The 57,671-nt window shown below is 50.8% G+C and carries 47 protein-coding genes and 1 tRNA gene (2 of these 48 running past the window's edge); 22 read left to right on the top strand and 26 right to left on the bottom strand.

The window, feature by feature from the left end; all coding sequences use genetic code 11:
- Positions 1-1,685: the 5' portion of an ATP-binding protein gene (locus tag LQ901_RS16185; RefSeq protein WP_152135700.1), read on the bottom strand. It extends 640 nt beyond the left edge of the window; only the first 1,685 of its 2,325 coding nucleotides appear in the window; the start codon lies at positions 1,683-1,685; the stop codon falls past the left edge of the window.
- Positions 1,686-1,691: 6 nt separating this feature from the next.
- Entirely contained in the window at positions 1,692-2,855 is a 1,164-nt protein-coding gene (locus LQ901_RS16180) for an ABC transporter substrate-binding protein (RefSeq protein WP_178088318.1), read from the bottom strand.
- 398 nt (positions 2,856-3,253) lie between these two features.
- On the opposite strand from LQ901_RS16180, the gene LQ901_RS16175 reads away from it, so the two are divergent.
- The 3 genes from LQ901_RS16175 (at position 3,254) to LQ901_RS16165 (ending at position 7,564) form a co-directional block, all read left to right on the top strand.
- Entirely contained in the window at positions 3,254-4,591 is a 1,338-nt protein-coding gene (locus tag LQ901_RS16175; RefSeq protein WP_039045061.1) for an MFS transporter, read from the top strand.
- 89 nt (positions 4,592-4,680) lie between these two features.
- Positions 4,681-5,727: a pyruvate kinase gene (gene pyk, locus LQ901_RS16170; protein ID WP_010863096.1), complete on the top strand. Its 1,047-nt coding sequence runs from the start codon at positions 4,681-4,683 to the stop codon at positions 5,725-5,727.
- A gap of 247 nt (positions 5,728-5,974) precedes the next feature.
- Complete coding sequence (locus tag LQ901_RS16165; protein WP_178088317.1) at positions 5,975-7,564, top strand: sensor domain-containing diguanylate cyclase; 1,590 nt, start codon at positions 5,975-5,977, stop codon at positions 7,562-7,564.
- Between the two features lie 67 nt (positions 7,565-7,631).
- Here LQ901_RS16165 and ivy read toward each other — a convergent pair whose 3' ends face one another.
- The 8 genes from ivy to fdnG form a co-directional block, all read right to left on the bottom strand.
- Positions 7,632-8,096, bottom strand: coding sequence for an Ivy family C-type lysozyme inhibitor (gene ivy / locus LQ901_RS16160; protein WP_047708718.1), 465 nt, complete (start codon positions 8,094-8,096; stop codon positions 7,632-7,634).
- 219 nt (positions 8,097-8,315) lie between these two features.
- A tRNA-Pro gene (locus LQ901_RS16155) sits at positions 8,316-8,392 on the bottom strand.
- Positions 8,393-8,702: 310 nt separating this feature from the next.
- Positions 8,703-9,101 (bottom strand): type II toxin-antitoxin system RelE/ParE family toxin, encoded by a 399-nt coding sequence (locus LQ901_RS16150; RefSeq protein ID WP_152135628.1) that lies wholly within the window; start codon positions 9,099-9,101, stop codon positions 8,703-8,705.
- Positions 9,102-9,345: 244 nt separating this feature from the next.
- Positions 9,346-9,954 carry a glutathione S-transferase gene (locus LQ901_RS16145; RefSeq protein ID WP_170919663.1) on the bottom strand — a complete coding sequence of 203 codons (609 nt, stop codon included), beginning with the start codon at positions 9,952-9,954 and terminating at the stop codon, positions 9,346-9,348.
- Positions 9,955-9,988: 34 nt separating this feature from the next.
- Complete coding sequence (fdhE, locus tag LQ901_RS16140) at positions 9,989-11,014, bottom strand: formate dehydrogenase accessory protein FdhE (protein WP_152135627.1); 1,026 nt, start codon at positions 11,012-11,014, stop codon at positions 9,989-9,991.
- Positions 11,015-11,084: 70 nt separating this feature from the next.
- Positions 11,085-11,735: a formate dehydrogenase cytochrome b556 subunit gene (gene fdoI, locus LQ901_RS16135; protein ID WP_152135626.1), complete on the bottom strand. Its 651-nt coding sequence runs from the start codon at positions 11,733-11,735 to the stop codon at positions 11,085-11,087.
- Positions 11,732-12,715, bottom strand: a complete 984-nt coding sequence (gene fdxH / locus LQ901_RS16130) for a formate dehydrogenase subunit beta (RefSeq protein WP_116546798.1) — start codon at positions 12,713-12,715, stop codon at positions 11,732-11,734. The genes fdoI and fdxH overlap by 4 nt, the downstream gene beginning before the upstream one ends.
- Before the next feature lie 12 nt (positions 12,716-12,727).
- Entirely contained in the window at positions 12,728-15,775 is a 3,048-nt protein-coding gene (gene fdnG / locus LQ901_RS16125; protein ID WP_081632843.1) for a formate dehydrogenase-N subunit alpha, read from the bottom strand.
- Between the two features lie 467 nt (positions 15,776-16,242).
- Between fdnG and LQ901_RS16120 the strand changes: the two genes are divergently transcribed.
- The 4 genes from LQ901_RS16120 to LQ901_RS16105 all read left to right on the top strand — a co-directional run bounded on the left by LQ901_RS16120 (position 16,243) and on the right by LQ901_RS16105 (position 21,264).
- The gene (locus LQ901_RS16120; protein ID WP_152135625.1) at positions 16,243-18,147 is read left to right on the top strand and encodes a bifunctional UDP-sugar hydrolase/5'-nucleotidase; all 1,905 of its coding nucleotides are present in this window, start codon (positions 16,243-16,245) and stop codon (positions 18,145-18,147) included.
- Between the two features lie 227 nt (positions 18,148-18,374).
- On the top strand, positions 18,375-18,923 hold the full coding sequence (locus LQ901_RS16115) for a toxin-antitoxin system YwqK family antitoxin (RefSeq protein ID WP_010863107.1): 549 nt from the start codon (positions 18,375-18,377) through the stop codon (positions 18,921-18,923).
- A 188-nt stretch (positions 18,924-19,111) separates the two neighbouring features.
- Positions 19,112-20,830 carry a hypothetical protein gene (locus LQ901_RS16110; protein WP_233672442.1) on the top strand — a complete coding sequence of 573 codons (1,719 nt, stop codon included), beginning with the start codon at positions 19,112-19,114 and terminating at the stop codon, positions 20,828-20,830.
- A 119-nt stretch (positions 20,831-20,949) separates the two neighbouring features.
- Positions 20,950-21,264 (top strand): hypothetical protein, encoded by a 315-nt coding sequence (locus LQ901_RS16105; RefSeq protein ID WP_233672441.1) that lies wholly within the window; start codon positions 20,950-20,952, stop codon positions 21,262-21,264.
- A 109-nt stretch (positions 21,265-21,373) separates the two neighbouring features.
- Here the strand turns inward: LQ901_RS16105 and LQ901_RS16100 are convergent, their stop codons facing one another.
- The 13 genes from LQ901_RS16100 to LQ901_RS16040 form a co-directional block, all read right to left on the bottom strand.
- Complete coding sequence (locus tag LQ901_RS16100; protein WP_152135623.1) at positions 21,374-22,876, bottom strand: SpoIIE family protein phosphatase; 1,503 nt, start codon at positions 22,874-22,876, stop codon at positions 21,374-21,376.
- Positions 22,877-22,884: 8 nt separating this feature from the next.
- Positions 22,885-23,565 (bottom strand): hypothetical protein, encoded by a 681-nt coding sequence (locus LQ901_RS16095; RefSeq protein WP_152108696.1) that lies wholly within the window; start codon positions 23,563-23,565, stop codon positions 22,885-22,887.
- 10 nt (positions 23,566-23,575) lie between these two features.
- Positions 23,576-25,711, bottom strand: coding sequence for an SLBB domain-containing protein (locus LQ901_RS16090; protein WP_152135622.1), 2,136 nt, complete (start codon positions 25,709-25,711; stop codon positions 23,576-23,578).
- A gap of 25 nt (positions 25,712-25,736) precedes the next feature.
- Entirely contained in the window at positions 25,737-26,171 is a 435-nt protein-coding gene (locus tag LQ901_RS16085) for a hypothetical protein (protein WP_010863113.1), read from the bottom strand.
- A 78-nt stretch (positions 26,172-26,249) separates the two neighbouring features.
- A complete protein-coding gene (locus LQ901_RS16080; RefSeq protein ID WP_010863114.1) occupies positions 26,250-26,585 on the bottom strand; it encodes an STAS domain-containing protein in 336 nt (111 codons plus the stop codon).
- A 17-nt stretch (positions 26,586-26,602) separates the two neighbouring features.
- A complete protein-coding gene (locus LQ901_RS16075; RefSeq protein ID WP_010863115.1) occupies positions 26,603-27,238 on the bottom strand; it encodes a sugar transferase in 636 nt (211 codons plus the stop codon).
- Positions 27,238-28,440, bottom strand: a complete 1,203-nt coding sequence (locus tag LQ901_RS16070; RefSeq protein ID WP_152135621.1) for a glycosyltransferase family 2 protein — start codon at positions 28,438-28,440, stop codon at positions 27,238-27,240. The genes LQ901_RS16075 and LQ901_RS16070 overlap by 1 nt, the downstream gene beginning before the upstream one ends.
- Positions 28,428-29,483, bottom strand: a complete 1,056-nt coding sequence (locus LQ901_RS16065; protein ID WP_233672440.1) for a glycosyltransferase — start codon at positions 29,481-29,483, stop codon at positions 28,428-28,430. Before LQ901_RS16065 ends, LQ901_RS16070 begins: the two co-directional genes overlap by 13 nt.
- Positions 29,484-29,499: 16 nt before the next feature.
- Positions 29,500-31,014 (bottom strand): GNVR domain-containing protein, encoded by a 1,515-nt coding sequence (locus tag LQ901_RS16060; RefSeq protein ID WP_010863118.1) that lies wholly within the window; start codon positions 31,012-31,014, stop codon positions 29,500-29,502.
- Positions 31,007-31,417 (bottom strand): hypothetical protein, encoded by a 411-nt coding sequence (locus tag LQ901_RS16055; RefSeq protein WP_052181283.1) that lies wholly within the window; start codon positions 31,415-31,417, stop codon positions 31,007-31,009. The genes LQ901_RS16060 and LQ901_RS16055 overlap by 8 nt, the downstream gene beginning before the upstream one ends.
- A 247-nt stretch (positions 31,418-31,664) precedes the next feature.
- On the bottom strand, positions 31,665-34,004 hold the full coding sequence (locus tag LQ901_RS16050; RefSeq protein WP_152136556.1) for a hypothetical protein: 2,340 nt from the start codon (positions 34,002-34,004) through the stop codon (positions 31,665-31,667).
- A 382-nt stretch (positions 34,005-34,386) separates the two neighbouring features.
- Positions 34,387-35,637: a glycosyltransferase gene (locus tag LQ901_RS16045; protein WP_152136558.1), complete on the bottom strand. Its 1,251-nt coding sequence runs from the start codon at positions 35,635-35,637 to the stop codon at positions 34,387-34,389.
- Positions 35,622-36,434, bottom strand: a complete 813-nt coding sequence (locus LQ901_RS16040) for an acyltransferase (RefSeq protein ID WP_218572265.1) — start codon at positions 36,432-36,434, stop codon at positions 35,622-35,624. The genes LQ901_RS16045 and LQ901_RS16040 overlap by 16 nt, the downstream gene beginning before the upstream one ends.
- A 136-nt stretch (positions 36,435-36,570) precedes the next feature.
- Here LQ901_RS16040 and LQ901_RS16035 point away from each other — a divergent pair, with 136 nt between their 5' ends.
- From LQ901_RS16035 to LQ901_RS16020, 4 genes are read left to right on the top strand one after another with little or no spacing between them, the layout of a single operon-like run.
- Entirely contained in the window at positions 36,571-37,890 is a 1,320-nt protein-coding gene (locus LQ901_RS16035) for a lipopolysaccharide biosynthesis protein (protein WP_218572266.1), read from the top strand.
- The gene (locus tag LQ901_RS16030) at positions 37,857-39,389 is read left to right on the top strand and encodes an O-antigen ligase family protein (protein ID WP_233672439.1); all 1,533 of its coding nucleotides are present in this window, start codon (positions 37,857-37,859) and stop codon (positions 39,387-39,389) included. The genes LQ901_RS16035 and LQ901_RS16030 overlap by 34 nt, the downstream gene beginning before the upstream one ends.
- Positions 39,379-40,599 (top strand): glycosyltransferase family 4 protein, encoded by a 1,221-nt coding sequence (locus LQ901_RS16025; RefSeq protein WP_233672438.1) that lies wholly within the window; start codon positions 39,379-39,381, stop codon positions 40,597-40,599. Before LQ901_RS16030 ends, LQ901_RS16025 begins: the two co-directional genes overlap by 11 nt.
- Positions 40,596-41,915, top strand: coding sequence for a glycosyltransferase (locus LQ901_RS16020; RefSeq protein ID WP_233672437.1), 1,320 nt, complete (start codon positions 40,596-40,598; stop codon positions 41,913-41,915). The genes LQ901_RS16025 and LQ901_RS16020 overlap by 4 nt, the downstream gene beginning before the upstream one ends.
- Positions 41,916-41,926: 11 nt before the next feature.
- On the opposite strand, the gene LQ901_RS16015 is transcribed toward LQ901_RS16020, so the two are convergent.
- The gene (locus LQ901_RS16015) at positions 41,927-42,997 is read right to left on the bottom strand and encodes a glycosyltransferase family 4 protein (RefSeq protein ID WP_233672436.1); all 1,071 of its coding nucleotides are present in this window, start codon (positions 42,995-42,997) and stop codon (positions 41,927-41,929) included.
- A gap of 339 nt (positions 42,998-43,336) precedes the next feature.
- Here LQ901_RS16015 and LQ901_RS16010 point away from each other — a divergent pair, with 339 nt between their 5' ends.
- The 6 genes from LQ901_RS16010 (at position 43,337) to LQ901_RS15985 (ending at position 50,753) form a co-directional block, all read left to right on the top strand.
- Complete coding sequence (locus LQ901_RS16010) at positions 43,337-44,350, top strand: arginase family protein (RefSeq protein ID WP_233672435.1); 1,014 nt, start codon at positions 43,337-43,339, stop codon at positions 44,348-44,350.
- Positions 44,351-44,447: 97 nt separating this feature from the next.
- Positions 44,448-46,103: a sensor histidine kinase gene (locus tag LQ901_RS16005; protein WP_036769542.1), complete on the top strand. Its 1,656-nt coding sequence runs from the start codon at positions 44,448-44,450 to the stop codon at positions 46,101-46,103.
- Entirely contained in the window at positions 46,097-46,897 is an 801-nt protein-coding gene (locus tag LQ901_RS16000) for a LytTR family DNA-binding domain-containing protein (RefSeq protein ID WP_230433214.1), read from the top strand. The genes LQ901_RS16005 and LQ901_RS16000 overlap by 7 nt, the downstream gene beginning before the upstream one ends.
- Before the next feature lie 130 nt (positions 46,898-47,027).
- The gene (locus tag LQ901_RS15995; protein WP_172534779.1) at positions 47,028-48,248 is read left to right on the top strand and encodes an MFS transporter; all 1,221 of its coding nucleotides are present in this window, start codon (positions 47,028-47,030) and stop codon (positions 48,246-48,248) included.
- Between the two features lie 902 nt (positions 48,249-49,150).
- Positions 49,151-50,008 carry an MBL fold metallo-hydrolase gene (locus tag LQ901_RS15990; protein WP_152135614.1) on the top strand — a complete coding sequence of 286 codons (858 nt, stop codon included), beginning with the start codon at positions 49,151-49,153 and terminating at the stop codon, positions 50,006-50,008.
- Positions 50,009-50,090: 82 nt separating this feature from the next.
- Positions 50,091-50,753 carry a DsbA family protein gene (locus tag LQ901_RS15985; RefSeq protein ID WP_152136562.1) on the top strand — a complete coding sequence of 221 codons (663 nt, stop codon included), beginning with the start codon at positions 50,091-50,093 and terminating at the stop codon, positions 50,751-50,753.
- Between the two features lie 137 nt (positions 50,754-50,890).
- Here LQ901_RS15985 and ugpQ read toward each other — a convergent pair whose 3' ends face one another.
- A complete protein-coding gene (gene ugpQ, locus LQ901_RS15980; protein ID WP_152135612.1) occupies positions 50,891-51,649 on the bottom strand; it encodes a glycerophosphodiester phosphodiesterase in 759 nt (252 codons plus the stop codon).
- Between the two features lie 1,347 nt (positions 51,650-52,996).
- Between ugpQ and LQ901_RS15975 the strand changes: the two genes are divergently transcribed.
- Positions 52,997-54,094, top strand: coding sequence for a YdcF family protein (locus tag LQ901_RS15975; RefSeq protein ID WP_152135611.1), 1,098 nt, complete (start codon positions 52,997-52,999; stop codon positions 54,092-54,094).
- 91 nt (positions 54,095-54,185) lie between these two features.
- On the opposite strand, the gene LQ901_RS15970 is transcribed toward LQ901_RS15975, so the two are convergent.
- A complete protein-coding gene (locus tag LQ901_RS15970; protein ID WP_233672434.1) occupies positions 54,186-54,671 on the bottom strand; it encodes a PACE efflux transporter in 486 nt (161 codons plus the stop codon).
- Between the two features lie 138 nt (positions 54,672-54,809).
- Between LQ901_RS15970 and LQ901_RS15965 the strand changes: the two genes are divergently transcribed.
- The 4 genes from LQ901_RS15965 to LQ901_RS15950 form a co-directional block, all read left to right on the top strand.
- The gene (locus LQ901_RS15965) at positions 54,810-55,700 is read left to right on the top strand and encodes a LysR family transcriptional regulator (RefSeq protein WP_152135609.1); all 891 of its coding nucleotides are present in this window, start codon (positions 54,810-54,812) and stop codon (positions 55,698-55,700) included.
- A 145-nt stretch (positions 55,701-55,845) separates the two neighbouring features.
- Positions 55,846-56,724 (top strand): formate dehydrogenase accessory sulfurtransferase FdhD, encoded by an 879-nt coding sequence (gene fdhD, locus LQ901_RS15960; protein ID WP_233672433.1) that lies wholly within the window; start codon positions 55,846-55,848, stop codon positions 56,722-56,724.
- A 112-nt stretch (positions 56,725-56,836) separates the two neighbouring features.
- Positions 56,837-57,283: a MauE/DoxX family redox-associated membrane protein gene (locus LQ901_RS15955; protein WP_172534768.1), complete on the top strand. Its 447-nt coding sequence runs from the start codon at positions 56,837-56,839 to the stop codon at positions 57,281-57,283.
- 2 nt (positions 57,284-57,285) lie between these two features.
- Positions 57,286-57,671 carry the 5' portion of a rhodanese-like domain-containing protein gene (locus LQ901_RS15950; RefSeq protein ID WP_172534767.1) on the top strand. The gene runs 139 nt beyond the window's last position, so 386 of the gene's 525 nt are visible here — the first part of the coding sequence; its start codon is at positions 57,286-57,288; the stop codon falls past the right edge of the window.

Raw genomic sequence — 57,671 nt, 5'->3', positions numbered from 1 at the left:
CTGGTCATGGTCTGGCCTAATACCGCCATTTTGGCGGTTTGAATGAGGTCATCCTGCATTTGAATACGTTGTTGAATTTCTGTCCTCAGTTCAATATTTTTACGCCGTAAACTCTCAGTTTGCTTGTTAACCAGACGTTGTAATCGTTTCCGGTTAAGCTCTTGTTTTGTAATGTCAGTCAGCGTAATGATAAATTTATCTTTTGCGCCTTGTTGGTAAGTGTTTATGTAAAATGAGTAATATTCTGTCTCATTGGCACTCGCGGCATCGAGCATATGAGAAATGATAATTTCATGACCTTGCTGATAGCGTGATGCAGATTGATCACCAAACAACGCTTGAATGATTTTCTGATTCTTATCGGAGAATAACTCCCAAATCATTTTTGGTCTATCATCGATATAGTTTAATACTTCAGCTGCTTTACTATTGATCGACTCAATCAAGCCATTGGTTTTGCATGTAATGATGCAGGCATGGGTATTGTTGATGAGATTCAGCGCATCTAGGCGCTGGATCTCTTTCATCTGAGTACAAAAGGCATGTAACTCATTACTGAGTGCTGAGATTTCATCGTGGCCATCAATTTTAGCAATGTTATAGTCGGTTTGTCTGATGACCTTACTGATATTGCTGCTCAACACATTGAGTCGATTAATAAAGTGCTTTTTAATTAATACCACAGCAGTAAAGAGGCTGAGCGAGGTGGTCACCAGTAAGATGATGAATAAGACTTTATTACCTTGTTGAGTGGTTGCATTGGTGGTGGCGATAAGCGTTTGCAGCTTATGTTTTGATGTGAGCAGTGATTGTCCAATCTGCGCTTTGTATTCAGTAATGGCACTGTTTAATCGCTTCTTAACGGATGCTAGCTCACTGTCCGTTGCTCTAAGTTGATTTATGGTGCTATGCAATTCCCCGTTGTACTTGGCCAGTAACAAGAGGGCAGAGATAATTTGGCGATGGGAGACCGTTGATGGATAGCTTTTCAACACTTCCAATGAGCGGTTGATGTCATCAATTTTGGTTTGGATAAACAAAAATGTTTGGTTTACATCACGATGATGATTATCCGCTGACACTTCATTGAGTAAGTTCGTCAGCTCATTCTCATCCATCACTAGCTGTTGCATATAGGAGAGCTCGGTCAACATCGTGGTAACCGATTCTTTAGTATGCGAGTAATGGATTTGCCCGTTGATATTCCAACTGATTTCTTGCAGTAACGGCCTTGCTTCCTCTATTGCGTCATAGTGGAGGGCATTGATCAAATCACGCGCTTTAACCAATTGATTAGAGAGCGCAATCTTATGCTTAATCAATTTACTTTGTTCAAAAGTCAGGGCTTTGACTTTCTGATTAATGGCGCGCAGGTGAGTATCTTGCGTATCCGTTAGATTCTCAAGTTCAGCGACTACGGTATTAATTTTATGCTCTTTTCTAATGATATCTGTAATTGCGGAAGCGTTAGAGATATCCGCCACCAATAAAAGCAATTGGTTGCTTCGCGTATCGATTTCATGTTGAGCATTAACGGCACTAATGTTACTGGCTAGTGTGGTCGTGATGTTATTGGATAAGGACGACCAGACAAAATAGCCGATACAGCCTGTTATAAAAGTCAGTGATGATTGTAATAGGCAAAACAGCATGAGCCGTTTACCTAACGGAAAGTGTGCCAGCATAATCAGTTACTCTATGGTACGTAGTATATCTAATGCTTTATCGATATTGAGCCGAAATTTTTTCTCGAGTGATTCGCTGAACATCACTCGCTCATGGGATTGGGGCGGCAGGTTCGCGAGTTGTAACACATGGGCCGACTCTGACTGTGCCTGAGTAATAATCGGTGTAGAAAGTAGCTGTTTTGCTTGCGTAATTTTATGTTGTTCTGCGGAAGTGAGACGGCGTTTTTCTTTCTGGTGAATATCTCCCCACACTTGTTGCAATATCGGCGTATGTGCCACGATCGTTTTATCAAACAGTAATTTGACCAAATTGCTTCGCTTAAGCATCAACGTCTGATCGACAGAGTAGGGTTTTTCGGGTGATTGCTCACTGGTTTGTATAGCGTGTTTTTTAAACGCCCGCATCGCATGGCGTTCATCGGTGGAAAGCTGTTGCAAATAGGCTAAGAAATCGTGTGTCGCTGCTTTATTCGCACTATTGTGGATGACGCCATAATAAACCGGAATGATCGGCCCTTTGCGGATCGGACGATAAGTGATGTATTTGAGTTTATCTTGTTGCTTGAGTGCGTAGCTATCAATGACGGGGCCAACACCGACAACGCCACGGGATACACTTTCAGACACGCCAAAACTGCGCGCTGACACGCCGCGTAAATTACCGCCGATCTCTAACAATAATTGCCACCCAGCATCCCAGCCGTATTGTTGCAAGATACTTTCGACCATAATGTGCGTTGTACCGGAGCGTGAGGGCGAGCTCATGGTGATATGGCTATGAAATTCCGGTTTTGCCAGAGCCTGCCATGTGTCTGGTGGCGTAATATTGAGCTTTTTGAGATATTCTTGATTATAGATAAACACGGTTTCTGAATAGGCGAACGGAATAAAAGATAGAGTGCTGTCTAGCATTCCGTTATTTTTTTGTAATGCATTAAACAAAAAGGGTGACGAAGAGAGCACAACATCAGGTTGTACCCGACCATCATTTAACAAACGAAGAACGGATTCCGTTTTTCGATAAATAATATCGATATTTGCGCTGGGGCGATACTGTCGATAATCATCCAGCAATTCGGATGAAATTTCCTCTGAGAATGATGTAATTATCGCCAGTGATTGCTCTTTGGCGTTGGCTGGTGCTGGATAAATGGCCGTAAATAGCATGCCAACAAACAGACGAATTATAATTATTGCTCTGTACATTCTGTGGATGACTTCAAAGTTTTGTAAGTGAATAAAAAATTAAACACGTAAAGATAAAAACAAGTTGAGATAAATTGGTACGCTGGTTTGTATTATACGACGCAAATTTGACACAACACAGCATCGCTATTCCCAAAACTGACACGCCACAAATGACATTTGAGTCAATCGCGACTCAAATTGCTGCTTTTGTCTCGTTTTCTCATTCATTTTACTTTGCTCCCAGCTTCATAACCCGCTCTCTGGAACACCGCTATCTCGTTAGTTCGCCAGCTATGCCAATCCTGGAGTGGCGAGATGATCATGATTAATACGTTATGAAGCCCATTAGTTACTTTCATTACAATGGGATGAATGAAATGTTTGATTTTTTTAAGACCAGAGCTGATAAGCCGGTGATCGAAGCATCATCCGAGCAAATCAAAAAGATCTACCGTAAATATCAATGGCAAGTTTTTCTCGGCTTGGTGTTTGGCTATGCCATGTTCTATGTAACACGCATGAGCTTAAACGTGGTGAAAAAACCGATGCTGGATGCGGGTATTGTTACCGTTGATGAGCTCGGTGTAATTGGTTCCGGTTTCTTGCTGACTTATGCGATCGGTAAATTCTCAAACGGATTTTTGTCTGATTACGCCAATATCGGGCGTTTCATGTCATTTTCCCTGTTGCTATCCGCCATCACCTGTATTTTGATGGGGATGAACACCGCAACCTTCTTTTTTGTCGGCTTGTGGGCGCTGAATGGTTGGTTCCAATCTGTGGGGTCGGCACCGTCATGTGTGTCTATTTTCCAATGGTTCTCACCAAAACAACGGGGTTCCGTTTACTCCGTTTGGGGTGGCTCACGTAACTTGGGCGAAGGGATCACCTGGGTTCTGACTGCATCTGTCGTGAGCTATTTTGGCTGGCGTGCAGGTTTTATCGGCGCGGGTTTGGCAACACTGGCTGCGGCTATCTGCATGTTCTTCGTGTTGAAAGACCGTCCACAAACTTATGGTCTGCCAACCCCAGCTGAAGCGTTCGGGGAAGAGAGCGAAATCAAAAAAGCGGTTAACCCGCAAGAGATCCGCAAGGCACAGCTGTTTGCTATTAAGCAGCCTACCGTATGGTTGATTGCTGCTGCTTGCGCGGCGATGTATGTCTCGCGTTATGCGATGAGCTCTTGGGCCGTACTGTATCTGCAATCGCAAAAAGGCTACAGCCTGATTGATGCTGGCTTTGCCATGTCATCCTACCCGATTGCCGGTTTCTTCGGGGCTATCTTAGCCGGAGTGATCTCCGACAAACTGTTCCACTCTAATCGTCATATTCCAACACTGCTGTACGGTTTGGCTAACGTCGGTGGTATGTGCTTGATGTTCTGGGGCCCACAAAGCCGCGTGATGGATGCAATTGCGCTGGGCCTGATTGGTTACGCGATTGGCGGTTTGGTGGTGTTCTTGGCGGGTCTGACGGCTTGCGACCTGATGCCAAAAACAGCGGTTGGTGCGGTAAAAGGCTTCATCGGTTTGTGCTCTTATGTAGCGGCATCAGCGCAAGAGCTGGTATCTGCGGCACTGATTAAAACCTCTGAAGTGAATGGCGTGACCATGTATGATTTTTCTACCGTGAAATATTTCTGGCTTGGCGCAGCCGTGACATCCGTTATTTTGGCCATGACCGTATGGAATGCCAAAAAAGTCGTTGATTATTAATACCTGCCACATCAACAACGTGAAATAAACGTAATGAAATAAGCGGTCAAGGTAACAGTGGCCGCTTATTTCTCAGTAAGGTTTAGCTTATGCGCAAGACAAAGATTATTGCCACCTTAGGCCCCGCATCCAATTCATTGGAAAAGATTTCAGATCTTATTATGGCGGGTGCGAATGTATTTCGACTGAATTTTTCTCACGGCACTCAAGAACAACATCAGAAAACTGCGGCATTAGTGCGTGTGGCTGCGGCGAACTTAGGGCAAGAAGTAAAAATTCTGGCTGATTTGCAGGGGCCTAAAATTCGGATCCGCAATTTTGCCGCTGGTGAAGCGGTTATTTGTAATGGTGAGTCGTTTACGCTGCATGCCGATCCACAGGTGATGGGCGATCATCACGGTGTTGCGTTGGATTATCCTGAATTATTACAGGATATCGCCTGCGGCGATCGTTTAATGCTAGATGATGGCAAGATTCAATTGCAGGTTGAGGCGATTGCCGATGACCACGCATTGACTACTGTGATTCAAGGCGGGATTTTAAAAGATCGTAAGGGAATAAATTTGTTGGGTGGGGGCTTATCGGCTCCAGCACTGACGGAAAAGGATCGGCAAGATTTGCGTGTCGCCACTGAGATTGCGGCTGATTTCATTGCTGTCTCTTTTCCTAAATCGCCGGCCGATCTTATTGAGGCTAAATGTTTAACGGCGCAAGCCGGCTCAAAAGCGCAAATTATTGCCAAAATTGAGCGCGCCGAAGTGGTGGATACTGATGCCAACATCATTGCCATGATCAATGAGGCTGATGGGGTGATGGTGGCGCGCGGTGATTTGGCAGTCGAAATTGGCGAAGCGCGCTTACCGGCGGCGCAAAAGCGAATTTTGCATTTGGCATCAGCAATGAATTGTCCTGCAATCACGGCTACGCAAATGCTGGAATCGATGATTCATAGTCCGGTTCCGACGCGAGCAGAAATTTTGGATGTGGCGAACGCCGTACTGGATGGCAGCAGTGCATTAATGCTGTCGGCGGAGTCAGCCAGTGGGGCTTACCCTGTAGAGGCCGTCGCGATGATGAATCGCATCATCAGCGGTATTGAGAAAGACATGCTGAAATATCCGGAGGTGCTTAACTAAAAAATAAATTTGTTTCGCTATGGCGAGAGGGCGTTTTCAGGTTTTCGCTATGTCTCGTCAGTATTTCTCTGTAAGTCTGTTCTGTATTTATAGAGAAATATACTGAGTTCTATCATGTGGTATCTTTTGTAGTGGGTGATTTTTGACCCAGGTCAAGAATGAAACCGTTAGCCATCCTTTCAATAGGATGGCTTTTTTTTTCATGCAATACTTGCTAGTCAAGGATGAAATAATAAGCAGGATTGTGATGCCGAAACAAGGAATGAATACGGTTGCACATGCTGAGAGCACGATTCGGACGAGGAAAAAATATTACCTGCTATTCAAGGTAATGATTATTCTTGTTTTCATCACGCTGATTATCTCGTTTGCGATTGCCATTATAAACTTCCACGCTTACTCAGAGCGCCAAGTTAATGGGTATAAACACTTATTATTCACATTAGGGAACTCTTATTTATATGAGCATGTGCGCGGGAGTGAAAATCAACTTCAAGCATTAGAATCTCGTCTGAATAAGCAGGAAATCGCTGCTGGAGGGCAGGTCTTTACCGATGTTTGGCCAATCGTACATAAAATAAAATTAGAAGAAGATCATCATATCTTTTTCTACAACGCAATGAGTGGACGTGTTGATGCATATCCCCTATGGGTTCAACCAGAGCATTATGATGCAACCATACGTCCGTGGTATCAATTGATTGAACAACATACTTATTTACCGCAGTGGATTGGGCCTTACGTAGAAGCGAGTGGGGCGACTCGGGTGCTGACGCTCGGTAAAGCCATCACATCTGATTCAGGCAATACCTTAGGCGCATTAATGGTAGATATGCCACTTAGCTCGATTGATAAGCTGTTGTCTCGTATGGTTGCCGATGATTCGATTACTTTGTTTGTTCGCCATGACGGCTCTGAAAATACACGCGATATTATTTCAGTGATCAATCCGCGCTTGATGCCCAAGGTGCTGCCAAGCGCAGAAAATACCTACTCTTCTTTACAAGGCTTAAAACAGGGTATTTTTTTACGCCAACCACTCTCTTATGTGCCCTGGGAAATTGGTATCTATGTACCGGTGGATAATTTTCGGCAGGCATTTATGCATGAGTTTGTCATGTTGGTCATTCCTATCTCCTTAATTGTATTGCTTTCTGCATTAGGATTGCGTGCATTACTTAAAATATTTCGCCAAGAGTTAGGGTTAGTGGAGCAAGAGTTCACGCTGTTATCAGAAAATCAAACGTCACAGTTAGATAAAGAAGCGCACAATGCATGGTTTGTGGATAGAAGTATTTCGGTACTTAAAGAGCATTATAAAACCTATCATTTAAGTTTACGTCTTGATCCATTGACGAAAATTTTTAATCGCCGCGCTTTTGATGAAGATATGGCGCTGGTCGTGCAGCATAACACCCACTTTGTACTGGTCTTGATTGATGTCGATCGCTTTAAGCTGATCAATGATACCTGGGGGCATGCTTTTGGTGATGTGGTGCTACGCCGCGTCTCTGGCTTGCTGGCCGAAGAGCTGGGCGTGGCGCATGTGTACCGCATCGGCGGTGATGAGTTTGCGGCCATACTGCCACTGCAAGGGCGCGCACTGACTTCGGTATTAGAGCAACTCCAGACGGTGATCCGCGCATTACGTTGGCGGGAAAATAGCTGTCGCGTAACCTTGAGTATGGGCGTAGCAAATGGCCCGCAACCGGCGGCAGTATTGTTCGAGCAAGCTGATCAAGCGCTGTATAAGAGCAAGAGTGTGGGGCGCAATTGCTGGCATTACTTTACGCGCCAAGACATTCGCGAAGACATTGAGGAATCGGTAGATGGTTAAGGCCGCCGATTTTTGCGGTCTTAACCATGTTAATTAAGCTTGAGCGCTAAAACGTAGATGGCAACACTTATTGGTAGTTAAAGCTGTCTGGGTGATTGGCTAAACTGCCACTGAGCGCAGCGAACAGCACCGTTTTACCATCAATGGATAAATCATCGCTGACATTCAGCCAGGTCAGCTGTTGTGCGGTGCTGTCTTCATTGCTGCGTGACAGCACACCGGCCATGGTATGGCTTTGCGGTGAGTACAGCATCGCCAGTTGTTCAGCCGCACAGTCATGCGGTTTGCAGGCGCTGAATACCCAATATTCTTTGCCATCAAGGCGTACTGTTTGTGTTGGTGAATCGGTACTGCCTTTTTTGACCCACGCAGGCAGAGTGTGTTTGCCTTGCATCACGGTAAAGGCTTGGCTGGCGGCAGAATCCTGCTGCAACGAGCCCAGTGTCGGTAACTCTTGGGCATGGGCGGAAACAGAAGCCAGCGATAAACAGGACGCGAGTGACAGACTCAGTGCAATCAGTGTTTTTTTCATCATTTATTCTTGAGTAGTTCTTGATTAGTGAATGTATGCAACGTATTGCTCACATTAGCAGCCTGTCGGTGCTATTTCAATTGGCCAAACAATTAACAATCACGAACGATGGAAAATAGAGAAGAAATAAAAATAGAGAAAAAATAAAAAGCGGGAAGATAAAGCACGGTGAGGATAAATAGCAAAAAGCCTGTCTTAATGACAGGCTTTTTATAATTCTGGTCGGTGAGAGAGGATTCGAACCTCCGACCCACTGGTCCCAAACCAGTTGCGCTACCGGACTGCGCTACTCACCGAACGTGTGACGCATAGTACTGCTGATAAAATTAAGCGTCAATACTTTAGATGTGAAATGACCATAAAAAGACGTGGGATAACAATAAAATTTCGCAGTTTCCATGAGATGTTTTATTAAGTTTTCCAACTCTTTTCTTTATGGATTCATCTTGTATCCTCGCGGTTAACAATGCGTTTAATTGTATTACATGTCTGGTGGCGCGTAGGTGCGGTGCAGATAAGCACGTGATGTGGTATGCAGCATCAGGGATGTTCAATTTACTCCGCCAAGCCGCGTTATTCAGCAATCGGCTACGCAGCGCAGATAATCTACTCGGTGAATAAAGATTGCAGTTTTGCACCGTTGCAGGCCGCAGTGAAGTTTTGCATGGCAATGTCAGCGTCTTTTTTTGGTGTCTTACGTGTTTTCTTTAAGAAGGCATGTAGAACAATGATGTCTTTATTTTTATCACGCATAAATAATATGCGCGCTGATTCTTTTCCACTGTCAACGCGTAATTTGTAAATGGTACCTTTATATCCCCAAATCTTTGGGTTTAATATTTTCAAACTATTACAAGTATAAATATCATTGAGCGCTTGGTAGGCTCTGAATTTCTTTTCAATCGTGGATGCCAGTTTGGTGGAGATGTGCTGCATAAAATCGCACAACGAACTTGAGGTTGGCGTACTTTCGTTGTTATTCGCCGCAAGACAAAAGATCTGCATAAACCTATTCGCTCTTTAAAATCAGTCGTTGGGGGGAGGGCTCGAGAGTGACTCAGAGCGCTTTACATCAACGTTATTCAGATAACCGCCATGGGCCATGGATAGTAGGATAGTAGCATTGGGTTACGCGTGAGCTTAGAGCTAATGTGTGATGGGCTGTGTCAGTGAATGGGTGAATTGCAATGAATACAGCCCCGAGTGGGGCTGTATGAGGCTGATTTTATCGGGTTGGCGTATAGCGTTATCAGCTATGCGGGCGCGTGGTCATGACGCTGGCACGATCGCCGAGGCGTAAAAACAGCGCATGCAGATGCGGACAACGTTTCGGCCAGTGGACATCCACTTCACGAAACAGCAGATAATCCAGCAAACAGACTATCGCGATGTCTGCCAAATTCAGCTGTGGCAAATTGCAAAATTGCTGATTAGCGGCCGCTTGCTCGAGGAAATTCAATCCACGACTGATTTTCAGACGCTGTTTATCCATAAAGGCCACCGATTGCTCTGCTGCCGGACGTTGTAATTCCATCACAATCAAAATGGCGGCATCGGTTACTCCATCGGCAGCGGCTTCCAGCTGTCGCACTTGCAGGCTATGCAACGGATTGGCCGGTAAAAACGCCGGTTCGGGATACGTCAGCTCAACGTATTCGGCCAGTAACGGCGAGTCAAACCAGCAGCCGCCTTCGTTGGGTAGCAGTACCGGAATTTTCCCCAGCGGGTTGTAATCCGGTACGCGACTTTCCGGCTTGCCCGGTGGATCGTTAACAAAGTCAAAGGCCACCCCTTTTTCTTGGAGCAAGATGGCAATCTTACGAGCAAACGGGCTGGTATGGCTTCCAATCAGTTTCATAGGCATATCCTTGCGCAAGTTTTCGCCTATCTTGTCACTCACCTGCGGGAAATACCAGCGGATTTAGTGTGCTACGTAGCAAGCCTTTTTCTTCCAGCTGAGCATCCAAAAACAGACTTCCCAGATCGTCGGCGACGGCTTCCACCTGCGGATCTTTTTCCTGATACAACAGCTTGATGTAACTGCCGCAATCGCCACAGCTTTCGGCTTTCACCGCCGCCTGTTCACTGTCGAGTGACCAGTAATCCAGCTTACCGGTTTGCTCACAATTACTGCATTTGACTCGCACCACATGCCATTCGGATTCACACAGTGCGCAGTGCAGATAACGTAGTCCGGCTTGTGTCCCTAGATGCACGACGCCACAGACCGGAACACAGCCACACACCGGACAATGCTGACGAGCCTCACCGTAATCGGCTTCTGCTTGGCCTAGGCTGCTGAGCGCGGCGGCGCACTGGGCGCGATACACCCCGAGCGCGGCCCAGATAAAGGGCGCTTTATCGCTACCGACGACGTTGAAGTCATACTCCAGCAGGGCGGATGCTAAGGTATCTAGCTCACCGGCCGAAGTTTTAGCCAGATTTTCCAGTACGCTGCGCACAGGTTCATCGGCTTGCGGCAATAACTCGACAATGATGGCATGCAGCAATTGCTGCCAATGGCGATGGGGGTTGCTTTCATCACGCAGGTCAAGATCAGCGCCCAGTACTGGCAAATGGGCCAGCAGTGCGCGGCGTGCGTTGGCGCGCGCAGGGGAAATTAACAAGTTGTCAGTCGCCGCAGCTTGCTGCGCCGCGAGAGCATGCGCCAGTTGCTGACGTTCGCCCTCCGGTAGCGGATGGTCATGCTGGGCATGGTGCTGCGCATTGGCCAGTGTGGCCGCAAAGCGCAGGTAATCCCCAAAGGGATGTTTCACCGCCAGTGCGCTAAGACGCTCGGCACGGCGGCGGTACAGATGAGCGGGGGCGGAGAAAAGCAACGGTGGGATCTGGCCCACCGTTGAGGTTTTACCGCGCTCCGTACTCAGTTCTTCCTGAGAAAGGATGCGAATTGTCATGAAAAACAGAGTCCTGTTATGTCATCAAGTATGTCAGAGAATAGGTGACTGACATGCAGCGCCATATGCCTCAAGAGGCATCACGGCGCGTGTCTTGTCCGGCTTGCTTTTGTTTCCATTCACGGAACCAGCGCGGATGGTGCTTTTTGGCCCAACCCACGCTCACCAAGCCTTCCACCATCGCGGTCAATGTCCCTTTTACCCACAATGCCGCATAAACGTGGATAATGATCACCAGCATCAGTCCCACCGCCGCCAGTGAATGCACCAGCAACGCCAGACGGATCAGCGGGATAGGGAACGACGGCGCAAAGTAAGGCCGCCAGATCACAATGCCACTGGCCAGCAATAACACCAGACTGCCGATAGCCAGCCAGAATACACACTTCTGTCCGAAGTTGTAGCGGCCGGTGTCACCCACTTCCTGATTCATCGCAATACGATGAATGTTTTTCGCCCAGCGCAAATCCTCTTTATTGATGAGGTTATGCCGCCAATAGCGGAAAAACATCAGGCTAAATGCCACAAACATAAACACACCGATAAACGGGTGCATGATGCGAGCCAGTTGTGGGGTACCAAAGATAGACATCAACCAGTTAAAGGATGGGAACAGCAAGCCCAGCCCACTGATTGCCGCCAACACAAAGCAGAAGGCCACTACCCAGTGGTTGATCCGCTCCGGTGCGCTGTAGCGCAAAATGGTGCGCGGCTCACTCATGGCTTGTCCTCCTTGTGCTCGCTAGACGGTGTCTCCGATTTTTTAAGGCTTTCGGAGGTGCTGTCATGGGCCTGATCCTGCGATGGTTGCTGCAGGTCGTGCTCGGCTTCGTCCTCTTCTTTCTTGCTGACGCGGTTAGGGCCTACGCCAACATAGTGGAAGATACTGGCAGCAAATGCCGCCGCAAAGCCGATCGCGGCCAACGGTTTCCATACCCCTTTCCAGAACTTCACAGCGTCACTGACTTGCGGATTTTCCGGCAAGCCGTGATACAGCGTCGGCTGGTCAGCATGGTGCAGCACATACATCACGTGAGTTCCGCCCACACCTTGTGGATCGTACAATCCGGCATTGGCATAGCCACGCGATTTGAGCTCGGCCACCCGCTGGGCCGCCAGTTCTTGCATCTCGGCTTTGCTGCCAAAGTGAATTGCACCGGTCGGGCAGGTTTTCACACACGCGGGCTCTTGGCCGACTTTAACCCTGTCGACACACAAGGTGCATTTGTAGACGCGGTTATCTTCCTTATTCATGCGCGGAATATTGAACGGACAGCCGGCAATGCAGTAGCCGCAGCCAATGCATTGCTCAGACTGAAAGTCCACGATGCCGTTAGCATACTGGATGATTGCCCCTTCCGATGGGCACGCCTTGAGGCAGCCCGGATCGGCGCAGTGCATGCAGCCGTCTTTACGGATCAGCCACTCCAGTTTGCCGTTTTGCTCAGTTTCGGAAAAACGCATCACCGTCCACGATTTGGCACTCAAATCGGCCGGATTATCGTACACGCCGACGTTACTGCCGATTTCATCGCGGATGTCGTTCCACTCGGAACATGCCACCTGACAGGCTTTACAGCCGATACAGGTGGAGACATCAATCAGCTTCGCCACTTCCTGCTGGTTATCACGCACCTGCGGCGGTGGCGTGAGAGAGCTGGTGGCGGAGCGCCGGATAATGTCTTGAGATTGCAATGACATAAGACTCCTCCGTTACACCTTTTCTACGTTAACCAGAAATGCTTTGAACTCCGGCGTCTGGGTATTGGCATCCCCGACAAACGGCGTCAGGGTGTTAGCCAAAAAGCCTTTCTTGGCGACCCCTTCAAAGCCCCAGTGGATCGGAATACCGATGGTATCCACCTCTTGGCCGTTGACCTGCAAGGTGCGAATACGCTTGGTCACCACCGCCTTGGCCTTGATATAGCCGCGGTTGGAGCTGACTTTCACTGTATCCCCGTGTTGAATGCCTTTTTTCGCGGCCAGCGTTTCACCAATTTCGATGAACTGCTCAGGCTGGATGATGGCATTCAAACGCGCATGCTTGGTCCAGTAGTGGAAGTGTTCGGTGAGGCGATAGGTCGTGGCCACAAATGGGAACTCCTTGGCACTGCCCATGGCCGCCAAATCGTCTTTGAACACACGAGCCGCTGGGTTTGACACCACATTCGGGTGCAGCGGGTTGGTGCCGAGTGGCGTTTCAAACGGCTCATAGTGCTCAGGGAACGGGCCCTCGGCCATTTTATCCAACGCAAACAGACGGCCTAAGCCTTCCGGTTGCATGATAAATGGCCCGACACCGCTGTCCGGTGCGGCGGTGGAGTAGTCGGCGATATCAATACCGGTCCACTTACCGTCATTCCAGCTGATCAGCTTACGCTTCGGATCCCACGGTTTCCCAGCCGGATCGGCAGAGGCACGGTTATACAGGATGCGGCGGTTCAGCGGCCATGCCCACGCCCAGCCGAGAGTGTTACCGAGCCCTGACGGATCGGCGTTATCGCGCCGCGCCATCTGGTTACCTTCTGGCGTCCAGCTACCGGCAAAGATCCAGCAACCGCTACTGGTGCTGCCGTCATCGCGCAATTGGGCGAAGCTGGAAAGCTGTTGGCCTTTTTTCACGATCACGTTGCCATCGGCATCGCGCAGGTCAGCCAGTGCTTTGCCGTTGTTCTCCATCGCCACTTCTTCGGCTTGCGGATTATGCGGCTGCAGGTAATTCCAGCTCATGTTCAGCACTTGCTCTGGCAATGCGCCACCTTCGTTGGCGTACAGCTCACGCAATGTGCTGAAAAGACCGGCTAAGATCTCTCCATCGCCCAGCGCTTCGCCCGGAGCATCGGCGCCTTTCCAGTGCCACTGTAACCAGCGACCCGAGTTGACGATTGAGCCATTTTCTTCGGCAAAGCAGGTTGATGGCAGGCGGAACACTTCGGTTTGAATATCCGCGGGATTGACGTCATTAAATTCACCGTGGTTTTGCCAGAAATTGGCGGTTTCGGTGTTTAGCGGATCAATGATCACCAGATATTTCAGCTTCGACAGTGAGGCCACCACTTTGTTTTTATTCGGGAACGAGGCCACCGGGTTAAAGCCTTGGCACAGATAGCCGTTGACCTTACCTTGCGACATCATCTCGAAATACTGCAGTACGTCGTAGCCTTTATCCCACTTCGGCAGCCAGTCATAGCCCCAGCTGTTTTCCGGTTGGGCCTTATCGCCATAGAAGCTCTTCATCAGGCTGACGAAGAATTTCGGATAGTTACCCCAATAGTTCACCTGACCTTCGAGCAGCGGTTTCGGGGTCATAGCGGTGAGGTAGGTTTGCAGATCTGGCTGCTTTTCTGACGGCAGGGTCAAGTAACCCGGCAGGCTTTGCGACAGCAAGCCTAAGTCAGTCAAGCCTTGAATGTTGGAGTGACCACGCAGCGCGTTAATGCCGCCACCGGCCATCCCCATGTTACCCAGCAGCAGCTGGATCATCGCCATGGTACGGATGTTCTGCGCACCGATAGAGTGCTGAGTCCACCCGAGGGCGTACAGGAATGAGGCGGTTTTGTCTTTGGCGCTGGTTTCGGCAATCAGTTGGCAGACGGTGAGGAAATCCTCTTTCGGCGTACCGCACAGATTACTGACGACTTCTGGCGTGTAGCGGCTGACGTGCTGTTTGAGCAGATTCCAGACGCACTGCGGATCTTGCAGGGAAGGATCGCGCTTGGCAAAGCCGTTCTCATCCAACTGGTAGGCCCATGTGGATTTGTCGTATTTGCGCTTTTCCGCGTCATAGCCGGTGAACAGGCCATCTTCAAAGCCAAAGTCAGGACGCACCAGCAAGCTGGCGTTGGTATAGGCGTTGACATATTCCTGATTGATCTTGTGATTGTTCATCAGGTACAAAATCACGCCGGACAGGAACGCAATGTCGGTTCCCGAGCGGATCGGGGTATAGAAATCGGCCACCGACGCTGTACGGGTAAAACGTGGGTCGATCACAATAATTTTGGCATTATTGTGGATCTTGGCTTCCATCGCCCAGCGGAATCCCACCGGATGCGCTTCTGCCGCATTACCGCCCATCACCACGATCAGGTTGGCGTTTTTGATATCTACCCAGTGGTTGGTCATCGCACCGCGACCAAATGTTGGAGCAAGACTTGCTACCGTTGGTCCGTGTCAGACACGTGCTTGGTTGTCGACGGCTAACATGCCGAGCGCACGACTAAACTTCTGGGTTAAATAACCGGTTTCATTACTGGCCGCCGAGGCACATAACATGCCCGTGGTCAGCCAGCGGTTGACCGTAACGCCATCGGCGTTGGTTGGAATAAAGTTGGCATCGCGGTCAGCCTTCATCAGGCGCGCAATGCGGGTAAAGGCGTCATCCCAGCTGATCCGCTGCCACTTATCCGAGCCCGGTGCGCGGTACTCCGGATACTGCAGGCGGCTTTCACTGTGAATGAAATCGACCAAGCCAGCCCCTTTCGGGCACAGTGCCCCACGGTTGACTGGATGATCCGGATCCCCTTCGATATGGAAAATGGTCTCTTTGGCGTTTTTGGCGCCATCCCCGAGGCTATACATCAGTAAGCCACATCCCACCGAACAGTAGGTACAGGTATTACGGGTTTCGCGCGCCCGCAGCAGTTTGTACTGCCGCGTTTCCGCGAGGGCTACATCGGGAGCAAACCCGAGTGCCGCAACCGTAGTACCCGCCATACCGCCAGCGCAGATCTTGAAGAATTGTCTTCTGCTGACTCGCACGGGATTCTCCTTGCGGTTGTAATCAAGCAATGGTTATAGGGTCGTTTTTAGTTTGCGTTTTCAGAGGGATAGGTTGGGGAAACACCTTCGCGTCGCAGATGAAGTGATGTTGCGGCAACGTATCCCTGTCGCGTCCGCGCTGCGAGCGATATCAGGTCATCTCCTGACGACAGCGCGGTACGTTGCAATAATACCACAATGTTTGCGCGGGTGTTAAATCTGCGCGCAAGCTATTGGGGGGGCGTGAAAATAGCGTGTGGTTCTGGTCGGGAAATCCACCCTTTTTCTATTGCTCTGTGCAGATAATGCAGTGGTGAGCGGTAATATCATCGGTGATGAATATCACGCTTTGATGTGGCTTGATGGTAAAGGCTTGCAAAATTGTTTGCACTGGTCACAGACCATCGGCTATCGCAGGCGTAAGCTTATCCATTCCGATTAATCACATAATAATTACGATTACTATAATGAAATTAAAAGCAGTGGCAGGGTTATTCCTGTTAGCCTCCTCTTACTCTGTTCTTGCCGCGGATGGCGATATTCGTGAAGTCAGTATTTTGGGCACCTCTGATCTGCACGGGCATTTTGTGCCGTGGGACTATGCGGCTGATCAGGCCAATTTGGCGGGTAGCCTAAGCCAAATTGCGACCAAAATTAATGAAATACGTCAGAGTCTACCGAATGTTATTTTGGTGGATGCCGGCGATACCATTCAGGGTAATTTTGTCGAAACGTTCAAGAATGAGCCTGTTTCACCCATGATGTTGGGTTTTAATGCCCTGAATTATGATGTGTGGGTATTAGGAAACCATGAATTTGATTTTGGTTTACCAGTATTAAAAACCTCGCTCGATCAATTCAAAGGCCAATCGCTGGGTGGCAATATCACGCGCGCTGATGGCAATCCATTTTTACCGGCCTATACCATTATTGAGCGGCAAGGCGTAAAAATTGGCGTTATTGGCATGGATACTCCTATGACGGCGCATTTTGCTGAGGGCAGTGACCGGCTGGGCGGCGTGACATTTACCAACCCTACGCAAGAAGTCCACAAGACCATCGCTAAGATTAAAGACCAAGTGGATGCGATTGTGCTGGTGGCACACATGGGGCTGGATAATGAAAATGACATTGCTGATACCAGTGTGACCGATATTGCAAAAGGGAATCCAGAATTAGCCGCAATTGTTGCCGGACATATGCATGTCCGAGTTGATAAAGCGGTGGTCAATGGCGTGATCATTACCGAGCCAGATAAATATGGTCGTGCGTTGTCGCGCATTGATCTGAAATTTGAAGAGAAAAACGGCAAATATACGCTGATCGATAAAGACAGTTATACCTACAAGATTAAAGATCTGGCATCAGACAAATCGTTGGAAAGCCTGTATGCGCCGTATCATAAAAAATTACGGGAAAATGCCAATCGCGTGGTCGCACAACTTTCCGGTAGTGATTTGGTACCTAAAGATGAAGTAAAAGGGATCCCACAAGTACAAGTTCAAGACTCAGGGATCAGTGCCTTATTCCAAGAAGCGGCATTTTATTATGCGCCGAAAGCCAATGTGATCGCCTTGGGGATTGATAACGATAAAGCGCGCTTAGATGTGGGGCCGATTAAAGCCAAAGACATTGCTTATAACTATCAATATGCCGGCGGTGAAATTACGGTATACCAGATGACCGGCGCCGATCTGAAAGCGTATATGGAATGGGTCGCCGATTATTTTAATCCGGTGCAAGACGGTGATGTGACATATAGCTTTAATCCAGCGCGTCGTTCATCAAAATACTCCACCAATGACTTTTTCGCTGGCGTGACCTATAACATCGATTTGCGTCAACCGGTCGGACAGCGGATCACCAATCTGAAACTGGCGGATGGCACTGTGGTGCAGCCAGATACTGAAATTCGCTTGGGGATGAATAGCTATCGCATGGGGCATCTGACTAAAAAAGGTGGTCCATTGCAGGGTAAATCCTTCCCGGTAATTTTTGATACCGAATCGGCATTTGGTGAAGAGCAAGGCACGATCCGTAATTTGACTATTCGCTATCTGGAAGAGGTCAAGCAGGGCCAGTATCAAGGAAAACCGCAGCAACGCTGGTCATTGCAAGGTTTATCTGGTTATGAACGCGAGCGGGCAATTGTGCGCGATATGCTCAACCGCGGTGAAATTCAGGTGCCATCACTCGAAAATGGGCGTTATACCAATACAGCATCGATTAATGTGAAGCCTTATTTGTTTGCCGATGCAACAGCAAAAGCGGCCGCGCTGAAGCAATTGGACTCCCAGCTCAAATCCGCTAAAAATGAAGGCGATAAGCAAGCCGTTCAACAACAAATCTTGCTGATCAATGCGTTGAATTAAACTGAGCCGTTAGCCGCTAAGTATCTGGTTTGCGGCGGTTGACGGTACAATTGTGAATTACATTACTGTGTGGGCATATTTTCCTGCGCAATGTGTGTAATGAATAACGCCATATCCTGAGTAATCGGTGATATGGCGTTTTATTTTAACCTCCAATGCTTGGCATCATGACCGGCTAGCTTTGGAATGACCGCATTATCTCAAGCTCTCAGAGGGTGAACGTCTGTATGCCAACCCCCATAAAATGGACTGCTCGCAGCAATAAAATTGTGGTGTATACCGGTACGTTGAAAAACATGCAGCGTTATACCGGTAATGCGGAATTGTTCGAAAAAGGCATCCTCTTTGGTCGTGGTGAATGTCTTGACGGTACGCGTATTGGGCCGTGGCAGTTTTTTCACCCCTGCGGCGCATTACGCTCTGAGGTAACCTTTGATTCACAAGGGCGTGAAGAAGGCGTGGAGCGCTATTTCTATCCTGATGGCCGTTTACAATCGATAGGTCAATATCGCGCTGGCCAGCCTGTTGGCGACTGGATGGAGTATGGCCAACAAGGCGGATTGACCTCGTGCAGTGAATACAGTGACAGCGGAGAGCGTCTGTGTATGTACGACTATGTGGCAGAAGATAGCCCACACCTGCGCCGTTATATGCTCTTTGCTGCCAATAAAATGGTCTTGGAGTGTTGGTATCACCCAGATGGCTCGTTATGGCAGCAATCGCGCTATGAAAATGGACAAGAAATCTCCCGCTGGCGGCCCGATTATCGCTGCTAGTCATTTGTTGTGAACTTACGCATATGCATTTGATTGCGCTCAGTTCTCAGCAGGTTACACTGTGACACTCGCTACGTTGTAATCATTATGGATGATGTATGCCTGTATCCTCGCGTTTACGGAGGGCGTGTTTCGCCGCTTCCCGTTCAATGACCTTCAATCGCCGTACGCTATGGCGCGTTTTGCTCATGAGTGCCGGTCTGTCTGCCTCTGCGAGCGGATGGGTGTCCTCGGTATGGGCGTCGGAATCCTCCAACGTCATCCGTTTGGAAGATGTGCTGACCGAAGAAGGCTTGGCTGCGCTTCGGCAAGAGCAGGCGTTAGCCAAAGAAAAGGCCGCGACCAAGACGGCGTCGAAATCATTGGTTCCGATTCAGTCACAAGGGCCTGAGCATGCCGTTAAGCTGTCGGCCAATGGCCAGAGCCTGTTACTGCGCACCGTCCCTCCGGTTACGGGTGAGACTGCAAATGCTTGGGCCTCCTCGGGCGAATCTGCGCCAGAACAGTCTCAGTTTGCCGCTTCTGCCGGTATAGCTGCTGGCATGGAAGAGTCTGCTCTAGAAGAGCTGAATGCCATGCTAGATGAGCTGTTGCCGACGGCATGGCGCTATGGCGATAAGCTCAGTGCATTCCACGGCGGAAGGTGGCAGCAGTCAAATCGCAGTGTCCCACTGACAGGCTTTACCTATGCCAATCTGAAACAGATCTTTTTTTCACAAAACGGACAAGTATTGGCGCTAACGGCGGGCTCGCACGGCTCATTGGATGCACTGCGGATGAATGCCGAAGGGCATCGCCAAAAACTGATCCCCGATGACATGGCGCGTTTTTCGGCAGTCACCGCCATGGATGCCACGGGTGCCACCATTGGGGGCTGGTTGTTAGCCAAATCGGCCACCGCGGTGCCACAAGGTTTTATTTGGCATCAAGAGCGCGGCTTAACCGTATTGCCACCCGATCACGTTGTGCTGCGGGCGATCTCGGCTGATGGTACTGAGGTGATCGTGGATGCCTACGTGGCCGATCGGGCGTTATTGCATCGGCATCACCAATTCGGCCAATTACCGGCTGATTTGCCCGGCAGCCAAGGCGGTGGGGCCTTTGCCATCAGCCAAGATGGGAAAAAGGCCGCCGGTTATACCTATGGCAAGTCAGACTATGTCCGCGGTTGGATCTGGGATGCAACGCACGGCTACCATCCTGCTGCGCGGGCGTTGTATATCAGTAACGCCGATACGGAAAATCCTGAAAAATGGCAGGCATTTGGCGATCAATTGACCCGTTTGGCCGGCTTGAGTGAGACTGACCAACACTCACAACTCAAGACGCGTTTACTGCGCCGTGATGCTGCTGGTCAGACTGAAACCGTTGCCGATGACGGCTGGTTCTTGGGCTATGGGTCCTTATCGAAAGCCCTAATCTGGCAGGCGTGGAGTGAAGAGCAAGGGCCAATCGCCATGCTCAGCCGTACTGGGCAAACCGCAGTACCGGTGCCTAAACCGGACGGCGTTAAACCACAAGATCTGGTCATAATCGAATTATCCTCTGATGGACAATCGCTGCTAAGCGGTAATACCGAGCGGCAGATAGTCACGCGCGGTAAACGGCAAATCGCCATTCCGGATGAAGTGATCGGCCATACGTTGGTGATGTCGGCAGACGGGCGCATTCTGGCAGGCACCTATCCAGATGAGCAGTGGAGCAACCCCGATCATATTTTTTGGCTAGATGTGGATAGCGGCAAACGGCGCTACTTTGCCTCTTGTAATGCGGCTAGCGGAGTTCGGCAGAACGTGATGCTCAATGAGAAGGGCGACGAGCTGATTGTTACCGATGAAGACGGCGGCTATTGCCGCTACCACATCGGCACTAACATAATCGGCACTAACATAAAGGATGCACAATAATGGTTCGGCTAGGATGGCGCGAGTTATGCGCGATAGTTATTGGCGTCAGTGTGAGTGTGCCGCTTCAGGCTAAAACGCAATCGAATTCTTGTGCTTGGCTCGCGGGGGAGTATCAGATTATGTGGCCCAATGCCGAACCGCAGCCGATGCGCATCAGTGTGCATGACACACAAGACGTGCAAGTGGAAATGGCGGTCGCGCCAGATGTGTGGATTAAGCAGCCGCTGGAATCTATGCGCAATCCTGATGGCATGCTACCGCCTTGCGCGTTGATGGTGATTGATTACGGGTTATTTTCAACCACCCGCAACTTGTCATGGTTTTTAAATGAAAACCCGGGTGAGGCGTGGGTCTTTGTAACGGAGGGTAAACCTATCCCCGTGCGCAAACTCACCGGTGTCGGTGCATACCAGGCACAAAAAGCGGAGCACTAAGCCCTGCACTCAACCGTGCGCTCAACACAGTAAATCGTATGCACGTAAGTCACGTGTATTAAACAGAATGCCAAAAACTCTTAGTTCTTAGTGACGGCGGCTCGCGTGATTAGGCCGTTGATACGTGCTCGATCAGCACTACCGTCATATCATCTTCTGGCGTGCCACCGTGCAGATGATCAAACCACTGCGCGATCGCCCGCGCGGCTTGCTCAATGGGTTGCGAGAGCGTGGCTAAGAGTAGCTGTTCGAGTTCATGGTGATACAGTTGAGCACGAGTTTGGCTGCGCGATTCCAATAAACCGTCGGTGTACAGCATTAGCCGTTCACCGGCGGCGAGCGTCAGCTCCAGCTTGCTATAACGCGTATCCTCCGCAATGCCAGCCAACATGCCGGTGATCGGCAATATCTCTACTTTGTCAGGTTGAATTAGCCAAGGTCGCGGATGACCGGCACAGGCCAGAGAAACACTCTGCTCACCCAGTTCTGCGGCAATGCAGGTGGTTAACGCACCGCTCAGTAGGCTGTCATTGAGCATGCTTTGTGACAGGCTATTAAGCAAAATATCCACGCCTTCATTTTTATACAGCCCGCAAATCAGACCGCGAAAATAACCGGCATGGGCATAGGCAAAGAATTTGGCCTGTTCCCCGTGCCCCATAATATCGCCAAGTAGCAGCAACGAGTGATTGTGCAGCAGATAATCGCCACCGCCCGCTGAGGCTACCCGACTTTCTACCGCCAAGCGGTAACTTCCTATTTGGCTGGGTAGAGACGGGCGTAAGCCAGCAGTCACCTTCGGGTCTAACCGTTGGCTGATGCGGTTTTTCAGGTGCAAACTGCGTTGTAATACTCGCGAGACAATATCCAGCAGCGCCGCTTTTTTTACCGGTTTAACCAGATAGTCATCCACCCCGAGTCGCGCGGCGGTTTGCCGAACATGGCCGCTGTCATCACCGGTAATAAACACAAACGGCAAAATATCGGTTTCTAGTTGGCCGGAGAGATTTTTGCGCAGGCTCAGGCCGTCCATGCCTTGCATAGCAATGTCTGAGAGGATCAAGTCTACTTGATTACCGAGAATATAGGGGATGGCATCTTCGGCGGCAGAAAAGGGCACGCAGGTGTATTCATGTTCTAGGTAGCTTAGGATCAAGCGCCGGATCACGGGGTCATCATCCACCACCACAATCACCGGTTTTTTCTGGGCACAAAATGGTGCGGCGACCACCAGTAAATTGAGCCCTTCCGCGGTATGTTGATAATCCACCCGCGCAAACAAGGTGCGGATCACGGCAATGCCGTAACCACTTTCACTGAGCTCGTCGGGAAGCGCACTCGGCTCGGTGTGTGCTTGGGTCGCACCACCATCATCCTCAAAACGTAAACTCCACCCCTCGGGCGTCAGACAGAGTGTCAGCAGGATATAGCTGGCCGCCGGTGTCGCGTGTTTAACGATGTTGGTGCCTAATTCCGATACCGCCAGTAGCCAGTGCTGACTCTCTTGGACTGCCACATTATGGCGACTCAACACGGCATTCACATGCGAGCGTAGCTCACGGATCGCAGCCAGTGTCGCCGGTTTTTTAAATGTCCACTCATGCGGTTTCATAGCAGAACCTATATGCGCAGGGAAAGGAGATGGGATTTACTGAGTCGGCGACGCAAACGTGCCATCAACCCCGGAGCATAGCTTTCTAGCCGATATGTTTCGCGGATCAGCTCATCGGCCAGTGGTGGATTAAAACAATCATTGGCGATATAACCCAAAATATGGGTTTCCGTGTGATGCAGCTTTTTCAGGGCGCTTTTTACATCCGACTCTTGCGTGCGGGAGAACAAGACACAGAGCAAGGTGGCATCACAGCAGGAGCAGATGATCTCGCTGGGCAGATATTTGGTTTCATCACTGGTGACTGGCGGAACATCCACAATGATCAGATCATACAGTTCACGCTGAGTTTGCAAAAAGGCAATAAAGTTTTTGCGCTGCCAGATATCACTCAGTGCGGAGTGTACGACGGTACTGGCACAGGAAAAATAGGCGGAGATCCGGAAAATATCGGGGAAATTTTTGCTAATTATCCCCGGATACAGGCTAGGCAGGATCGGCGAGCTGGTGTTGAGCTCTAGCAGCAAGACATTCAACCCCGCTTGCTCACCACGTTGCGCCAAGGCCAGTGCGGTACTGGACACGCCTTCTTGATGTACCGATGACGTAATAGCCAGCGAGCGAATACCTTTGGCCTGTGTACGGTCAAACAGGATATCGATCTCTTTGTGGTATTCGCTGGTATTCATGGCGCGCTCCTCAGATCTTGATCAGTAAGGTCACTACCGAGAGCATGGTAAAGACATCGCGCATGCCATCCATAAATATCGACCAATTACTGTCTTTAGTATCCGGTATATACACCGTATCGCCCGCACGCAGGATTGGCAGACGGCTGTAATCAGGCTGCTGCATAAAGCTCAGGAGATCGAAGGTACGCGCCTGATCGTTTTTGCCGCTTTCCGATAAGTTGGCGACGATAATTTTTTGCACATAGGCTGAGCTGGTGGGGCCGCCAGCTTCTGCGAGCAGGTCAAGCAGGGTCATGCTTTCATTAAAGCGATAACGCCCCGGTTTACCGATGGCACCCATGATGCGCACGGTCGACTCTTTGCTGGTATCGAGCCAAAGCCGATCTTTTTCCGGGATATAAATCGAGTCGCCGGTGACCACTTTTGGCAGCAGGCTCTCATCGCCGGTTTCAAAGTACACCGAGAGATCCAACTTACTGACGTTGGCGGTGTTGCCGTTACGGTGCACGATACGGATATTGCGCAGATCCGCTTTATCGGTGGGGCCATCGGCGGCGGCCAGAATATCTAAAAAGCCCATCTCGGAGGTAAAGGCGTAGCGACCGGGAGCGCCGACTTGTCCCATGATATAAATTGAGTTTTCTGGCGCTTGTTGCACCCATTGCGATTTATTGTCTTTCGGATCGTTAGGCAGTTGCGGCACCGTAATGGTGTAACCTGCGCGAATGGTCGGTATTTGGCTCAGATTACCGCCGTTTTTCAGGAAATTATTCAGGTCAAAAAACAGCGGCTTGGCTTGCCCGTTACCGGCTGTGGTCAAGATCTGGATTTTCGAGGTGTCTGCTTTGTCAGACGGACCACCGGCATTGGCCAATAAATCCAGCAACGACATTTCATCTGACCACTCATAACGGCCGGGCTTATTGACTTGCCCGATCACCATAACCGCATGACTTGGTGCGACCTTGAGCCACGATTTTTCATTAATATCGGTTTTTTCTGGAATAAAAATAGCATCACCGGGGTTAATTGGCGGTAAGGCGCGCTTAGTGAGCCCTTCGGTATAGCCTTGTAAATCGAACGGCTCGATGCTGCCATTGGCACGAATGATGCGAATTTGACGACTTTCCGAATAGCGCGTAGGGCCACCGGCGTTAGCCAAAATATCCATAAAAGAATCACCCGGACGGCTTTCATAGGCCCCCGGTTTGGCTACTTCTCCCATGATATAAACGGTTCTGGCGCCTTTTTTAATCTGCTCTTCATCCTTGGGGATAAAAATGGTACTGCCGGGGCTTAAGGTCGGCAGAAAACTCTTATCGCCAGTATCGAGAAACTTTTTCAGGTCAAACAAGGTGGGTTGGTTATCGCTAATTACTCGGATACGCTCTACGCCCGCATAGCGTGTCACGCCGCCTGCGCGCATCAGCATATCAATGACGCTGTCACCGGATTTTAAGCTGTAGGCCCCCGGGGTATTGACCTCACCAAATACTTTTACTGCTCGCTGGGCATCGGCGGCATCGCCACTTTTGGACAGCGTTGCGGCGTCAAAATCAATCTGAACATTACCGGTTAACGGTGAAGCGGGCACAAAAACGGTATCCAGTGTCTGCAGTGCCGGCATGCTGCTGCTATCACCGGTATCCAGATAGTGTTTGTAGTCAAACGCTAATTTCTGGTTATTACGCTGCACCTGAATATTACTCAGCTGGGCTCCCGGCACCAATCCACCGGCAGATTCCACGGCTAACTGCACATTGGCCTCTTCCGGCAGCTGATAATTGCCCGGTTTGCGCACATATCCCATGACATTAATCAGCAATAAACGCTCTTTGATACTGACACTAAAACCAGAGAGATCTTTGTAGACCGATTTTAAACGTTGCCGAATTTTGTCACTGGCTTGTGGCAAGGTGAGATTGAGTAGGTTGACTTCGCCTACTTCGGGTAAACGCACATTACCCGTGCGGGTAATTTGAAAGGGATTTTCAAATGCACTTTCACCGGGCAAATTAATAAAAATGAGATCGCCCGGTCGCAATTTAATGTTGTCATCGACAGGTTGCGCATACAGCGCAAAAGAGAAAAACAGGGCAATAATCCCGATGCCCGTGAGTTTTAATGTCCGCAGCCACAACATGCCACTCTCCTTGTATGGCGCAAAATTACAGCAATGACCACTTACTGAGTGTATATCCCGCTGATTTTCCGCATCCTGTTTTTTGTTGTAATTGGTTCAGATCACTGGTGGTTTGTTGGATATTTTTATCCAGTCGGTCAATGTTATATAAGGTATCGTACCACAGGCGGGCATGCAGCTCGCGATGGATTAATATACTCTGTTGGTCCAATTGCATCAGCCGACCGGGCATGCATTGCTGCAATTGCGGCCGAATTACATGGAGTTTATTTTCGACCTCTTTGTTATAGGCAATAATTTTCTCGATATTGTGACGGTTATCCGGAGAATCATAGGGTGAAGGTAATTGTGTCGGCCGCCGTTCAGCCATCCCGCCAACGCCGTGGGGAGGCCACTGGGAACATCCGGTGGCCAGTAACAAAAAAAACAGCGCTAACCCACGACATTGATAGTATTTCATTTGGCGTTCCTGCAAAACAGCGCATTAAAGTGTTGTGGAACGAATGGATATAATTATTTATTATAAATAAAATTTTAATTATTCATTATTAGCCATAATAAACTCCTTCAACGAGCTGTAGCAGTGTAAGGTGTTATCGATATGCAGCAGTTTAAGCAATTCTCGTGGCTGACCGTTATCACAAATCAGTGCCAGATCATAATTTTTAGCTTTCAATCGCTTATATAAAAACACCAGTGCGCCAATGCCGGATGAATCAATAAAATGCACCTCGCTCAGATCTGCCAACACACTGCTTTCACGCACGGCTAGCGTTTCAAATACATCACGATGTTCGCTGACAAACAGCGCATCCAGCTCGCCGGTCAGCGTAACCACTTGCCAGTTATTAAGAGTATACATCATCGGTTTCATGGTGTTGTCCTGCCTTGTTATTGTCCGCGTTTCCCGACCATGACTTTCAGGGTGCGCCACACAATATTGAGATCCAGTTTGATCCATTTCCACGGGCTGGTGAGGGCCAGTGAATACGCGAGGTCATAAGCCAGCTTGCTTCTTACATCATCCAGTGTTTCATCGTATCCCTGACTGACTTGTGCCAAACCGGTAATGCCGGGAGCGATGCCGTAGGTTCTTTCCACATAAAAGGGAATGGCAGCTTCCAATTTATGGCAAAACTGTGGACGTTCTGGGCGGGGGCCAATTAAGGACATGTCCCCTTGCAGCACATTGATAAATTGTGGCAATTCATCTAATCGGGTTTTACGCAAGAAATTGCCCACTCGGGTGACACGTGGATCATTTTTCGTTGCCCACACGGCGCCGGTCTTGGTTTCCGCATCCTGACGCATAGAGCGGAACTTAATCATGTAAAAAAATTCGATGTAATCCGGATAAATGCGCCCGACCCGTTGCTGGCGGAAGAACACCGGCCCCGGACTTTCCCATTTGATGGCTAAGGCAATCAGCGGCCACAGCGGTAATGTCAGGATGATTCCGGTCAGTGCACCAAGAATGTCCATGGCGCGTTTGGCTTGTGCAGTGACAGGATGAATATAGTGTCCCATCATTTTTCTCCCTGTTCGCCGGCACGAGACCAGCGGCCTTTTTCTTTCCCGGCCAGATAACGACAGGCTCCGATCAAGTTATACCAATGACCATTCACCAAATACTGCACTTTTTTGACAATTGAAGGCCATGCATAGCGAGGTGTCATGTTAACCATAATAATAGTCAGATAGCCGCAAAGTTGTGCAATCAGTAGCAATAAAAAAAACAGCGAGTGCGGCGCGCGTAGCAGTGAAATCACAAATACGCCCACCAAGCAAAACGGCATCAAGACTCGTAGCCCTTTGCCGGAGAAAAAATTGAATGCATCCCAGCGATAACGTGGGTTGAGTAGGTGACGCAAGCGCCATAGCTGTTGGGTATTGCCCGCCGCAATCCGCCGCCGACGGCGCGATTCTAATGCGCTATCACTGGTTTCTAACTCGAGTGAAAGACAGCGCGGCTCGTACACGGCGCGATAGCCTTTGCTGATCGCCAGCATAGGCAGGATAAAGTCATCGTTAATGGTATCGGGCGGCAGAGGCTCTAAACATTCGCGGCGGATAAAATAACAAGCACCGTGCATGCCGAGTACCGAGCCTAAGGCTGATTCCGAGAGTTTGATTTGGGTTTGGTACTGCCAATAGTGGGATTCGCCCTGTGAACCGGCATTTAAAATGCGGTAGCCCGGCCCGACTACCCCAATATCCGGTTGTTGGAAATGCACGGCAGCGGTTAACAAGGTATCGACGGGCAATAAAGCGGATACATCGCTGAAAGCGACAATCGGTGTTTGAACGCGCTGAATTGCCTCGTTAATCACCGCAATTTTACCGCGGTTGGTACTAAACGCACGGATGGTCAGCGGCAACCAGCGACACTCGGGCTCGGCGTGTGCCAAGCGGGCTAAATCTGCGGTATTGTCGGTGCAGCCGTCACACAGGATCTCCACATTAAAGTGCGCAGCGGGGTAGTCTTGTGACGCCAGGTTGCGGATCTTATCGGCGATACTGGCTGCTTCGTTGTAGGCTGGAATGATCAGGGTGATATCCGGTAAATCGCTATCTTCGGCTTGTTCGCGATATTGGCGTTGCGGAATATCAGGTGCAGGCGAGTGCTTGCGGCGGCTGAGTTTTTTCAGCAGCAACGGATAGAGCAAATGATGATAGACAATCAAAAAGGCCAGCAGGGCAAACAGTACATCAGCTATTATGCTCCACATAGGCGTGCTCCTGACGTATCACTAATTTGGTATAGGCGCAGATAGTGTGCCGCCATGCTCGCTAAGCTGGCATGGCGTTCAACAAACTGGCGCGGCGCAGTGCTCGCAGGCTGACTGACACAGCGTTGTAAGGCCGCTGCCAGCGCTGGGATGTCACCGTAAGGCACCAGTTGACCGGTAGATGGCTCGGTGCATTCTCGGCAGCCACCGACATCGGTCAGTACCACCGGAACGTTGCAGGCCTGTGCCTCTAAGGGCGACAGGGGTAACCCTTCGGCTTGTGAGGCCAGACAAAAGCCATCAAGCGTGTGGTAAAAGGCGGTCATGTCACTGAGCAAGCCGGCAAAGTGCACCCGATCGTGCAACCCCAACGCGGCTGCTTGATGACGCAAGGCGGCATCGAGTGAGCCGGTGCCAGCGAGTACCAGATGTAACGATGGGCACAGTGTGAGTGATTGGCTGAGTGCTTGTAGCAAGTTGCTGTGGCCTTTCACTGCCTCTAGCCGCGCGGCGCAGCCTATCAGTGGGACATCAAGGGGTAATTCTAGCGCCTGCCGGGCAGCTATTCGGCTGTGATGGTCGGCTGGGGTAAAGCGCGTAGTATCAATTCCGTTGAGAATTACCTCGGGCTGACAACCCGGTAGATACTGGCGCATGGCAGACGCGACTTGCTCTGAATCAGCCACCAAATGAGGGTGGCCGAGTTGACATAACAGCGCGGCCAGTTTGCGCCGTTTGGGGTTTTCCAGATGCCATGCATCATGTTCGGTATGTACTAAGCAAGGCACTTTCGCCAAACGTCCAGCCAACGCGCCATACAGTAAAGGGCCAATGTGATGGGTATGTACAACATCCGGCTTTTGCTGGCGCAACAAACGATATAAGCGAGCCAGTAAGCTCGGTTGCAGACCGGGTTGTTTGTCTAAAAAGATCAGCTCGTGTTGAAATTCGGTCAGCCGTGGCCAATGTGCGCTGGCACTGGCGTAATTGCCTTCGAGACTTATCAGCAGGCTGTCATGCTGTTCCCGAAATGTTCGGTGCAATTCAAGCGCCAGTGTTTCAATGCCCCCCGGCGCGAGATGCTGAACTATCTGGATGATTCTGCTCCGGCCGGTTGGCATAGTGAGCGATCTCCTTGTTGTAAGGAATTCGTATTAATACTGGCGCTCCTATCAGCATAGTCAGCTTGTCGCTACGCTGCACGGTACTGTCGGTAATTTCTGCGATGACGGCAAAACCTATCCCAATACCCAGCCCGGCAACGATCCCGGCCAAAATAAAGACAATCAATGGCGGCGTACTCGGGGAGGTCGGAATGAATGGCGGATCGATGACTTTAACCCGATCGCCTTTTTCAAATTGCCCGAGAGCGCCGGTGACCTGCGCTTTTTTATAGCGTGTCAGCAGATCCTGATATAGCTCGCGTTGCACCTGTAAGTTACGCTCAAGCTCTGACATTTGGCGCTCAACATCACCAAAACTGCCTACGCTCTCTTCTGATTCGCGGATCAGCTTGTTGATACTGTTAACCTCTTCTTGCAACGCTTTGACGCTGGTGGCAGCTTTTTGCAGCTCTTTGAGTTGGGAGTCGAGCAAAGTGTCATTCTTGTTGTTGCCGTTGCTTTGTTCTCGGTTGCTGTTTTGCGATAAGTTCAGCAGTTGGTTTAAGTCGGTACTGTCTATTTTGGGGATGGCGTTCATCTGCGCTTGGCGCTCATCTTCGAGTTGGTGCAGGCGATACAGCGCGGCTTGAATTTTGCTGTGTGAATCGGTGTAACGGGTACGCAATAAGGCAATTTCATTGGTGGTATTAACGATTTGCTGCTCCAGATTGGCGATCACCGGATTGACTTGTGATATTCCCGTTTGTAGCGCCGCCAGTGCCGCTTTTGCACCGGCCAGTTGAGTGCGTTTTTCCTCTTCTTTATCTTTTAACGCATGCAGGCGATTCACGTTGGCGCTGTACAAATCCGGCAGCTCCGCGGATTGGCTTCGTTTAAAGTCGGCCAGATTTTTCTCGGCCTTGTTTAGCTCTATCTCTTGTTTAGTGATTTGCTCTTTGAGAAATTTTTCCGAGCCGCTGATGGAGGATTGTTCAGGAGCCAGAACGTTTTCTAAAAAGCGTTCGCTGATGGCTTGTAAGATCACAGCACTGTCTTGCGGTTGCTGGGTTTTGAATGTTAATTGCACCAGATCGCTACCGACCAAACTTAAGGTTACGGCGGCAGAAAGCTGATTAATTTTGCTGTCATATTCGCTTTGTGGCGCATCTTTGGGCAGTAATTTCGCATCCTCGATAACGCGTTGTAACACATACCGGCTGTGTAGCAGGCTATCGAGTGCCGCGAAGCGATCTTTAAGGTTGGTGGATACCGAGAGGTCTTCCAAAAACGGATTCAGTTTGGCGGTTTCTTGAATCAGCAATGTGGTGTGCGAATGGTATTGTTTGGGCGTGAACAAGCCTATCAGTGTTGCCAGTATGGGCATCAGCAATAAGGGAATCGCAATCAGATAACGCCGCCGCCATGCGCCATTAAAAATCAGGCACAAAGAGACGGAGAGATTGTCATTCACGGCCCACCTCGATATTTAGGCTATCCGGCTCGGCATCAGGCTTGTATTGCAGGCTGACATCAATGGCCCGAGCGGCCAGCATTTTTTCAATATATTTGAGCCGCTGGTGGGCGATACGTGCACTTTGCAGTGGATCGCCGGCGCTATTGCCAACCGAAACGGTAATGGCCGACGGATCTTGCTGGGCTAAAAATTGATGCAGCTGTTTTTCGGTGTCAGTGGGTAGCGCAATTTCATTTTGTGGATAGTGGCCGGAAAAGGCTGGACGATAGGCTTGCTGCCCAACACGCAGCGCTTCGAGTTGAGCCAAAGTGACTTTGCCGCCCGATGTGCTGGTGCTGGCGGCGCAGCCTGTCAGACACAGCAGTAACATCAAGCTTGCGGTTTGCGTCAGGCGGTTCATACGGTTTCACTGTCCTTGCGATAAGTCGGCTGAATTCGCTCATGGCTAAACGCGGTGATGCCGTTTGGCGCGAGTGATCTGTACGTTAAGCATCATCCCTGCGTGTAGTGCATTTTTGTAGTACATAGTTTTTAGTACATAAACACAGTGTACATATATTGCACAGAACGTTATGTTTTACATATGTAAATCATTATATGTAAAGTTTGTGATTATAAAGTGATCGCTCAGCAATTATTTGGCGAATCTAGTTGGCCAGCTGCTGAATTTCCCTTCGCCACTGCTGCAATTGGGCCGGAGAAAGTTGCTGCGCGGCTTGCCAAGTATCAGGGATCCGTTGCCAAATTTTGTCGCGCAGTAATCGAGCCGCTTCCATATGCTGACTTTGGCTATCGAGCCAATGTAACCAGCGCAGATCGTCCGTGCCTTCCAGTAATGCAAACAAGCTGCGATCGGTATCCGGTAACGTACAAACGTTCATCGGCGGATACAAAAATTGAAAATCCGCTTCGCGCCCATCAACAGGATTAAGCGGATCGGCGGTCGGCATACGGGCATGCCATTGCAGATACCCCTGCGCGCCACTGCGCCACAGATAAAAGCCTGCCGCCAGCCGCGATGCGCCGAGGTTATACAGCCAAACTTGTTTTCCCTCTTTTTGCAATTGCGCGATGTTGTGCGCGGAAGCGCCAAAGCCGTCATTGATCAGCACCAGTGAGAGGGCCGGCAGTAGCGCCGTTTGACTGGGGTGATTAAGTTGGCCGGCCAGTTGGATATCCGGTACGCGCGCACGTAGCTCTAGGGCAAAGCTCAGCAGGGTGGGGATTTGTCCGCTGTCGGCTTCATCGGCCAGACTCCACGCCAGCACCTGCGGATGCTCGCGCTCCACTTCGGCGATATGCATGATGGCGGCTTTATCGCCAAGATTGTCGCGCAGCCGTTTTAAGGGGGTGTAGGCCAGCAGCGGTAAATAGCGGTTTGACTGCATGGCGGTCCGTAAATCTCGCTCAAAACGCGCGGTATTTTGATCATCTGGTGTGGCCAGTGCGGGGGCTGGGATGCTAAGACCAATATTAGCTAGCCAACGTAAATCACAGGCGCTTTGTCGTGTAGTTTGCTCTGCATCAAACCAGTTCAGATGTGGCGCTGCATCCAAATATACCCCAACAGGGATTGGGATATCCGGCAGTTGCAGCGCGAGCACCTGAACTTGCAATGGATAGGCGTAGCGCTGCTCGCCAATTTGCAGCTGTAATGTTGCCTGATAGTCTCCGGCAGGCGTACCTTCGGGTACGCTAATGACCAGATGCAGGTAGCGGGGGCTCGCCGGTGTAAGGGGAACGCTATCCAGATCGGTGCGTAAATAACTGGCGGACGCGTGTAGTTGGTGACCTTGTGCCGGTTCGCGAACCCAGTGCCACTGCCCCCAGCGCAGCTCGGCGGGCAAGATGGTGTTTGAAGGGGTTATGGAGGTATCGCGGTCAGTCTGATTTTTAGCAACGGCTGGGACAAACGGCGATAGGTGCAGCGATGCGTTAACTGCGTGTGGCAAGGATGCCGTATCTAGCTTGAGATCGACACTCAGATGACTGTTGCCGGCGACCTTGCCTAGCAAGGTTATAGCTGCAGCGGTTGAATTTGCCCCTTGGTTTGGCATCACGTCTTGGCTCGGTAGCGCTAAACTAATGGCTTGCTCCGGTGCTAGAGGGTGCGGGTTAATATGCCAGTTTTCATGAAACAGTTGCGTCAGCCTTTGGCTCAGCTGTTGCTCCGGTGTTGGCGTATCAGCGGCGCTTGGCGATGTATCAGGCCGCCGAGCATCTGGCCACAGTAGTAACGCAGAGATGTACTGGGCATCAGGGGAATCGCCTTCCAAATCAATAATTAGATCGCCGCCCGGATGCGCCACGCGCGTACTCAATTTTCCCAGCTGTTCTGGGAGCAGTTGTTGAGCAGCCGCCTCTTGCGTGTTGGCGATGCTCTGGGGCTGAGTGGTTTGTGCTGGTAGTGCTTCTTGGTTACGGCCGGCCAGATAAATGTCTTTTATCCATTTCTCCGGTGTTAGGTGCTGCTCCCAAATGGCTTGGCCGTTCACGCGTACACGCCGCTCCAATGGATGGGGAAGTAATTCCCATTCGCCGGGATCGCGATTCCACAGCCGTAACTGATATTGGCCTGCGGGGAGGGGAATTTTTATCTGATTCACGCCACGTAAGCCATCATTAAACGGCGCAAAGCTGCCGCTGCGGGTGGTGGCGGTGGGGCGTCCTTGCAAGTGAACGTCTTGTGGGCCGATGCGGGTAAAGCCACTGAAGGGGGCGCGTTGGCTGTCACCGAAATCCCAAGCCAATATCTCATCGGCAAAACGCAATCCACGTTGCAGCGAAAGCTTTTGCAAGGTGATGCCTTGTGGCTGCGCAGTGAACAGATACAGAGCCGTCAGGCGGCTCAGATCCGGGCGTTTTTTTTCGGCTGTTAGCAGCGAGGCCAGCGCGATGCGCAGTCGAAATTGCCCCGTCGGGATATCACGCTCTTCATTAATGCGCGAGGAATATCCGGTGGAATTCACATCGTCCAGTCGGATCACCAGCAGAGCTTGGCGATCAGAAGGATTGTTTCCTTCAATGACCAGATCATCATTAGTGTTCCACGTTGTTGCTGGAGAAAAATGCTGCTCATAAGGGAGGGTGACAGTGTCACTTACAGTGCCAGCGCTAGATTCAGAACCAGAGCTCTTCAATAGCTCTAGTGTGTGTGTGTCCGATATGGTTGCGGGTTGGGGCGTTGCGAGGGCAGAGGTTGAAATGCCAATAAGCATTGCGCACAGCACTACGCTCACTAGGATCGATGAGGGTTGTGGCATCCCATGTGTGAGTAGACACCGTGTGCGCGATATTATCTGTCGCACCCAATTTGGATTTTTCCATTCTGGCTTATTCCATCTTGAGGGCTGTTTAGCCTGCATAGTATTACAGCCTGTCGAGAAGACGATTTAAGTCGTCAGCGCGCGCTTCCCAGCTTTGTTGGCTGACACTTTCACCGCGCGCGTGGCGAGGTTGGGTTAATGCCAGTACGGCCTCCCAATCAGGCGAGCTTTGCGCCAACCAGTCGTGAAAGGCCTGCGTATCGGGGGCATCCAGCGCCGCCTGTTGGATGGCTAGCGTAAAACGGTCGGCATCTGTGCCGACATGCACCAATTCGCGGTATCCGTCTAACGCGGGGAAATCAGTGCTGGCTACCGGTTTTTGCGCCGCCAGATATTCGCGCAGTTTTAGCGGGTTACAGGCGCGGATCTGGGCATTATCACGAAAAGGCAGCATAGACACCTGCCAATGTTGCACATAGCTTGGTAGGGCGTGATGCGGCCGTGGGCCGAGTAAAAAGATATTCGACTTACCGTGTAGTGGAGCAATATCGGTTTGAATCGGGCCGATTAAGACAAAATTCCAGTGCGGTAGGCGTTCAGCGGTTTGTGCCAGCAACTCAGTATCGATCCATTCGGAAATACTGCCATAAAATCCGGCGATGGGTTTTCCGCTAGGCAGATCGGCGGCGCGCGCCTGCGGGGTGGAAAACAGGCGGATATCCACGCCGTGTGGCAATAACTGGGTTTTATCGGCAGGGAATCGCTGCACTAACGCGGGGCTGGCGGCCAAGATCAAGTCGGCTTTTTCGGCTAACTCGCGCTCCAGCAGGCTCACTGCCGTATGGTCAACACCACTTAAAGCGGAGAAATCATCGCCACAATAATAAATCACGGCTCGTTCATTGAGCTGACCGATCAGATCAACGCCAGTGGGCAATGATAACCAGAGCACCGGCTGGCAGTCAGTCAGTTGCAGTTGTTGTAAGGTGCGCTGAATCTGGCGCCGCAATAAGCGGCGGTTGATGGCTCTGGCCCAACCCACGCCCGGTAAAGGGAGCGCCAGTGGCGCAATAACGGTGGGTTGTGGTGGTGAGTTGGGCGCAGTGGTGGCACTTGTTGTCGGAGCGGATTCAGCCTGATTCGTTGCGGGCTTCGTGGCGAATTGGTGTTGTAATAGCGCCCGCAATTTTTGCCATACACGGCGCAAATCTCGGCGGTTAAACCCTGGGCGGCGCAAGCCAATGGAATTGACCCAAATCACCGGTCGCTCGGCAGTGAGCCGTTTGATGAGATGTTGGGTGCTGCTGGGATGGGCGCCCCAGTCTTCACCAAAAACAATCAGTGGCGGGAGCATGTTGGGTCTTCCTGCGAGTAAGTTGCATTGGTGGTTGACGGCGAGGTGGTGTCAGCGTCTATTTCTTGCGCGGTGCTGCGCATAGGCTCTGACTCGGGTAAGGCGCGAATCACCTTGGCTGGAACTCCGGCGGCTAATACCCGCGCTGGTAAGTCATGGGTGACAATGCTACCGGCGGCAACTACCGTGCCCGCGCCAATACGCACGCCAGCATTAACCATCACGCCGGTGCCCAACCACACCTTGTCTTCCAAAATAATATCACCCGTTTGCTCATCGTGCTCTGGTAGACCGGCGGCTCGCTCTTCGGGGTTGAGCGGATGACCGGGGAAACCGGCCAGAAAGACTTTTCCCGCCATATATACATCATCGCCCAAAATCACTTTGCGCCCCACGGCAATGGTGGTTTGCCAGCCGATATGGCAACGATCACCAATGTGCAATTCGACCGGACGCGTGCCTTGTCGGCCGATAAACGAAGAGATACCGCTGATCTGACAATGGCTACCGATTTGGATATACAGCGGCCCGATCAATTGTGGCATGCCGCTGTAGAGATATAAGTGTGGCGCTGGTTGGGCGAGGCGGGTTTTGAACAGTGGCGTCCAGTAAAAAATGCGAGTGAACGACGCGAACGAATTTTTCAGCAGTTGATGCAGCGCATACAGCGGACGGTGAATCGCTGGGATCACCGGACAGGACCATGTGCGCAGCGCTTTGGCGGTCGACCATAAATTGCGAGCCAGTGGACTGTTACCGGCTTTGGCCCATTGACGGAGGCGCTGGACGATCATCATGCGGCATGCTCCCGAATACTGACTAATACTTAATGATTAAGCATCTTTTGCGTTTTTAGCCAGTTTCTGCAGGCGTGAATTGGCGTCTTTGGCTATAAACATAAGTATACACACTGACGTGTTTAACGGATTTTTTATGCGCATCCGACTGCCTTCCGCGTTGCAGCAAATGTTTTTTTATGGTCTTGGCCTGATCTTGATGAAAGGGATCTCCTTGATCATGCTGCCGGTTTTTACGCGCTATCTGTCGCCGGCGGAGTATGGCCAACTGGAAGTGCTGCTGGCGTTAGTCAACATCGGTACTTTATTGCTCGGGTTGGGATTAGTGGATGCGTTGTATCGTTTTGCGGGGTTAGCCGATAGTGAGGCTACGCGCCAGCAAGCCGCTGGTGTGTTATTCACCCAAACCTTGTTGATAGCACTCATTGGCTTATTGCTGTTGATGCCGTTTGCCGAACAAATTGCACACTGGCTACCGGGAAATGTGACAGCGTCACTGGTTCGTTGGACATTGCTCTCGGTGGTGTTGGAGGGTGTGATTGGCATTCCGCTGGCATGGCTGCGCATGCAGGGCATGGCGCGATTTTTTTTCCTGTGCACCGCGGGACGCGTGGTGGTGCAGGCACTGTTTATCTGGCTGAGTTTGCGCTGGGGGATGGGCGTGGAAGGCGTTGTGATGGTGGGAGCCATTACCACCTTCGGTCAAGCGCTGTTGATGGGCGGCTGGCAATGGCATAACACGGGATTGACGTGGCGAATGCGTGGTGGCATGCAGTATTTGCGCTATGGAATCCCTATTTTAGTCAGTGGGTTAGCAGGGTTCGCAGTTGCAGGCTTGGATCGCTGGTGGTTAGCTGGCGCTGCCGGTGAAACTGAGCTGGCTTACTATGCGGTAGCAGGAAAGTTTGCGTTAGCCGCAGGGCTGGTTTTACAGCCGTTTGCATTGTGGTGGTATCCCAAGCGGTTTCAATTTCTCGGTGAAACTGGTGGATTACGAAAGAATGCCGATTTTGCCGAATTAGGCGCGGCGCTTGGCTATTTATTAGCGGGCGGTGTAGGGCTGGTGGCACCTTACTTGATTTTGCTGCTGACCCCCGAGAGCTACCATCCAGCAATTAAATTGGTACCGTGGCTGGTGGCCGCGATGGCGTTAAAGACACAATCTGAATTGATGAATGTGGGTTGCTATAGCCAGCGTGATAGCCGATTACAGATGAATATCCATCTGCTATGCAGCGCGGTAGGGGTATTGGGTTATGCGTTATTGATCCCACACTTTGGCGTTGCCGGTGTCATTGCCAGTCAATTTGTGGTGAATGGGTTACGAGCAACGCTGTTTTTGTACTTTAGCCAGAAACTGTTGTATCTGCCATACCGCTGGTATGGCGTGGTGAGTGCAGCTATCGTGATGGTGGTGGCGTTATGGCTGGGCCAGAGCATACACCTGTTTCAGTAACTGACGGGCTGCGCGGTATGAAAGCCGTGGCGGCTTGCGTCCTTTTTTGTCTGCTGTCTGCGCTGCTGTGGTGGTTTGTCCCGTTGCCGGTCTTAGGGCCGGTGTTGGGTGCCGTGGTACTGGCGGTGTTGTTTGCACTGCGTTTTCCGTTTGTGGTGATGTTAGCGTTTGTCGCTTTTTCGTTTTTCCGTATCCATGAAGTGATCCCGCAGCTAAATCCACTGCGTTTACCGCAGTTGTTGGCGGTGGGCGCGTTGGCGGTATTGCTGTGGCATACCTTGATATCCAAGACGATCCGGCCATTTTGGTGCCGAGAGTTTACCTGGCTGGCGCTGTTTTTTATCTTGGTAACGATCGGCGCGCTGCTCGCTTCTAATCGTGGTGAAGCGTTAGCGGCGTGGAACGGTACCTACGTGAAAATCGTCACCATGACCTTTGCCATTGCTTGGTTGATGGAAAAACCTGCGCACTTTGCCATGGCCACGCGAGTATTCATTCTGAGTGGGCTTTTGGTGGGTTCGGTGGCGCTGTATAACAAAAGTGCCGGCATCGGATTGGTGGAGGAAACTCGCGTTACGATTGGCCGTGAATTGGGCTCGGTGTTGGGCGACCCCAATGATTTGGCGTTGGTATTGCTGTTTCCGGCCGGATTTTCTCTCGCGAGCGCGTTAGAGTCGCGAGCAGGTAAATGGGATCGCTTGCTGGGATTTGCTGGTTTTATTGTCAATCTGCTGGCGATTGTGGCTACCCAAAGCCGTGGTGGCTTACTGGGAATTTGCGCTGTGATGGGGATTTTTGCCTATCGGCGTATCAAGTCCAAAATGCTGCTCTTTTCCCTTGCCGCGATGGTGCTGCTGGTGCTGTTTGCCGTTGCAGGGATCAGCGATCGTAGCTCGGGCGGCGCGGCTGAAGAGGGTATTGATGCTTCGGCGATGGGGCGCTTATATGCGTGGGAAGCGGCGTGGGGCATGGCATTAGCGCACCCATTTCGTGGCGTCGGGTTGAATAATTTTTACTACAACTACTATTTCTACAGCCCACATTGGGATGGGCTTAATCATGCGGTGCATTCAACGTGGTTTAACGTGCTGTCGGAAACCGGTTTCCTCGGCTTTGCGGTTTTCATGTTGATGCTGTTGACCACCTTATTTCATGTCTGGCGCGTTGCGCTGAAATTAGATCGCTCCGAGCCTTATCCCGTAGCCATTGCCATTAATGGGGTGGCAGCCAGCATGGTGGGCTTTTGTGTCTCGGGCACCTTTTTAACGCAAGGTTTTACTTGGCCGGTGTATTTGCAATTGGCCTTAGCGGTGGCCGGGATCCGCGCCATAGAAAAGCATGTTGCAGAAAAGCGCGCAGAAGAAAACACGAGAGTAGAAAAAGCGATAACGAACGTGTCGGAAAAACCATCATTTACCGACCAGAGTTCCTCTTACCAGGCCAATTCACACAGTTCCACTTCGCCACCGCCAACCGGAGATCAATCCCATGGCCATTAATCTCTTATATGTGCACTACGGTGAGGAGTGGATCCGCGGTAGTGAGCGTTGCTTGCTTGATTTACTGGCGCACCTTGATCGCGCGCAGTATCGGCCCGTGGTGTGGAGTAACAGTCGTACGCTGCTTAGTGCCGTAAAAGCGCTGGGGGTCGAAACCGAATACAGCCCATTTACGCTATTAGGCGGTTGGGAGACTCCGCGTATGGATATACGGGCTAGCTGGCGTTTATACCAAGAGGGATGTCGACTACTGCAAAAACACCAGATTGCCTTGGTGCATTGCAATAGCGGCGCCCCGTGTCAGTGGATGGTGCCAGCAGCACGCACCGCAGGCGTTCCGTTATTGGCGCATTTACATGCGCGCTATCAGGCGCGTGATCGATATAGCCTGCTACTGCACCAAGTCTCGCTCGCTATCGGGGTCAGCCAACCGGTGATTGCTGGTTTGCTGGCTGACGGCATGCTCGCCCATCGATGCCGAGTGATCCCCAATGGCATTGATGCCGCGCGTTTAGCTGCGCATCCGGCGATCGATATTCGGGCGCGGTTTGCGATTGCTCCTGAGCAGTTGCTGTTGCTGTCGGTCGGCTCGCTCATTCGGCGTAAAGGCATGGATTTGCTGATTGATGCTGTGGCGCAGTTACAGGGTAACGGTTTATCGGTGGCGTTGGTGATCGTGGGGGCCGGGGAAGAGCAGGCGGCGTTGGCTGAGCAAATTGCGCGTTTACACCTACAGCAGCAGGTTTTTCTGGCCGGTGAAGACGGGCACGTGGGTGGTTGGCTACAAGGTGGTGCCGACGTATTTATCTCTGGGGCACGTGAAGAGGTATTTGGGCTGGTATTGGCTGAAGCCGGTTGGGCGGGATTACCGGTGATAGCGCCTGATGTGGGCGGGATCGCCGAGGTGGTGCTGGATCATGACACGGGGTTACTGGTTCCCGCAGACGATGTGCAGGCTTTGGCGGATAAAATCCGTGAATTACATGAAAATCCTGGGCTACGCATGCAGTTAGGTCAGCAAGGCCGAGTGCGGGTACGCGCCCAATTTTCGGTGCAGCGCTATGTGGCGGATATCAGCGCGGCCTATCAGGATTTGTTGCGTACACCGAAGAGTGCCTTGCATTGGCGTGATGGCTGGCGCTGCGCCGGGAGTTGCTTGCGCTGGCTAGGTGAGCGCGTGCAGCAGCGTTTAGGGGGAAAACCAGCATGAGCGCAAATCATGAAAGCCGAAATAATGCAGATCCAGATTTCAGCAACGCCAGCAAAAAGGGAGTAGCTCACTTGTTGTTGCTCGATCCCATCGCCTTTAATGGCGGCTCGAAAGTGGCAAATCGCGCGTTATTAGGGCTGCTCAAGGCTGATGCGAGTAACCGGCATGCAGTAAAGATAACCGTGCTGACCCGCGATCCCTCTAGCTGGCAGTCAGCGGCAGGAAATCACTTGCAAAACGATAGCGCGAATGCAGATCAAAACTCGCCCCATTGGGAAACCGTGCCGTTGTATGAATTACCGGGATGCCGTAATGCCGAATCAGGCTGGCGCTACTTTGCGCGTCATTTGTTCTTAGCGCTGCAAGTGCTGGTTCAGCGCTGCCGATTAGGGCGTCGGGCGATATTGGTGGGCGGTTCTGGGCCGGGGGTAGATTTATCGTTGTATCTCAGTGCCGTGTCATTGGGCAACGTGTGGCCGGCGGCAACCATTGTCCAACTGGTACATGGGCCGGTTGCGCCTTCACGCACTTGTGCACGTTGTTTGTTGCGCGCCAATTATGTGTTTTATGTCCCTGGTGCTGCGCCTTCGCTGCAGGCGGCGTTGCGTCGATTAGCGCCAGCGGATGCACCTACAGCGATGATAAAAAGTGATCGCGATGACAGTATTGAACGCCCGCATTGGCTGGCATTACATAACGGTCTTCCTGCGGAGCGTTGGCCATCACCGGTAATGGCGGCAGATGTAGATGCGCCAGCGTTACGTCTGTTTTGGGCGGCGTCATTGCTCAAATGGAAAGGTTTGGATGTGCTGCTGGCGGCATTGGAATCACCACAATGTGTCGCCGCTTATACGGCGCATATCTGCTTTTTGCGACCCAAAGATACGCTGTTACCGGTGACCGATGCGCCGCGCGAAGTAAATCGTGCGCCGAATGCTCAAGCGAGCACCGTGTATTGGCATGAAGCGCCGGCGGATTTAGATGCCATCCGCCGACGTTGCTCGGTGTTTGTCTCCACCAGTGAGCGTGAGCCGTTTGGGCTGTCGGTACTGGAGGCGTTAGCGGCGGGCTTGTGCGTCTTGATCCCGCAAGATGGCGCATTTTGGGATCAGCAACTGGAGCACGGCGTTAGCTGTATTAAATATCGACCGATGGATGCTGAGGATTTGGCACTGCAGCTGCAAACTTTGGCGCTAAGTCCGGCACAGATCCCAGCGATAGGGCTGCGCGGACAATCACTGGCGGCCGCGTTTCGTGCCGAGCAGACCTACGCGCCGGTGTTAGCCCTGTTGCAGCAGGCCATGGCTAATAACTAGCGGCGTACCGATTACCCGTGTAAGCGCGATGCTTGTGGCCCTAAGGCGCGTTGATATACCGCAATAATTTGCGGTAATGCCGTTTCTGGTGTGTAGTGCTGGCGAATGGTTTCCCGCGCACACTGCTGTCGCCGGCGGTATTCGGCCGTTGGTAATTGTTGCCACTCATGTAGCGCCTGACTCATGGCATTCAGATCGCCGGCCGGCAGTAACCAGCCGTTGTCACCGTGGGTAATTAAGTCACCGAGTCCACCAATCGCAAAGCTGCAAACTGGGATCCCATTGGCCATGGCTTCTAAGGCGGCCAGTGGCAGCCCTTCGGCGCGTGACGTAATGCACAGTAAATCAATCTGTGGCCAGACTTCACTCATGTCAGCGCAAAATCCATGAAATTCCACATGGCCCAGATAATCGGCCTCCAAAGCGCTGCGCATGGGGCCATCGCCATACACATGGAATTCGGCGCGTGGATGAAGTGCGGCCAGAGAGCAAAACAGATCGGGACCTTTTTCATGGCTCAGTCGCCCAACAAAGCCGACTCGAAAGGCAGGCTCCGGTTGTACTGCGGCACGTGGTGGGAGAGAGACAAAGTTGGCGATCACCGTAACCGGCGGAGGGAGGCGGCGCGCAATAGCACGGCTCACCGCAATGCGGCGGCCTAAAAAAGCGGTCGCCAGATCAATGAGGCTATACAAACGTACCCGCCCACGCCCTAAATCCCCCGAGTGAAAAGTGGATACGACTTTGCAGCCATACCAACGGCCCAGCAAGCGGCAGATGATCCCGGCTTTATAGCCGTGTGAATGTAACAGCAGTGGCGGATGGGCTTTTAATTGACGAAGGAAATCTTGGGTATTTTGGCACAATCGATAGGGGAGATTGAGCCGTTTCATGCGATTGATATTGGGGCTAGAGCCATAATCGGCCATCAGTACCACCACGGCATTTAATCCGTGACGGCGTAACTCGTCTGCCAGAATAAACACATGGTTTTCGATGCCACCGATGCTGCGGCTGTCCATGACCAACCAGATCTCACCAGATTCGGCAGGGACGGGGCTCGTGGTCAGTTGTCTTTCCATGACATGCTTTCCTTATTTCTTAACCCTCTGCTTTGTAAAGCGTAGCACCGAATTCGGTCGCTGCTTTGTTGGATAGCGTTGACACTCCATACATACATAAAACTCTTGGTCACGTTATGAGGTGGGTCACACTGCGCAGGCTGCAACTCGGGCGGCCTGTGCAGGAGGTTGGCCGCATTTTTGTGTGCGTATTGTTTCCGTCAAGCTGACAACATGGGTTGCCGTGTTAGCGTAGAACAACACTATGGGTATCGGCTAACTGTGTGGCGTGCGCGTACAAGCTAAGTCAGGCGCGTAATCGCAAAGCACACATAAACGAAAAGTGCACAGGAGGTGTGGGTGAAAATTGAATTGAGGCAGCATAAAACCACCAGTAGGTCGAGCGAGGCGCTTACCGATACGCACACCAAGCGGCGTTTTGCGCTGGTTGGCGCGCCTTTTAATCAGATGGGCTGTGTCACCACGCGCGCGAATACGGCAGCGCAATTACGTGAGTCGACAGACAGTGAGCCGGGGCTGAGCGAATGGATGGCGGTGAGAAATGCGCGCTGGGGCGCAGATATCGTCGATGCCGGTGATGTCTTACCTAGCCCTGAGGTATGGGCGCTGTTGGCACAACTGGTTGACGGTGCGCCCGATGAACGGGGCTTCAAAGATCAGGCCTTGGCGCGATATTGCGCAGATCTGCATGCGATGCTGTTAACGCAGTATCGCGCCGGTAGGGTGCCATTGACGTTGGGCGGCGATCACGCCATTGCGTTTGCCAGCGTACAAGCGGCATTGCAGTTCTATCAGCAGGAGCAGGATAAAAAAGTGGCGGTGGTCTGGGTGGATGCGCACGCCGATTGTAACCATACGCTGGATAGCAACTTGCACGGTAAGCCATTGGCGATGCTGATGAATCGCTATCCGTATCATGGTTGGTCTGTGCCTGTGGAGCGAGAGCTGGCGACTACTAATCTGTTTTATGTTGGTGTGCGCGATATGATGCCGTGTGAATACGCGCTGATCCGTGATTTGGGGATCACCTGTTTTGACATGGCGTTGATAGAGCAATTGGGCTTTGGCGAAGTCGTGCGCCGTTTGTGTCGTGAGCTGGAGCGCGATTACGATCATGTCTACCTTTCCTTTGATTATGACGCGCTGGACGGCAGTCTATTTCGCGCGTGTGCGACGCCGAATGTGGGTGGCTTGAGTGCACGCGAAGCGCTGCATCTGGTGCATTCGGTGGCCTCGTGTGCGGGATTTATCGGTGCGGATTTTGTCGAGTATTTGCCCGAGCGCGATCCTGACGCAATATCCAAAGCGCTGATGGTGAAGCTGATGGATGCAGTGTGGGGGTATCGGATTTAAGCGCGTACTCTGGCTCCTCACTGCATCTTGTTGCTGATACACTTTGCGTTTTGCACCGGTTTCACAGGAGGCTGTCGTGGGAGCCAATGATGGGGTGATGCTGTTGGCCGTGTTTGAACGCGCGGCCTTGATGCTGATGACGCTGTTTTTTCTAACGCGGGTCTGGCCGTTTCAACATCTTTTTCAAAAACAGCGCCATTCGCCGACTGAGCTAGCGTTGGTCAGTGTGCTGTTTTGCTTGTTCGCGGTATTTAGTACTTACACTGGAATTCCCGTAGAGGGTGCGCTGATTAACGTGCGCATCATCGCCGTGATCTGCGGAGGGATCCTGTTTGGCCCGTGGGTTGGCATTCCAGCTGGTGTGATCTCAGGTTTGCACCGATACCTAATTGATATTGATGGCTATACGTCATTACCGTGCCTGCTTAGCAGTATTTCGGCCGGTTTGCTGGCTACCTTGATCCACTATCGGGCGCGTAAGAGCCGGTTATGGCTGTATGGCATTTTGGCGGGGATGGCCTGTGAAGGGCTGACCATGCTGCTGATCTTGTTACTGACTAAGCCACATGCGATAGGTATTGAGATTGTCCGCAATATTGCCCTACCGATGATTTTGGGCACCGTGTGTATCGGGCTGATTATTCGCTTGGTGCAAGATTTGGATGATGAAAAAGAGCTGATTGCCGCCAAACAGGCCAAATTGGCGCTGGATGTGGCCAATAAAACCCTGCCGTTTTTCCGCGAAATCCATCGTGATGCGCTCGAACAGGTGTGCGATACCATCCGCCGAGAAATTGATGCCGATGCGGTTGCTATCACCGATACCCACGATGTGTTGGCTTATGCCGGTGCCGGCAAAGAGTATTACGAGCTCGATGATCACCACACCATCAGCAACATGACGCAGCAAGCGGTGATCTCAGGGCAAATCATCATCAATAACAATTTGCAGCGTTATCACCTGTCTGATTTTCATTCGGCAATTATTATTCCGCTGCGCGAGAATGGCGCGGTGACCGGTACGCTGAAGATTTATTATCGCCGCACTCATCGTATTACCAGCTCGCTGCGCGAAATGGCGGTGGGATTGTCACAACTTATCTCGACCCAAATGGAAGTATCGCGGATCGCTAAGCTGCAAGAAGCCACTCGCAAGGCCGAATTTACCGCATTACAAAATAAAATTAACCCGCATTTCTTATTCAATGCCTTGAATGCTATTTCCTCGCTAATTCGTATCCAGCCGCAGCGAGCACGTGAGCTGATTGCTAATCTGGCTGATTATCTGCGTTATAACTTGTCGCGCGGTGAAGAGCTCATCAATTTGAACGATGAGTTGCAGCAAGTGCGTGATTATGTCGCCATTGAGCAAGCGCGGTTTGGCGATAAGCTAACCGTTGAGTTTGATGTGGATGAGGTCGATATTCGGGTGCCAAGTTTGCTGTTGCAGCCGCTGGTGGAAAATGCCATTTTGCACGGCATTCAGCCCCGTAGCGCACCGGGAAAAGTAACGCTGGAAGTGCGGCGACTGGCTGGCGGCGTTAAAGTGGCGGTTCGGGATACCGGTTATGGCATCAGTCAGGACGTAATAGATAATCTGGCGGCTGGTACGGTCAGCAGTGATAGCATTGGTTTAACCAATGTCCATCAGCGTTTAACCCTGTTGTACGGCGCTGGGCTGCAGTTGCGGCGTTTGGAGCCGGGCACGGAAGTCTGTTTTTATTTACCTGATCCGGAGGCAAATTTATGCTAACAGCCATCATCGTTGAGGATGAATATCTGGCGCGTGAAGAGCTGGCCTATCTTATCCGGACGTACAGTAAAATTGATATCGCCGCTCAGTTTGAAGATGGGTTGGAAGCCTTTAAATACTTACAAGATCACGATGTCGATTTGGTGTTTTTGGATATTCAAATTCCATCCATTGATGGGGTGATGCTGGCAAAAAACCTGCGTAAATCCTCACATCCTCCGGAAGTGATTTTTGTGACGGCGCATAAAGAGTTTGCCGTAGACGCCTTTGAACTGGAAGCCTTCGATTACATCTTAAAGCCGTATAACGAAGCGCGCATTACCCATCTGCTGCAAAAAATCGAAGCCCGTAAAGTGCCTGCAGTAGCAAATCTTGCAGCTAATGCGGAGTCACCTGCGGCAGTTCATGTCGGTCAAGGCGCAGGGGCATCGGCTACGATGGCGGACGAAGGGATGTTACACCGTAACCAAACTGTGAATCTGGTTAAAGGTGAGCGCATTATCGTCACCCCGTGTGCGCAGATCTACTATGCTGAGGCCGATGAAAAACTGACCTATGTGTATACGCGTGATGATCGCTTTGTGATGCCAATGAGCATCAGCGAATTTATAAGTCGCTTACCGGCAGACGGGTTTTTCCGCTGTCATCGCTCGTATTGTGTGAACATCAACAAAATTCGCGAAATCGTGCCGTGGTTTAACAGCACCTATTTGATCCGTTTGCACGAGTTGAGCGCTGAAATTCCCGTCAGCCGCAGTAACATCAAAGCCTTTCGACAACTGATGCGTCTGTAATTGCATTTCATTCCTCCCGTTTTGCAGCTCATGCCTTTTATCGCCAGAGCGGGAGTTTTCCCTCGTATAGTGCCACCACTGAGAGAAGTTATCGCTTCTTACAATCATCATGGTTTATCAGGGGTGGCTTATGAGTCAGCAGCAGTTAAGTCCGCAACAGTATCAACGTACCCGAGTTCTGACACTGCTCGGTACCATTATCACGCAATTTGCCTTGGGCTCGGTGTATACCTGGAGCCTGTTCAATGCGCAGCTCTCCAGCAAGCTGGATGAGCCGGTAAGTCAGGTAGCGTTTGCCTTCGGTTTACTGAGTCTGGCGTTGGCGGTGGCCTCGTCATTGGCTGGCAAACTGCAAGAGCGCTTCGGTGTGCGTAAGGTGACTTTGGGGTCCGGCCTGCTGTTAGGTTTGGGATTTTTCCTCACCGCCCATGCTAGCAATCTGATGATGCTGTATCTGTGCGCCGGTATTTTGGTGGGTTTTGCTGACGGTACGGGCTACCTGATGACGCTGTCGAACTGTGTGAAATGGTTCCCTGAGCGTAAGGGGCTGATTTCCGCCTGCGCTATTGGTGCGTATGGGTTGGGCAGTTTGGGCTTTAAATACATTAACTTATTGCTGCTTTCTAGCACCGGTCTAGAAAATACCTTCAAGATGTGGGGATTACTGGCGATGGTGCTGGTGATGCTGGGGGCGCTGTTAATGAAAGATGCACCCGCGCGCCAAGAATCAGCTGGCACGCAACAAGCTCATGATTTTACGCTGGCACAAGCGATGCGTAAGCCGCAGTACTGGATGCTGGCGTTAATGTTTCTAACTGCCTGCATGAGTGGTTTGTATGTCATTGGCGTGGCCAAAGATATCGGCGAGAAAATGGTGAACCTGCCTGCCGTTGTGGCCGCCAATGCCGTGGCGGTGATTGCGATGGCGAACTTGGGTGGCCGTTTGGTGCTGGGCATTTTATCTGACCGTATGCCGCGCATTCGTGTGATTTCGTTGGCACAAGTGATTACGCTGGCGGGAATGGCTCTGCTGCTGTTTGTACCACTGAATGCCAACTTGTTCTTTGCTGCTGTTGCCTGCATAGCCTTTAGCTTTGGTGGCACTATTACGGTCTATCCGTCTTTGGTCAGTGATTTCTTTGGCTTAAATAACCTGACCAAGAACTACGGGGTGATTTATCTGGGTTTTGGTCTGGGTAGCATTATCGGCTCAGTGGTGGCGTCGTTGTTTGGCGGCTTTATGGCGACCTTCTACCTGATTCTGGCACTGCTGGTGGTGGCGTTGGGGATGTCGCTGACTATCCGTCATCCGCTGGCAACCCAGCATCAGCAGCAGATGGAGTTAAGCTAAGTTGGCTATTTTGTAGGGAAGCAGAAATTTGCCATCAAATGCCAACCTCGTAATAGCAGACATCAAGCATAAAAAAAACAAACACAAAAAAAGGCTGCGTAGGCAGCCTTTCTCATTGATGCTCGGAATTGCTTTTATCCGCAGATAACCGAGATCAGCGCGTTCTCTTACAGGGATGTAAACACCGCCCAAGTCCCTCCGGTGACGACAACCCAAAATACCGCCAATTTGATTAACTCTTTCATGTTGCCCTCCCTGCCTGATGTTTTCAGGTTTCATCCATTAATTGTGTCACTCCCTTGGCTTATCGCACCGCATTGACGTAGCTCGAAATGGGTTCCTTGCGATAGGCCTCTCAAGTGTTATACCACTTATTTTCAGTCAGTTGCTGTTTGTGGCACGAATATAATGGCGACGCGATCGCAAAACCCATGTTTAGTGCAAATTTCGCGCTGACATTGTGATTTTGTGATCGCGCTAGTATCAAAAATTTCTAGAACTGCGGGGCGGATAACGTTGCGCATCGCTCGTGTACAAATTTACATATAGTCGAACTCTGTTACCCTCCGTTGCGTAAAGATGCAGCCCACTTAATGCAACTCGATGCATTGCTGGTGATAATTTGCAGCCTTGCGATCGGGATGGAGGTGACATGCTAAACCGGATAATTGTATTTGTGCTGATCTGCTATTTTTTCGACTTTGCCGATTTTTTCCTGTCTGACGTATTTAATGGCATTGCGCGCAGCATGATGGCATCGGTGTTGTTCTAGGTAGCGTTTTTTTCTTTCTATTTGCTCGATTTGCGCAACAGAGTTGTGCTTTTTAGGCTGTTTTTGTCCTTATCACGAATCAATACACTGCATGCATCCCAATTAAGGCGTAAACAAGGAAAACGGAATCATGCGTAAAACAACAATGTTGATGAGTGGGGCGGCGTTAATGGCAGCAACAAACTTGCAGGCGGCACCGCTGACAGTAGCTGTGTATAACCCAGGCAAAAATGCGATTTTCCCTGTTTCTTCAGAGCTTATCAGCGGCGAGCATGAAGCGATTTTGGTTGATGCGCAGTTTTCCGTGCAAGACGGACAAGCGCTGGTGGATATGATTCGTCAAAGCGGTAAGAAGCTCAAAGCGGTGTACATCAGTGGGGGTGATCCTGACTATTACTTTGGTTTGCAAGCGGTGCGAGCCGCGTTCCCCGATGTGCCTGTGCTAGCCAGTGCCCATGTCACTGAGCATATTAAAGCCACCCATGCGACCAAATTAGCCTATTGGGGCCCGATTTTAGGCCAAGGCGCACCGGCGCAAGTGACAGTGCCACAGGTGCTGAATGACGACTATCTGACCGTTGACGGTGAGCGCATTGAAATTCGTGAGCTGAATACGCCAAACGCCTATTTGTGGCTACCACAAACCAAGACCGCGCTCGGCGGCGTATTGGTGACCGCAGGACAACATGTCTGGATGGCCGATAGCCAAACACCTGCTGCCCGTGCCGAGTGGGTAGCGGCGCTCAATCGCTTGCTGGCATTGTCGCCAGAGCGTGTGATCCCTGGGCATTTCTTGGGGCAGGTACCGAGTGGAACAGATGCGGTGACGTTTACCCGTGATTATATTCAGCGCTTTGAGCATAACTTAACCGAGGTCAAAGGCTCTGCGGCGTTGATGCAGGCGATGCAAAAAGCGTATCCGGCACTGCCAGTGGACGATGGGTTAGCGATTGGCTCTAAAGTTGCTACCGGTGAGATGAAGTGGTAATGCCGAAAAGTCGGCCAGTATGGGCGTGGGGTGTGAATAGCGCAACACGCTTGTACTTAGCATGCGGCCAGTGGAGGAAAAGATGAGTCGAGCTGTCGTGCATTATATCTACGATCCGTTATGTGGCTGGTGCTATGGCGCCGCGCCGTTAATCGACGTGTTGCATCAGATGCCGGAAATACAGATTTGCCTGCATGCGGGCGGATTGTGGACGTCGGATAATCGGCCGGTAATGGGGGAGGCGCTGCGCGATTATGTGCGCCCACATGATGAGCGCATCACTGAGTTGACCGGTCAGCCGTTTGGCGCTGCCTATTTCAATCACTTGCTGCTGGATAGTAACCATCGTTTGGATTCAGAACCACCAATCCGCGCGATTTTAGCCGTGCAACAGCTGCAAGGCGATGGTGTACAGATGCTGTCGCGCATTCAGCAAACGCATTATCGTGATGGCGTATGGGTTGGCGATCCTGCGCGTTTAGCCTTATTGGCCGCAGAGCAAGGTATCGTATTGAGAGATTTTGAACAGGCTTACCAGCAGGTAGCGTGGCAAGAGCATGTGGCCGAAAGCCGAGCATGGTTGGCGCGCTTACAGGGGCAAGGCTTTCCAACCGTGGGTATCGAAATTGCCAATCAACTGATTGTATTGCCGATTAGCCGTTATTTTGGCAATCCACAAGGTTGGCAACACGAAGTTCGTCGTTTAATTGGACTTCCTAGTGGCATGGTGTCGTCATCAATCTAATGACATCAATCTAGCACTATCAATGTAACGACAGCGAAGGGGACCGCGATAGACACGGTCCCCTTTGTTTAACCGGCGTTGCGGCTAAGTGTGACTCTTAGCCGCAACACCGATGAGAGTGAATGTTACGGATAGTATTACACGTGAAAATCCGGCCCAATCAGATCGATACGGTCGGTACAAATGCTATCCACGCCCCACTCAAGTAACTCTTTCGCGCGTTGTGGTTGGTTTACGGTATACACCATCACATACAAGCCGGCGTCTTTCAGCTGTTTAACCCGTGCTTCGGTCAGTGCATGGTGATCGATGTGCAGGGAAATACATTCCAGTTCGCTGGTCAACACTGGCCAGTTTTCATCCCACGCTTCCAACAGTAATCCACGCGGCAATTCCGGCGCAGCAAGTTTTGCTGCCGCTAATGCCTCTACAGAGAAGGAGGAGAGCAGCGGTGGAATGGGCTGTCCGGCCCACAAGGTTTGTACGGCGCGAGCTACATCGGTACCGGTTTGCTGTTCTTGACCGGTAGTCGGTTTGATTTCCACGTTGGCCAGCATGTGGTGCTGGAAACAACGCTGCGCGACTTCGCTTAATAGCGGTAGTGGCTCATGGCGAAAGGCGTGGCTAAACCAACTGCCGGCATCCAGCTTGTGTAGCTGCTCCCAGGTCAGTAAACCGGCCACTCCCCAGCTATTGGTGGTGCGATCCAGCGTATCATCGTGCAGTAAGAAAGGTTGTAGATCGCGTGAGAGCTTAACGTCAAACTCAATCATGGTGTGACCATAGCGCGCGCCGGTATCAATGGCGGCTAAGGTATTCTCTGGTGCCAGTTTACCGCCACCGCGGTGAGCTATGATGGTTGGGTATGGCCAATTGGTTGATCGTTCACTTTGCATAATGACTTCTCACTCTAGGCATCAGGGGGCAGGGTGCGGCGCATATGTGTCGCCGGTTATTGTTGCGGCACTCTGGTGTATCAGTATATGCCGTAGGTCTGTGCTGGATGCCGGTTTTGTTTAGTTCAGTGTGGTTCATTGTAGTTTTACGGTCGAGCGAAAACAGTACATGTAAGCATAAGCAGCGCGATAAATATGTAAAAAAATCTACCCGCATAGCGCAATATGGCCATAATTGCACTTGGGGTGCAATGCAGAAGATAGCGAGTAGTCAGGTGATGTAACTGTGGCGTGATTGGGCGCAAGTGAAAGGATTGAGAGGGAACTTGGGTAAGAAGAACAAAAATAATAGCGATAGGTGAAATGGCTTATTTGTTACCGTGGTTATTATTTTATTGTTCGTGGGATTGATAGGTAATTAAGTGGTTGCTGCGATGTGTGAATTGTTAATTTGATACCGGTAACATCGAGCCTTTTTTAGAGAGTTTACATAATTATCTGGATATAAGGGACAAGGAACATTTTTTCAAACAGATATTCAGCGATCATTCCCAGCCCGATAAATAAAACCAGCCAGAGCAGGTTTTTGAATAAATACTGTGGTTTAAATAGGTCAAACGTCCGGCTGACTATTTTCTTTAACATCAGTGCAACGGCCTTGATAGGGAAGACCTCTGAATTATGCAAATCATTGTCTAGTATATCAATTGAAAATGCGATCAATTTCAATATCTGTGAGTCTAATCATAGTATTTTTCACTGTGATTCATGAATGCTTGACGCGTAAATTACGAATTTGCAATCAATGTTATAAGTGATAATAACCACTGAGGTGCATAATTTAACATTTTATTGTGCATAATTAAGCTTCTGTTTTAAAACGTTTACTTCCAAATATACATCATGGCCTGCCCATTTTTACTTGGTTATATTGATATGACTAATTAAGTTCACTGCCAGTTTTACCCTCTTATTTTCCTTTCCTTTCCTTTCGTTGGCGTGAAGATATGATGCTTTATTTTCTTAGGCTAACCAAGATAGCGCGAGTATCGGCTCATTTTGTTTAGTCGAGAGACAGCCAGTGATGAGAATTAAAGTAAGTTAAAGAAGCGATTGTTTTGGTGGCCAGTGTCGATTGCCTTATCAAGACAGTATTGCATACTTATGCGTGGACGCAATGATCACTAAATGGTAGGAGAAAATCAATAATAACAAAGTGTTCTATTAATGGTGGAGCTTTAATCGGTACATCTAATCAACGAGCAGAAGGTAAAGCGTGATCCGATAAACATCCAGCCAAGGGATATTCTTATATTCTGAGAGGGTCATGATTATAAGGAGAGTAATATGAAAAATAAGACACGCAGTCTGCTCGCTCTTTCCCTTGCTGTCGCATTAGTTTCTCCGACTTTTTCTGCGTTTTCTGCTACCGAGGCATTACAGCCACAGGCCAAATATGCTGAGTTAGTAACGCAACGTCAGGTTGTTGACCAATTATTACAGCAGGCTGTAGATGCCTTTAAATCTCCGGCGCGTGTTTCTCACGCCGGCTTTACGGCTAAATTACCTAGCAATATGGAGATAGTGGCGGACCGTTTACTGTCTGCCTATAAGCTAGAGCCGTATCGTGCTGATTTACTGTTCAGTGCCGCAAATGCCTACATCTATAATAAAGATGTGGATCAGGCGATTGCCATTTTCAATCGGATCCTCGATTTAGCCCCCGATGATCTGGATGCGCATATCTATCTGGCCACGTGGCAACGTTTTAAAGGTAACGAAGCTGAGGTGGATAAGCATCTATCGCGTTTGAAAGCGTTGAATCCGGCCCGTTACCAAAAAGTGCAAGATCTGTTTGTGGTGGTGGACAAGGTCAGCAAAATGCCTATTCGTGATCAGCTTCCGCAGCCGTTAGGAGCAGATTCAGCGATTGTGGTCTTAGGCTATGCACTAAACCCAGATGGTTCGATGCATGATGTATTGATACAGCGCCTGCAAAAAACATTGGTGCTGGCCAAGCAAAGCCCGCAGGCATTGATTGTGGTTACCGGTGGTGTGCCGCAAAACAACCAAACCGAAGCACGTTTGATGCAAGAGTGGTTAGTTAAGCAAGGTATTGATGCGAAACGCATTGTGCAAGACAACTATGCCACATCCACCGTTGATAATGCCCTCTATAGCCGCTACGCCTTGACTCAACATCGCATTAAGCATGCTGTACTGCTCAGTTCCGGTAGCCATGTGCGCCGTGGTCAAGCGTTGCTGGAAATCGCGACATGGGAAACCGGGCCACAGGGGATTACCTTCGAGTCAGTCGCCGCGCTGGATAAGCCACTGGCCGAGCTGCAAAAAGTGTCCGATGGTGATTTGCTGGGTATTTACCGCGATGCGCTACGCGTGATGGGGATGTGGAGTTTCCGCAGTGCCCCATTATTAGAGCGTTAATCGCACTTGGCATGCTGCTGGCATGATTGACGTATGAGCAAAACCGGTGCCGTGTTGATGTATACAGGGTCACCGGTTTTTTATTCCCTGATTATAATACGGATGCTTTTTCGTGCGTTACGGGTTCGTCGACCGTTATTGTGGCAGTTGCAGTTGCAGTTGCAGCGGCTGGGATAGGGAACATGCGATCATAGGCCCAGTTATAGAAAAACGCGTACACCAGATAAAAGATCACAAAGCCCATATCCAGCACAAATGCCTGTTTTAGTGAAATCTGTAACCACCAAGCAATCAATGGCAGAACAAACAGCAACAAGCCGGCCTCAAATACCAACGTATGTAAGACCCGCTCCGGCAAGCTCTTTTGCGTGCGTCCCAACACCTTTTGCATCAGTTTATCGACCAGCAGGTTATAGACATAATTCCATGCGGTGGCGATCACCGACAACATGATAGCAAGCTTGCCTAATTCCAGTAATTGCATTCCCATCACCCAACTGGCGATTAGCGGGCAAAGCATAAGGCCAATGAGTTCAAAACCAATAGCGTGACGTAAACGATCGGAGCCTGTGCGCATAGTATTTTCTCTTTCTGGTTAGCGATGTGGCTGCTAATCTATCGTTTAAAATGCATAGTTGTTAGTTAGATACTATCGTTAAAATAGATAGATTGGCTATTTCTTGTGAAACAAGCACATCGGTATATGGAGCGCGGCATGAACATGACACTGGAGCAACTGCGCTGTCTGCAAGCCGCCGCCGAGTGTGGCTCTTTCTCGGCCGCCGCGCGGCGTTTGGGTAAAGCGCAATCGGTGGTGAGTACCACTATTTCGAATTTAGAAATTGATCTGGGTGTGCAACTCTTTGATCGCCGTGCGCGTAATCCGGCACTCACCGCGGCCGGTGAACGGTTACTCCAGCAAGCGCGCGGTATATTAAATCAGTGCGATCGGTTTACTGCGCTAGCCGGTGAATTGGCCGCCGGCGTCGAGAGTCGCCTGACATTGGCAGTGGATGATGACTCGCTATTGCCGAAATTGGGCTCATTGCTGGAAGCTTTTGCTTTGCGCTTTCCCGATGTTGAATTAGAACTGTTATTTCCCGTGATGGAAGACCTAACGGATATGCTGCTCAGCGGCAGAGCACAGTTGGGGATCAGCTATGAACAGCCCAACCCACACTCGACGCTTAGCTGTGTGCCTGTAGGGCAAATCCGCCTACCGCTGGTGTGTGCGCCATCACACCCGCTCGCGCAGCGTACCTCACTTAGCCAAAGTGATTTGCAAGGCGCACGGCAGTTGATGGTGGCAGCTCGGCGTGAAGGGGAAATTCGCCATCGCTTTCGTCTTTCACCACAAGTGTGGTGGGTGGAAGGGGATTGGGCAGTGTTAGAGTTGGTGAAGCGCGGACTCGGCTGGGCGGCCGTACCGGAGTTTTTACTGGGTAGCGCGCTGGCAAAAGGCGAGGTGGTGCAGTTAGAGGCTGAATGTTGGCCTTCCCCGCCGCGATTACAAATGGAGCTCTTTTGGCATCAAGGACAATCACTGGGTGTGGCTGCGCGTTGGTTGAAAGAGAGCTTGTTACAGGATTTTCTGCATTTACGTTGAGATTGGGCGTGATGCTGAATGCATTGATAGTATTATTTCGCCAACCAGACCCAACAAACTCGTAATGCTCGCTATTGAGCGCTGGTGATTCAGGGAACTGGCGAGTGCGAAAATGGCGAGTGAGAAAAACAGGGAAGACAACCGGATGGATATTGATGCTTTAACCTCGTCATCGGCGGTGGCTCTCGATGCCGGCTACACGGCCCAAATATCTAGCGCGGATAGCTCGTTTCTCGCGGGTGTCGAGCAGGTGCTCGTGAACCGCCGCGGACATTTAGCGCAAGAGACTGCGGATTTGCTGGCACAAGAAGTACCGGTCGCCCTTGTCTACAATGGTATCTCCCACGTGGTGATGATGGCTTCACCGTGCGATTTAGAGCTATTCGCGCTCGGATTTTCCTTATCGGAAGGCATTATTCGCTCTTCTGCCGATATTTACGGTATGGATATCGAGCCTAGCTGTCAGGGAATTTCAGTACATATTGAACTGTCGAGCCGCTGTTTTGCGGCGCTAAAAGCGCGTCGTCGCGCACTGGCTGGGCGCACCGGCTGTGGTATTTGTGGTACTGAGCAGCTGGCGGAAATTCATCGCGAATTGCCGCGCTTGCCGATGACCCAGCGGTTTTCTCTGTCGCAGATCGATAGCGCCTTGTCAGCCCTACGTGAAGTACAGCTAATTGGCAATTTAACCGGTTGCACGCACGCCGCCGTCTGGCTCTCTTCGCAGGGCGAATTACTCGGTGGATGTGAAGATATTGGCCGTCATGTCGCCTTAGATAAGTTGCTCGGGTTGCGTGCGCGTCAACAGTGGCAACAGGGTGTGTTGCTGGTGTCGAGTCGGGCCAGTTATGAAATGGTACAAAAAGCGGCGGCGTGTGGCGTGGAGATCTTGTTTGCGGTCTCGGCGGCGACCACGCTCGCTCGGGAAACGGCGCTGCAATGCGGGTTGACGCTGGTTTGCTTTACGCGCCCCGGACGCGCGGTGGTGCTGACCCATCCAGAGCGTTTGCAAGACGCGGTTTAGTGTGGCCTTTGGTGTTCGTGTGATTTTGATATAACGGCAGCCCCACAATTTTCTGCCAGAATGTCGAGTTTCATCTGTTATGTGATAATCACTCTCCGGTATAATCATATAAATGAGACTACTTATCCTATTTTGCCGCATCCTGTGCGGTGGTTTTTTTATTGTCAGTGCGCTGACAAAACTATCGCATCCGAGTGACTTCGCACTCACGATTGCTGCATTTGGTCTAGTGTTGCCTGCGCTAATTACCCCTATTGCATGGTTGTTGATCCTAACCGAATTGGTCGTTGGCCTTGGCGTGTTGTGTCGCCGGCAAGTTGCATTAGTTGGGATGATGGCGCTGCTGGTGGTTTTTATGGCCGTGCTGAGCTATGGCATGGCTATTGGGTTAGACATCAATTGTGGCTGTTTGGGGCAAGCCGATTTAAGTGGTTTGCCCCAGGCGCTAGGTCGCGATGCCGTTTTATTCGGTATGTGCTTGTTGATGTGGTTCAAACGCGCCTCTCGCCTAGATGCGCCAAAACACAGTAAGAGAATCAGTAAAATAACATGGAGATAACGATGAAAAAGCGTTCACTGACAGCATTGGCATTGCTGACCGTTTCGGTATTCACTGCCGGTTGCTCTGATAATAAATTTGAGCAGGAAACGGCGGCAGAGAAGCAGGCTGTTACGCTTGCCCGTGAAGCGCAGCAGGGCGGCTACCAGTTGATTACGGTGGAAGAGCTGAAAAATCGCCTGGATGGTCAACAAGATATGCTCATTATCGATACCATGCCGTACGACAGCAGCTTCAAGAAGGGCCACATTCCGGGGGCTAAAAACTTTGTGTTCGCTAAACAAGCTACCGATGGCAAAAGCTGGGCGGCGTTGACCGAAGATAATCAATCCGAACAAGCCTTCTTGGAGCTACTGGGCCCAGATAAGAGCCGCACTATTGTTATGTA

Source organism: Plesiomonas sp. PI-19 (assembly GCF_021368255.1).
Classification (GTDB): Bacteria; Pseudomonadota; Gammaproteobacteria; order Enterobacterales; family CAMTGL01; genus Plesiomonas; species Plesiomonas shigelloides.
Note: the sequence above shows the minus strand (reverse complement) of the source record. Positions and strands in the feature narration are given on the sequence as shown.

What these genes read in the sequence shown, in the direction of transcription:
- LQ901_RS16180 (WP_178088318.1), bottom strand. Translation starts at nt 2,855, where the DNA reads ATGCTATTTACGGCCATTTATCCAGCACCAGCCAACGCCAAAGAGCAA.
- LQ901_RS16175 (WP_039045061.1), top strand. Translation starts at nt 3,254, where the DNA reads ATGTTTGATTTTTTTAAGACCAGAGCTGATAAGCCGGTGATCGAAGCA.
- pyk (WP_010863096.1), top strand. Translation starts at nt 4,681, where the DNA reads ATGCGCAAGACAAAGATTATTGCCACCTTAGGCCCCGCATCCAATTCA.
- LQ901_RS16165 (WP_178088317.1), top strand. Translation starts at nt 5,975, where the DNA reads ATGCCGAAACAAGGAATGAATACGGTTGCACATGCTGAGAGCACGATT.
- ivy (WP_047708718.1), bottom strand. Translation starts at nt 8,096, where the DNA reads ATGAAAAAAACACTGATTGCACTGAGTCTGTCACTCGCGTCCTGTTTA.
- LQ901_RS16150 (WP_152135628.1), bottom strand. Translation starts at nt 9,101, where the DNA reads ATGCAGATCTTTTGTCTTGCGGCGAATAACAACGAAAGTACGCCAACC.
- LQ901_RS16145 (WP_170919663.1), bottom strand. Translation starts at nt 9,954, where the DNA reads ATGAAACTGATTGGAAGCCATACCAGCCCGTTTGCTCGTAAGATTGCC.
- fdhE (WP_152135627.1), bottom strand. Translation starts at nt 11,014, where the DNA reads ATGACAATTCGCATCCTTTCTCAGGAAGAACTGAGTACGGAGCGCGGT.
- fdoI (WP_152135626.1), bottom strand. Translation starts at nt 11,735, where the DNA reads ATGAGTGAGCCGCGCACCATTTTGCGCTACAGCGCACCGGAGCGGATC.
- fdxH (WP_116546798.1), bottom strand. Translation starts at nt 12,715, where the DNA reads ATGTCATTGCAATCTCAAGACATTATCCGGCGCTCCGCCACCAGCTCT.
- LQ901_RS16120 (WP_152135625.1), top strand. Translation starts at nt 16,243, where the DNA reads ATGAAATTAAAAGCAGTGGCAGGGTTATTCCTGTTAGCCTCCTCTTAC.
- LQ901_RS16115 (WP_010863107.1), top strand. Translation starts at nt 18,375, where the DNA reads ATGCCAACCCCCATAAAATGGACTGCTCGCAGCAATAAAATTGTGGTG.
- LQ901_RS16110 (WP_233672442.1), top strand. Translation starts at nt 19,112, where the DNA reads ATGAGTGCCGGTCTGTCTGCCTCTGCGAGCGGATGGGTGTCCTCGGTA.
- LQ901_RS16105 (WP_233672441.1), top strand. Translation starts at nt 20,950, where the DNA reads ATGTGGCCCAATGCCGAACCGCAGCCGATGCGCATCAGTGTGCATGAC.
- LQ901_RS16100 (WP_152135623.1), bottom strand. Translation starts at nt 22,876, where the DNA reads ATGAAACCGCATGAGTGGACATTTAAAAAACCGGCGACACTGGCTGCG.
- LQ901_RS16095 (WP_152108696.1), bottom strand. Translation starts at nt 23,565, where the DNA reads ATGAATACCAGCGAATACCACAAAGAGATCGATATCCTGTTTGACCGT.
- LQ901_RS16090 (WP_152135622.1), bottom strand. Translation starts at nt 25,711, where the DNA reads ATGTTGTGGCTGCGGACATTAAAACTCACGGGCATCGGGATTATTGCC.
- LQ901_RS16085 (WP_010863113.1), bottom strand. Translation starts at nt 26,171, where the DNA reads ATGAAATACTATCAATGTCGTGGGTTAGCGCTGTTTTTTTTGTTACTG.
- LQ901_RS16080 (WP_010863114.1), bottom strand. Translation starts at nt 26,585, where the DNA reads ATGAAACCGATGATGTATACTCTTAATAACTGGCAAGTGGTTACGCTG.
- LQ901_RS16075 (WP_010863115.1), bottom strand. Translation starts at nt 27,238, where the DNA reads ATGGGACACTATATTCATCCTGTCACTGCACAAGCCAAACGCGCCATG.
- LQ901_RS16070 (WP_152135621.1), bottom strand. Translation starts at nt 28,440, where the DNA reads ATGTGGAGCATAATAGCTGATGTACTGTTTGCCCTGCTGGCCTTTTTG.
- LQ901_RS16055 (WP_052181283.1), bottom strand. Translation starts at nt 31,417, where the DNA reads ATGAACCGCCTGACGCAAACCGCAAGCTTGATGTTACTGCTGTGTCTG.
- LQ901_RS16045 (WP_152136558.1), bottom strand. Translation starts at nt 35,637, where the DNA reads ATGCTCCCGCCACTGATTGTTTTTGGTGAAGACTGGGGCGCCCATCCC.
- LQ901_RS16040 (WP_218572265.1), bottom strand. Translation starts at nt 36,434, where the DNA reads ATGATGATCGTCCAGCGCCTCCGTCAATGGGCCAAAGCCGGTAACAGT.
- LQ901_RS16035 (WP_218572266.1), top strand. Translation starts at nt 36,571, where the DNA reads ATGCGCATCCGACTGCCTTCCGCGTTGCAGCAAATGTTTTTTTATGGT.
- LQ901_RS16030 (WP_233672439.1), top strand. Translation starts at nt 37,857, where the DNA reads ATGGCTGGGCCAGAGCATACACCTGTTTCAGTAACTGACGGGCTGCGC.
- LQ901_RS16025 (WP_233672438.1), top strand. Translation starts at nt 39,379, where the DNA reads ATGGCCATTAATCTCTTATATGTGCACTACGGTGAGGAGTGGATCCGC.
- LQ901_RS16020 (WP_233672437.1), top strand. Translation starts at nt 40,596, where the DNA reads ATGAGCGCAAATCATGAAAGCCGAAATAATGCAGATCCAGATTTCAGC.
- LQ901_RS16015 (WP_233672436.1), bottom strand. Translation starts at nt 42,997, where the DNA reads ATGGAAAGACAACTGACCACGAGCCCCGTCCCTGCCGAATCTGGTGAG.
- LQ901_RS16005 (WP_036769542.1), top strand. Translation starts at nt 44,448, where the DNA reads ATGCTGTTGGCCGTGTTTGAACGCGCGGCCTTGATGCTGATGACGCTG.
- LQ901_RS16000 (WP_230433214.1), top strand. Translation starts at nt 46,097, where the DNA reads ATGCTAACAGCCATCATCGTTGAGGATGAATATCTGGCGCGTGAAGAG.
- LQ901_RS15995 (WP_172534779.1), top strand. Translation starts at nt 47,028, where the DNA reads ATGAGTCAGCAGCAGTTAAGTCCGCAACAGTATCAACGTACCCGAGTT.
- LQ901_RS15990 (WP_152135614.1), top strand. Translation starts at nt 49,151, where the DNA reads ATGCGTAAAACAACAATGTTGATGAGTGGGGCGGCGTTAATGGCAGCA.
- LQ901_RS15985 (WP_152136562.1), top strand. Translation starts at nt 50,091, where the DNA reads ATGAGTCGAGCTGTCGTGCATTATATCTACGATCCGTTATGTGGCTGG.
- ugpQ (WP_152135612.1), bottom strand. Translation starts at nt 51,649, where the DNA reads ATGCAAAGTGAACGATCAACCAATTGGCCATACCCAACCATCATAGCT.
- LQ901_RS15975 (WP_152135611.1), top strand. Translation starts at nt 52,997, where the DNA reads ATGAAAAATAAGACACGCAGTCTGCTCGCTCTTTCCCTTGCTGTCGCA.
- LQ901_RS15970 (WP_233672434.1), bottom strand. Translation starts at nt 54,671, where the DNA reads ATGCGCACAGGCTCCGATCGTTTACGTCACGCTATTGGTTTTGAACTC.
- LQ901_RS15965 (WP_152135609.1), top strand. Translation starts at nt 54,810, where the DNA reads ATGAACATGACACTGGAGCAACTGCGCTGTCTGCAAGCCGCCGCCGAG.
- fdhD (WP_233672433.1), top strand. Translation starts at nt 55,846, where the DNA reads ATGGATATTGATGCTTTAACCTCGTCATCGGCGGTGGCTCTCGATGCC.
- LQ901_RS15955 (WP_172534768.1), top strand. Translation starts at nt 56,837, where the DNA reads ATGAGACTACTTATCCTATTTTGCCGCATCCTGTGCGGTGGTTTTTTT.